The organism is Agrobacterium sp. (assembly GCF_059499945.1).
Genome location: NZ_JCABZP010000014.1, coordinates 395,271 through 452,941, shown reverse-complemented (window position 1 = coordinate 452,941; position 57,671 = coordinate 395,271). Strand labels below are relative to the sequence as shown.

Annotated in this window: 52 protein-coding genes and 2 tRNA genes (2 of these 54 cut by a window edge); 29 read left to right on the top strand and 25 right to left on the bottom strand. The window is 60.2% G+C overall.

Annotated features, from left to right (window positions below; all coding sequences use genetic code 11):
* The 7 genes from AC5I5B_RS13925 to AC5I5B_RS13895 form a co-directional block, all read left to right on the top strand.
* Window positions 1-407: the 3' portion of a MotE family protein gene (locus tag AC5I5B_RS13925; protein ID WP_003503433.1), read on the top strand. The gene continues 130 nt to the left of window position 1, outside the view; only the last 407 of its 537 coding nucleotides appear in the window; its start codon lies off the left edge, out of view; its stop codon occupies window positions 405-407.
* Entirely contained in the window at window positions 404-1,123 is a 720-nt protein-coding gene (gene flgH, locus AC5I5B_RS13920; protein ID WP_003503434.1) for a flagellar basal body L-ring protein FlgH, read from the top strand. Before AC5I5B_RS13925 ends, flgH begins: the two co-directional genes overlap by 4 nt.
* 27 nt (window positions 1,124-1,150) lie before the next feature.
* Window positions 1,151-1,651, top strand: a complete 501-nt coding sequence (locus AC5I5B_RS13915; protein WP_003503435.1) for a flagellar basal body-associated FliL family protein — start codon at window positions 1,151-1,153, stop codon at window positions 1,649-1,651.
* On the top strand, window positions 1,648-2,385 hold the full coding sequence (gene fliP, locus AC5I5B_RS13910; RefSeq protein WP_003493833.1) for a flagellar type III secretion system pore protein FliP: 738 nt from the start codon (window positions 1,648-1,650) through the stop codon (window positions 2,383-2,385). The genes AC5I5B_RS13915 and fliP overlap by 4 nt, the downstream gene beginning before the upstream one ends.
* Window positions 2,386-2,758: 373 nt before the next feature.
* The gene (locus AC5I5B_RS13905; protein WP_003503439.1) at window positions 2,759-3,679 is read left to right on the top strand and encodes a flagellin N-terminal helical domain-containing protein; all 921 of its coding nucleotides are present in this window, start codon (window positions 2,759-2,761) and stop codon (window positions 3,677-3,679) included.
* A 407-nt stretch (window positions 3,680-4,086) separates the two neighbouring features.
* Window positions 4,087-5,052: a flagellin N-terminal helical domain-containing protein gene (locus AC5I5B_RS13900; RefSeq protein WP_003503440.1), complete on the top strand. Its 966-nt coding sequence runs from the start codon at window positions 4,087-4,089 to the stop codon at window positions 5,050-5,052.
* A gap of 238 nt (window positions 5,053-5,290) precedes the next feature.
* Window positions 5,291-6,232, top strand: a complete 942-nt coding sequence (locus tag AC5I5B_RS13895; RefSeq protein WP_003503441.1) for a flagellin N-terminal helical domain-containing protein — start codon at window positions 5,291-5,293, stop codon at window positions 6,230-6,232.
* Window positions 6,233-6,419: 187 nt separating this feature from the next.
* Here AC5I5B_RS13895 and AC5I5B_RS13890 read toward each other — a convergent pair.
* Window positions 6,420-6,494, bottom strand: a tRNA-Thr gene (locus AC5I5B_RS13890).
* Window positions 6,495-6,649: 155 nt separating this feature from the next.
* Between AC5I5B_RS13890 and AC5I5B_RS13885 the strand changes: the two genes are divergently transcribed.
* From AC5I5B_RS13885 to AC5I5B_RS13840, 10 genes are all read left to right on the top strand, one after another.
* Window positions 6,650-6,916 (top strand): hypothetical protein, encoded by a 267-nt coding sequence (locus tag AC5I5B_RS13885; protein ID WP_035212593.1) that lies wholly within the window; start codon window positions 6,650-6,652, stop codon window positions 6,914-6,916.
* 102 nt (window positions 6,917-7,018) lie between these two features.
* Window positions 7,019-8,311 (top strand): UDP-N-acetylglucosamine 1-carboxyvinyltransferase, encoded by a 1,293-nt coding sequence (gene murA, locus AC5I5B_RS13880; protein ID WP_003503445.1) that lies wholly within the window; start codon window positions 7,019-7,021, stop codon window positions 8,309-8,311.
* A gap of 114 nt (window positions 8,312-8,425) precedes the next feature.
* The gene (locus AC5I5B_RS13875) at window positions 8,426-8,866 is read left to right on the top strand and encodes a DUF2948 family protein (protein ID WP_003503446.1); all 441 of its coding nucleotides are present in this window, start codon (window positions 8,426-8,428) and stop codon (window positions 8,864-8,866) included.
* 133 nt (window positions 8,867-8,999) lie between these two features.
* Window positions 9,000-10,298: a histidinol dehydrogenase gene (hisD, locus tag AC5I5B_RS13870; RefSeq protein ID WP_020811690.1), complete on the top strand. Its 1,299-nt coding sequence runs from the start codon at window positions 9,000-9,002 to the stop codon at window positions 10,296-10,298.
* Between the two features lie 3 nt (window positions 10,299-10,301).
* Complete coding sequence (locus AC5I5B_RS13865) at window positions 10,302-10,775, top strand: UPF0262 family protein (protein WP_003503448.1); 474 nt, start codon at window positions 10,302-10,304, stop codon at window positions 10,773-10,775.
* Between the two features lie 2 nt (window positions 10,776-10,777).
* A complete protein-coding gene (locus AC5I5B_RS13860; protein WP_004432476.1) occupies window positions 10,778-11,266 on the top strand; it encodes an arsenate-mycothiol transferase ArsC in 489 nt (162 codons plus the stop codon).
* 143 nt (window positions 11,267-11,409) lie between these two features.
* Complete coding sequence (infA, locus tag AC5I5B_RS13855; RefSeq protein ID WP_003503453.1) at window positions 11,410-11,628, top strand: translation initiation factor IF-1; 219 nt, start codon at window positions 11,410-11,412, stop codon at window positions 11,626-11,628.
* Between the two features lie 33 nt (window positions 11,629-11,661).
* The gene (locus AC5I5B_RS13850) at window positions 11,662-12,285 is read left to right on the top strand and encodes a Maf-like protein (RefSeq protein ID WP_060727005.1); all 624 of its coding nucleotides are present in this window, start codon (window positions 11,662-11,664) and stop codon (window positions 12,283-12,285) included.
* Between the two features lie 3 nt (window positions 12,286-12,288).
* Window positions 12,289-12,513, top strand: a complete 225-nt coding sequence (gene yacG, locus AC5I5B_RS13845; protein ID WP_003503455.1) for a DNA gyrase inhibitor YacG — start codon at window positions 12,289-12,291, stop codon at window positions 12,511-12,513.
* Window positions 12,514-12,659: 146 nt separating this feature from the next.
* A complete protein-coding gene (locus tag AC5I5B_RS13840) occupies window positions 12,660-13,496 on the top strand; it encodes a DUF6030 family protein (RefSeq protein ID WP_162695461.1) in 837 nt (278 codons plus the stop codon).
* A gap of 12 nt (window positions 13,497-13,508) precedes the next feature.
* Here the strand turns inward: AC5I5B_RS13840 and galE are convergent, their stop codons facing one another.
* From galE to mscL, 3 genes are all read right to left on the bottom strand, one after another.
* Window positions 13,509-14,540 (bottom strand): UDP-glucose 4-epimerase GalE, encoded by a 1,032-nt coding sequence (gene galE, locus AC5I5B_RS13835; RefSeq protein WP_111833714.1) that lies wholly within the window; start codon window positions 14,538-14,540, stop codon window positions 13,509-13,511.
* A gap of 328 nt (window positions 14,541-14,868) precedes the next feature.
* Window positions 14,869-16,035 carry a pyridoxal phosphate-dependent aminotransferase gene (locus AC5I5B_RS13830; RefSeq protein WP_099085662.1) on the bottom strand — a complete coding sequence of 389 codons (1,167 nt, stop codon included), beginning with the start codon at window positions 16,033-16,035 and terminating at the stop codon, window positions 14,869-14,871.
* A gap of 154 nt (window positions 16,036-16,189) precedes the next feature.
* On the bottom strand, window positions 16,190-16,618 hold the full coding sequence (mscL, locus tag AC5I5B_RS13825) for a large conductance mechanosensitive channel protein MscL (RefSeq protein WP_003503459.1): 429 nt from the start codon (window positions 16,616-16,618) through the stop codon (window positions 16,190-16,192).
* A 217-nt stretch (window positions 16,619-16,835) separates the two neighbouring features.
* Here mscL and AC5I5B_RS13820 point away from each other — a divergent pair, with 217 nt between their 5' ends.
* Window positions 16,836-20,345 carry a PAS domain-containing hybrid sensor histidine kinase/response regulator gene (locus AC5I5B_RS13820; RefSeq protein ID WP_020810848.1) on the top strand — a complete coding sequence of 1,170 codons (3,510 nt, stop codon included), beginning with the start codon at window positions 16,836-16,838 and terminating at the stop codon, window positions 20,343-20,345.
* Between the two features lie 51 nt (window positions 20,346-20,396).
* On the opposite strand, the gene AC5I5B_RS13815 is transcribed toward AC5I5B_RS13820, so the two are convergent.
* The 13 genes from AC5I5B_RS13815 to AC5I5B_RS13755 form a co-directional block, all read right to left on the bottom strand.
* Window positions 20,397-22,244, bottom strand: a complete 1,848-nt coding sequence (locus AC5I5B_RS13815; RefSeq protein ID WP_495752741.1) for a methyl-accepting chemotaxis protein — start codon at window positions 22,242-22,244, stop codon at window positions 20,397-20,399.
* Window positions 22,245-22,390: 146 nt separating this feature from the next.
* On the bottom strand, window positions 22,391-23,092 hold the full coding sequence (visR, locus tag AC5I5B_RS13810; RefSeq protein ID WP_034496317.1) for a transcriptional regulator VisR: 702 nt from the start codon (window positions 23,090-23,092) through the stop codon (window positions 22,391-22,393).
* 53 nt (window positions 23,093-23,145) lie between these two features.
* A complete protein-coding gene (gene visN, locus AC5I5B_RS13805; protein WP_003522759.1) occupies window positions 23,146-23,877 on the bottom strand; it encodes a transcriptional regulator VisN in 732 nt (243 codons plus the stop codon).
* Between the two features lie 371 nt (window positions 23,878-24,248).
* Window positions 24,249-25,931: a flagellar basal-body MS-ring/collar protein FliF gene (gene fliF / locus AC5I5B_RS13800; protein WP_003503464.1), complete on the bottom strand. Its 1,683-nt coding sequence runs from the start codon at window positions 25,929-25,931 to the stop codon at window positions 24,249-24,251.
* A 128-nt stretch (window positions 25,932-26,059) separates the two neighbouring features.
* Window positions 26,060-26,443: a chemotaxis protein CheT gene (cheT, locus tag AC5I5B_RS13795; protein ID WP_003503465.1), complete on the bottom strand. Its 384-nt coding sequence runs from the start codon at window positions 26,441-26,443 to the stop codon at window positions 26,060-26,062.
* Between the two features lie 14 nt (window positions 26,444-26,457).
* On the bottom strand, window positions 26,458-27,003 hold the full coding sequence (gene cheD, locus AC5I5B_RS13790; RefSeq protein WP_003503466.1) for a chemoreceptor glutamine deamidase CheD: 546 nt from the start codon (window positions 27,001-27,003) through the stop codon (window positions 26,458-26,460).
* On the bottom strand, window positions 27,000-27,389 hold the full coding sequence (gene cheY2 / locus AC5I5B_RS13785; RefSeq protein WP_003503467.1) for a chemotaxis response regulator CheY2: 390 nt from the start codon (window positions 27,387-27,389) through the stop codon (window positions 27,000-27,002). The genes cheD and cheY2 overlap by 4 nt, the downstream gene beginning before the upstream one ends.
* A complete protein-coding gene (cheB, locus tag AC5I5B_RS13780; RefSeq protein WP_003503472.1) occupies window positions 27,389-28,444 on the bottom strand; it encodes a protein-glutamate O-methylesterase CheB in 1,056 nt (351 codons plus the stop codon). Before cheB ends, cheY2 begins: the two co-directional genes overlap by 1 nt.
* Complete coding sequence (gene cheR, locus AC5I5B_RS13775) at window positions 28,441-29,349, bottom strand: protein-glutamate O-methyltransferase CheR (RefSeq protein ID WP_003503478.1); 909 nt, start codon at window positions 29,347-29,349, stop codon at window positions 28,441-28,443. Before cheR ends, cheB begins: the two co-directional genes overlap by 4 nt.
* 13 nt (window positions 29,350-29,362) lie before the next feature.
* Entirely contained in the window at window positions 29,363-31,624 is a 2,262-nt protein-coding gene (locus AC5I5B_RS13770) for a chemotaxis protein CheA (RefSeq protein ID WP_112958470.1), read from the bottom strand.
* Between the two features lie 16 nt (window positions 31,625-31,640).
* Window positions 31,641-32,006, bottom strand: a complete 366-nt coding sequence (gene cheY1 / locus AC5I5B_RS13765) for a chemotaxis response regulator CheY1 (RefSeq protein WP_003493773.1) — start codon at window positions 32,004-32,006, stop codon at window positions 31,641-31,643.
* Complete coding sequence (locus AC5I5B_RS13760; RefSeq protein ID WP_003503483.1) at window positions 32,003-32,302, bottom strand: STAS domain-containing protein; 300 nt, start codon at window positions 32,300-32,302, stop codon at window positions 32,003-32,005. Before AC5I5B_RS13760 ends, cheY1 begins: the two co-directional genes overlap by 4 nt.
* Window positions 32,302-33,897, bottom strand: coding sequence for a globin-coupled sensor protein (locus AC5I5B_RS13755; protein WP_336377025.1), 1,596 nt, complete (start codon window positions 33,895-33,897; stop codon window positions 32,302-32,304). The genes AC5I5B_RS13760 and AC5I5B_RS13755 overlap by 1 nt, the downstream gene beginning before the upstream one ends.
* A 518-nt stretch (window positions 33,898-34,415) precedes the next feature.
* Between AC5I5B_RS13755 and AC5I5B_RS13750 the strand changes: the two genes are divergently transcribed.
* The 7 genes from AC5I5B_RS13750 to mnhG all read left to right on the top strand — a co-directional run bounded on the left by AC5I5B_RS13750 (window position 34,416) and on the right by mnhG (window position 40,900).
* The gene (locus AC5I5B_RS13750) at window positions 34,416-34,793 is read left to right on the top strand and encodes a hypothetical protein (protein ID WP_111833717.1); all 378 of its coding nucleotides are present in this window, start codon (window positions 34,416-34,418) and stop codon (window positions 34,791-34,793) included.
* A 106-nt stretch (window positions 34,794-34,899) separates the two neighbouring features.
* Window positions 34,900-37,818, top strand: coding sequence for a monovalent cation/H+ antiporter subunit A (locus AC5I5B_RS13745; RefSeq protein ID WP_111833718.1), 2,919 nt, complete (start codon window positions 34,900-34,902; stop codon window positions 37,816-37,818).
* On the top strand, window positions 37,818-38,153 hold the full coding sequence (locus tag AC5I5B_RS13740) for a Na+/H+ antiporter subunit C (RefSeq protein WP_003503487.1): 336 nt from the start codon (window positions 37,818-37,820) through the stop codon (window positions 38,151-38,153). The genes AC5I5B_RS13745 and AC5I5B_RS13740 overlap by 1 nt, the downstream gene beginning before the upstream one ends.
* Window positions 38,150-39,796, top strand: coding sequence for a monovalent cation/H+ antiporter subunit D (locus AC5I5B_RS13735; RefSeq protein WP_003503488.1), 1,647 nt, complete (start codon window positions 38,150-38,152; stop codon window positions 39,794-39,796). Before AC5I5B_RS13740 ends, AC5I5B_RS13735 begins: the two co-directional genes overlap by 4 nt.
* The gene (locus AC5I5B_RS13730) at window positions 39,793-40,281 is read left to right on the top strand and encodes a Na+/H+ antiporter subunit E (RefSeq protein WP_003503489.1); all 489 of its coding nucleotides are present in this window, start codon (window positions 39,793-39,795) and stop codon (window positions 40,279-40,281) included. The genes AC5I5B_RS13735 and AC5I5B_RS13730 overlap by 4 nt, the downstream gene beginning before the upstream one ends.
* Window positions 40,278-40,559 carry a K+/H+ antiporter subunit F gene (locus tag AC5I5B_RS13725; RefSeq protein ID WP_003503490.1) on the top strand — a complete coding sequence of 94 codons (282 nt, stop codon included), beginning with the start codon at window positions 40,278-40,280 and terminating at the stop codon, window positions 40,557-40,559. The genes AC5I5B_RS13730 and AC5I5B_RS13725 overlap by 4 nt, the downstream gene beginning before the upstream one ends.
* Entirely contained in the window at window positions 40,556-40,900 is a 345-nt protein-coding gene (mnhG, locus tag AC5I5B_RS13720; protein WP_111833719.1) for a monovalent cation/H(+) antiporter subunit G, read from the top strand. Before AC5I5B_RS13725 ends, mnhG begins: the two co-directional genes overlap by 4 nt.
* 10 nt (window positions 40,901-40,910) lie before the next feature.
* Here the strand turns inward: mnhG and AC5I5B_RS13715 are convergent, their stop codons facing one another.
* The 6 genes from AC5I5B_RS13715 to AC5I5B_RS13690 form a co-directional block, all read right to left on the bottom strand.
* The gene (locus AC5I5B_RS13715; RefSeq protein ID WP_236775436.1) at window positions 40,911-41,378 is read right to left on the bottom strand and encodes an alpha-ketoglutarate-dependent dioxygenase AlkB; all 468 of its coding nucleotides are present in this window, start codon (window positions 41,376-41,378) and stop codon (window positions 40,911-40,913) included.
* 281 nt (window positions 41,379-41,659) lie between these two features.
* Window positions 41,660-41,735, bottom strand: a tRNA-Phe gene (locus AC5I5B_RS13710).
* Between the two features lie 282 nt (window positions 41,736-42,017).
* The gene (locus tag AC5I5B_RS13705) at window positions 42,018-42,449 is read right to left on the bottom strand and encodes a hypothetical protein (RefSeq protein WP_003503494.1); all 432 of its coding nucleotides are present in this window, start codon (window positions 42,447-42,449) and stop codon (window positions 42,018-42,020) included.
* A 149-nt stretch (window positions 42,450-42,598) separates the two neighbouring features.
* Complete coding sequence (locus tag AC5I5B_RS13700; protein WP_060722879.1) at window positions 42,599-44,815, bottom strand: 3-hydroxyacyl-CoA dehydrogenase NAD-binding domain-containing protein; 2,217 nt, start codon at window positions 44,813-44,815, stop codon at window positions 42,599-42,601.
* Window positions 44,816-45,071: 256 nt separating this feature from the next.
* Window positions 45,072-46,280 carry an acetyl-CoA C-acetyltransferase gene (locus AC5I5B_RS13695; protein ID WP_060722877.1) on the bottom strand — a complete coding sequence of 403 codons (1,209 nt, stop codon included), beginning with the start codon at window positions 46,278-46,280 and terminating at the stop codon, window positions 45,072-45,074.
* A 37-nt stretch (window positions 46,281-46,317) separates the two neighbouring features.
* Window positions 46,318-48,114 (bottom strand): acyl-CoA dehydrogenase C-terminal domain-containing protein, encoded by a 1,797-nt coding sequence (locus AC5I5B_RS13690; RefSeq protein ID WP_003503500.1) that lies wholly within the window; start codon window positions 48,112-48,114, stop codon window positions 46,318-46,320.
* A gap of 377 nt (window positions 48,115-48,491) precedes the next feature.
* Here AC5I5B_RS13690 and podJ point away from each other — a divergent pair, with 377 nt between their 5' ends.
* The 4 genes from podJ to AC5I5B_RS13670 all read left to right on the top strand — a co-directional run bounded on the left by podJ (window position 48,492) and on the right by AC5I5B_RS13670 (window position 54,854).
* Entirely contained in the window at window positions 48,492-52,241 is a 3,750-nt protein-coding gene (gene podJ, locus AC5I5B_RS13685) for a cell division protein PodJ (protein ID WP_111833720.1), read from the top strand.
* Window positions 52,242-52,506: 265 nt separating this feature from the next.
* Window positions 52,507-53,433 (top strand): TSUP family transporter, encoded by a 927-nt coding sequence (locus AC5I5B_RS13680; RefSeq protein WP_111833721.1) that lies wholly within the window; start codon window positions 52,507-52,509, stop codon window positions 53,431-53,433.
* The gene (locus tag AC5I5B_RS13675; RefSeq protein ID WP_060727028.1) at window positions 53,430-54,257 is read left to right on the top strand and encodes a TIGR02186 family protein; all 828 of its coding nucleotides are present in this window, start codon (window positions 53,430-53,432) and stop codon (window positions 54,255-54,257) included. Before AC5I5B_RS13680 ends, AC5I5B_RS13675 begins: the two co-directional genes overlap by 4 nt.
* Before the next feature lie 159 nt (window positions 54,258-54,416).
* Window positions 54,417-54,854, top strand: coding sequence for a universal stress protein (locus AC5I5B_RS13670; protein ID WP_003503507.1), 438 nt, complete (start codon window positions 54,417-54,419; stop codon window positions 54,852-54,854).
* A 74-nt stretch (window positions 54,855-54,928) separates the two neighbouring features.
* Here AC5I5B_RS13670 and pdeM read toward each other — a convergent pair whose 3' ends face one another.
* Both pdeM and AC5I5B_RS13660 read right to left on the bottom strand, forming a co-directional pair.
* A complete protein-coding gene (pdeM, locus tag AC5I5B_RS13665) occupies window positions 54,929-55,657 on the bottom strand; it encodes a ligase-associated DNA damage response endonuclease PdeM (RefSeq protein WP_003503509.1) in 729 nt (242 codons plus the stop codon).
* Window positions 55,658-55,685: 28 nt separating this feature from the next.
* On the bottom strand, window positions 55,686-57,671 hold the 3' portion of the coding sequence (locus tag AC5I5B_RS13660; protein WP_336377026.1) for a ligase-associated DNA damage response DEXH box helicase. The gene runs 606 nt beyond the window's last position; the window shows 1,986 of its 2,592 coding nt (coding positions 607-2,592); its start codon lies off the right edge, out of view; it ends in the stop codon at window positions 55,686-55,688.

The window sequence follows — 57,671 nt, the reverse complement described above, 5'->3', positions numbered from 1 at the left end:
CGCAGGATGAAATCCAGAAATTCTGCACCAACATCGCCGATGCCGCCCGCGACCAGCGTTATCTCATGCAGAAGCAGGAGCTGGAAAAGCTGCAGTCCGACGTCAATGAGCGCATTGCCGTGCTGGAAGACCGCAAGGCGGAATATGAGGACTGGCTGGCGCGCCGCGAGCATTTCCTCAATCAGGCGAAAAGCAATCTCGTCGACATCTACAAGACGATGAAGGCCGATGCCGCCGCACCGCAGCTTGAGAAGATGCATGTGGAGATTGCGGCCGCCATCATCATGCAGCTGCCGCCGCGCCAATCGGGTCTCATTCTCAGTGAGATGGATGCGCAGAAAGCCGCCACTGTCGCCGGCATCATGTCGCAGGCAACCGATAAAAACACTTCGAAGGATCCTTCATGAGCACGCGTCGTCTTCCGGCCCTCCTCCTGCCGCTCGCTCTGCTTGCCGGCTGCCAGAACAACCAGACCCTGAAGGAAATCGGCAACGCCCCTGCGATGAGCCCGATCGGCAGCGGCCTGCAATTCAGCCAGACGCCGCAGATGGGCATGTATCCCAAGCAGCCGAAGCACATGGCCAGCGGCTATTCGCTGTGGAGCGACAGCCAGGGGGCGCTGTTCAAGGATCTGCGCGCGCTCAACATCGGCGACATCCTGACCGTCAACATCCAGATCAACGACAAGGCCGATTTCGACAACGAGACCGAGCGCAACCGTACAAATGCCAGCGGCCTGAACTGGAAGGCCAAGGCCGAAATCTTCGGCTGGACCCCGGAAGCGGACTCGAGCATCAAATACGGCTCCGACACCGACACCCAGGCGAAGGGCAAGACCAAGCGTTCGGAAAAGCTGACGCTGCTGGTGGCCGCCGTGGTGACCGGCATTCTGGAAAACGGCAATCTCATCATCAGCGGCTCGCAGGAAGTGCGCGTGAACCACGAAATCCGCATCCTCAACGTCGGCGGTATCGTCCGTCCGCAGGATGTCGATGCACAGAACATCATCTCCTACGAGCGCATCGCCGAAGCACGCATCTCCTATGGCGGTCGCGGACGTCTGACGGAAGTGCAGCAGCCCCCGGTCGGGCAGCAGGTCGTCGACCTGTTCTCGCCGCTCTGACGCCGGTACACGGGAACGGACTGACCCATGGAAAACGAACAGGTAGAGGGCAAGAAAAAATCCTCCCCTCTGGTCATGACCATCGCAGGCGTTGCGATCCTCACCCTGCTCGGTGCGGGGGGCGGCTGGCTCGTGGGTGGCATGATCGCGCCGAAGATCGCCGGTGCGGAGGCGCATGCGCCGGCTGCTGCCGGCGGACACGGTGAGAAAAAGGAAGAGGGTGTCGAGAAAATCTCGGCCGAGGCGAACGGCATCGTCCAGCTCGATCCCATCACCACCAACCTCGCTTATCCCTCGACGAACTGGGTGCGACTGGAAGTGGCGCTGATGTTCAAGGGGCCGGTCGAGGTGGGTCTGGCGGAAGATATCCACCAGGACATCATGGCCTATATCCGCACCGTTTCCCTTCAGCAGCTGGAAGGGCCGCGCGGCTTTCAATATCTTAAGGATGACATTCAGGAACGAGTTGACCTGCGCTCTCAAGGGCGCGTATCCAAGGTCATGTTCCGGACCTTTGTCATCGAATGATTCGATTTCTTGTAACCATCGCCGTCCTCCTTGCTTTGCCGGGCCTTGCCAATGCCCAGCAATTTCCGTCCGATCTGTTCAACACGCAGATAGACGGCTCTGTTGCGGCATGGATCATCCGCACCTTCGGTCTTCTGACGGTTCTCTCCGTCGCACCGGGCATCCTGATCATGGTCACGAGCTTTCCGCGCTTCGTGATCGCCTTCTCGATCCTGCGGTCCGGCATGGGGCTTGCCTCGACACCTTCCAACATGATCCTGCTGTCGATGGCGATGTTCATGACCTTCTATGTCATGTCGCCCACCTTCGACAAAGCCTGGACCGACGGCGTGCAGCCGCTGCTGCAGAACCAGATCAACGAGCAGCAGGCGGTAGAGCGCATCGCCGAACCCTTCCGCACCTTCATGAACGCCAATACGCGTGACAAGGATCTGAAACTGTTCGTCGACATTGCCCGCGAGCGCGGACAGGAAGTCATGACCAACAACGTCGTCGACTATCGAGTGCTCGTTCCGGCCTTCATGCTGTCGGAAATCCGGCGCGGTTTCGAGATCGGTTTCCTCATCATCCTGCCGTTTCTGGTCATCGATCTCATCGTCGCCACCATCACCATGGCCATGGGCATGATGATGCTGCCGCCCACCTCCATTTCCCTGCCGTTCAAGATCCTGTTCTTCGTGCTGATCGACGGCTGGAACCTGCTCGTCGGCAGTCTCGTCAGATCGTTCAACTGACGGGCATTCGTGCCGGATTGACACCCGTTAACCCTGTTTTTTAACCCCGCGCGCCCAAGGCCGCGGGGTTTGCGCGTTTTAACGCTTTGATTACCAGTTTTTCTGGCGACTTGGTAACTATCTTTCTAAATAGAAAAATTACCATTTAAATAAATCGAAAACTAACCATAAGTATCTTCCAATATTTCTTAGCGCTCAAATTAATAATTGTGCAATTTTTCGCTGCGAATTTCTTTTCACACGCAGCGGGTTTGGTTTCTGAAACTAAGTATTTCTGAACCGAGTGGCATGAAGCCGAAACGTTGCGACCGGTAATACCAAACCCGGTATGTCCCCACTCCAGTATCTCGTAAAAACAAGGGACACATTTATTATGGCAAGCATTCTCACCAACACCAACGCAATGGCCGCTCTCTCGACCCTGCGTTCCATCGCTTCCGACCTTTCGAGCACGCAGGACCGCATTTCTTCCGGCCTGAAGGTTGGCTCGGCTTCGGACAACGCTGCCTACTGGTCGATCGCGACCACCATGCGTTCCGACAACAAGGCTCTCGGCGCCGTCTCCGACGCGCTGGGCATGGGCGCCGCCAAGGTTGACACCGCGTCTGCCGGTATGGACGCCGCCATCAAGGTCGTCACCGACATCAAGGCAAAGGTCGTTGCCGCCAAGGAACAGGGCGTTGACAAGGCCAAGGTTCAGGAAGAAGTCACGCAGCTGCTCGACCAGCTGAAGTCGATCGGCACGAGCGCGTCTTTCAACGGTGAAAACTGGCTCGTTTCCAGCGCCAACGCCACCAAGACGGTTGTTTCCGGCTTCGTTCGTGACGCCAGCGGCAACGTCAGCGTCAAGACGACGGACTACGCTCTCGACGCCGCCTCCATGCTTTACACGGAAGCTACGCCCGGCACGATCGACGCAAACTCCGGTATCCTGAACGCTACCGGTGCGACGACGACTGTCGGCGCCAAGACCTACACCCAGATCTCCGTTCTCGACATGAACGTCACCACCGACGATCTCGACAACGCCCTCTACTCCGTTGAAACCGCTCTGACGAAGATGACCAGCGCCGGCGCCAAGCTCGGTTCGCTGTCTGCCCGTATCGACCTGCAGACCGACTTCGCCGACAAGCTGTCCGACACCATCGAAAAGGGCGTTGGCCGTCTCGTTGACGCCGACATGAACGAAGAGTCCACCAAGCTGAAGGCTCTCCAGACGCAGCAGCAGCTGGCAATCCAGGCTCTGTCGATCGCCAACAGCGACTCGCAGAACATCCTGTCGCTCTTCCGTTAAGAGCTGAGCTTCTCATAGCCCTTCGGGGCTGGGGGACAGATTTCTTCCCACAGGCAATCGGGGGCTGACCGAGCGCAGACTGGGATAGAAGGCATAAAGGTCCGAAAGGCTGAATCGGACTGAATGCATCAATGAGGCCGCATCCGGAAACGGGTGCGGCCTTATCTTTTTTTTAAACTTTTGGCGATACGCGCGCGTGCGCGCGAGGGTTGTATTTTTTAATTTTGACGACGCCGAATTTCTTTCTCCGCTTATCAATTCATTAACCAAACCCGCGTTACCTAATGCTCATCGAAACGGCGAGCTAACGTTAAAAATCAGCCAGTTAGCAGGCATGATGCTGTGCGCCGTTCCCGGTGAAACCGGAATGTCCCTTCTTTAATCAGCCATTCAAGGGGCACACTACTATGACGAGCATTATCACGAATGTCGCAGCAATGTCTGCGCTCCAGACCCTGCGCTCTATCGGCCAGAACATGGAATCCACTCAGGCACGCGTTTCCTCCGGCCTTCGCGTTGGCGAAGCTGCTGACAACGCTGCTTACTGGTCGATCGCAACCACGATGCGCTCCGACAACATGGCTCTCTCCTCCGTTTCCGACGCTCTCGGCCTCGGCGCCGCCAAGGTAGACACCGCTTCTGCCGGCATGGAATCGGCAATCGAAGTCGTCAAGGAAATCAAGGCAAAGCTGGTCACGGCAACTGAAGAAGGCGTCGACCGCACCAAGGTTCAGGAAGAAATCGGCCAGCTCCAGAAGCAGCTCGCGTCGATCGCACAGGGCGCTTCCTTCTACGGTGAAAACTGGCTCGTCGGCGTTTCGACGCTCGGTGCGACGACCCCCGGCACAGACCCGGACAAGTCGGTCGTTGCCGGCTTCGTTCGCTCCACCGGTGGCGCCGTTAACGTCACGACCACGAAATACGCTCTCGACAACACCGCAACCGGCAACACCCTGTTCGGCTCGGTCGACTCCGCTACGGGCGTTCCCGACACGACAGGCATTCTCGGCACGACCGGCACGTTCACGACCGTCGCTGCCCAGTCCGTCTACACGCTTGATATCACCCAGTATGCAGCCGCTGACCGCGCCACGAACATGGCCGAAGCCCTGACGCTGGTTGAAAACTCCCTGAAGGCCATGACCAGCGCTGCCGCAAAGCTCGGCTCGCTCTCCATGCGTATCGGCCTGCAGGAAGATTTCGCTTCCAAGCTGTCCGACTCCGTCGAAAAGGGTATCGGCCGCCTCGTGGACGCCGACATGAACGAAGAGTCCACCCGCCTCAAGGCCCTGCAGACCCAGCAGCAGCTCGGCGTTCAGGCTCTCTCGATCGCCAACAGCAACTCCGAAAGCATCCTGTCGCTCTTCCGTTAATCGGAAGCTTCAGCCGAAAAAATCAACCGCGCCGAAAGGCGCGGTTTTTTTGTTTAGTCGCCTGCGAAACTAAGAGATTTTTTGATTAAGAGTTCGTTAACCAAATCACGGCTAAATCAGCGCATCGAAACGACTCGTTAACCAAGACGAAAAAGAGGTTAACAGGCATCACGCCGCTCAGTCGTTTCCGGCGATCCCGGAATGTCCCTTCCCATTTAGCCAGCTCAGAGGGGCAATTATGACAAGTATTCTGACGAACACCGCCGCCATGTCGGCGCTTCAGACCTTGCGCGCAATCAGCGGCCAGCTCGAAGATACCCAATCCAGAGTGTCTTCGGGCCTGCGGGTCAAGACTGCATCCGACAACGCCGCTTATTGGTCGATCGCGACGACGATGCGCTCCGACAACATGGCCCTTTCCGCGGTTCAGGATGCGCTGGGCCTCGGCGCGGCGAAGATCGATGTCGCCTATTCCGCAATGGAAAGCTCGGTCGAAGTCATCAAGGAAATCAAATCGAAAATCGTTGCCGCCACCGAAGAAGGTGTGGACAAGACCAAGATCCAGGAAGAGATCGACCAGCTGAAAAAGCAGCTTGAATCGATCGCGCAGGGCGCATCCTTCAGCGGCGAGAACTGGCTGCTGGGCACCGGCGCCAAGACTGTCGTTTCCGGCTTTGTTCGCGACGGCGGCGGCACTGTCAGCGTGACGAAAACAGACTATACGCTTGTCGATACCACTGCCGGCACGACGACCGCCAATGTGCTTTTCGGCCTGACCGGCTCGCCCGCGACGCTCGACACCACGAGGGGCATCATCGGACAACCCGGAACAGCCTCCGGCATTTCCGTATGGGACATCGATCTCAAGCTGTTCGCTTCTGCAACGCCGCCGGCCTACACCATCGGTAATCTTCTCACCGATGTCGAAACCGCATTTCAATCCTTGAGCAGCGCTTCCGCCGCTCTCGGCTCGATCAAGATGCGCATCGGCCTTCAGGAAGACTTCGTGTCGAAGCTCACCGACTCCATCGACAGCGGCATCGGCCGCCTTGTGGATGCGGACATGAACGAAGAATCGACCCGCCTCAAGGCGCTGCAGACACAGCAGCAGCTGGGCATCCAGTCGCTCTCCATCGCCAATACCAGTTCCGAAAATATCCTGTCGCTATTCCGTCAGTAAGCGGCGCCCGATGGCTACGGGCGGTTTCGTCCCGCTCTGGCAGCAACAGAATATTCGGATATGGAAACCGCGCTTCGCAAGGGGCGCGGTTTTCCATTTGCCGGCAATTGCGCGGCGCGCGCATACATCACATGCCGCATGCGAGCGGTGCAGGCTGTTACGTAAGTATTTGAAATTGTGGGGAAAATGGTGCTGCTAGAGAGATTTGAACTCTCGGCCTCTCCCTTACCAAGGGAGTGCTCTACCCCTGAGCTATAGCAGCATCCGGCGCCGAAGCGTTTGCTTCAGCATCAAGCGTGGCGGCCTATTGCCATAGGTTTTTGACGAGCGCAAGTCGCAAAACGATATTCTTCATCAAGCGGGGCAAAAAAGCGTGCCCCCTGTTGAAAAATGCATTTTTCAGATATTGCTGAATCTATGAACGAACATCATGACAAACAGGCAAAGGCAGCGGTTTCCGCCGGCGCTTCCGCGGAAGCATCCGCCCCGGTGGCCGACGGCAAGCCGCAGGCGGGGCCTGGCGAAAAGGCGCGGCAGCGCGAGGCGGAGCGCAAGGCCCGGGCGGCCAAGAAGCTTCGTGAAAATCTTTTGAAGCGCAAACAGCAGGTTCGTGCGCGCCGTGCCGGCGAAGAGGACGATACTATTGGCCTGCCTGCCGCAAAAACGGACGAATCATCCTCTTAGAGAATTCATCAGCATAAAATTGAAACGCCGCGGAAATTCGTCTAAGGACGCGCCTTTCCGCAAGGCACTATAAGAAAGGCGGGCACAGGCCCGTAGGGACGCATGGATCGCATCAGAATTACGGGTGGCAACAAGCTAAACGGCATCATTCCCATCTCCGGCGCTAAAAACGCCGCCTTGCCGTTGATGATCGCATCGCTTCTGACCAGCGACACGCTGACGCTCGAAAACGTGCCGCATCTGGCCGACGTGGAGCAGCTCATCCGCATTCTCGGCAATCACGGCGTCGATATTTCCGTGAACGGCCGCCGCGAAAGCCAGGGCGAAGCCTATTCCCGCACCGTGCATTTCACCTGCCGCACCATTGTAGACACAACAGCGCCTTACGAACTGGTGTCCAAGATGCGCGCGAGCTTCTGGGTCATCGGCCCGCTTCTGGCGCGCGAGGGCCGCGCCCGCGTTTCGCTGCCCGGCGGCTGCGCCATCGGCACGCGCCCGGTCGACCTGTTCATCGAGGGCCTTGAAGCACTCGGTGCGACGATGGAGATCGATGGCGGTTACATCAACGCCACCGCCCCCAAGGGCGGCCTGATCGGCGCCGTTTACACCTTCCCGAAAGTTTCCGTCGGCGCGACGCATGTGATGCTGATGGCGGCAAGCCTTGCCCGCGGCACCACCGTTATCCACAACGCCGCCCGCGAGCCGGAAGTGGTCGATCTGGCCCAGTGCCTGACTGCCATGGGCGCGAAGATCGAAGGCGCAGGCACCTCCACCATCACCATTGAAGGCGTCACCTCGCTTTCCGGCGCGCGCCACCGGGTTCTGCCGGATCGTATCGAAACCGGCACCTACGCCATGGCGGTCGCCATGGCCGGTGGTGACGTGGTGCTGGAAGGCACACGCGCATCGCTGCTCGACAACGCGCTCGATACGCTACGGCTCGCAGGCGCTACCATCAGCGATACGGAGACAGGCCTGCGCGTCGTGCGCAACGGCAATGGCATCCAGCCGGTCGATATCGTCACCGAGCCCTTCCCCGGCTTCCCCACCGACCTGCAGGCGCAGTTCATGGCGCTGATGACCCGGTCGCAGGGCGTTTCCCACATCACCGAGACGATCTTCGAAAACCGCTTCATGCATGTGCAGGAACTGGCCCGTCTCGGCGCTAAGATTTCGCTCTCCGGCCAGATGGCCCGCATCGAAGGCGTCTCCCGCCTGAAGGGTGCACCTGTCATGGCGACCGATCTGCGCGCTTCCGTCTCGCTGGTCATTGCCGGCCTGGTGGCGGAAGGTGAGACCATGGTTTCGCGCGTCTATCACCTCGATCGCGGCTTCGAACGCCTCGAAGAAAAGCTCACCCGCTGCGGTGCGCTGGTCGAACGCGTCAGCGATTGATCCTTTCATCGCCGCTCATCCGTTTTCTACCCGTTGCAGAGTGGGCCCGGACTGCCTATTTCCATTGTAAGTCATGGAAATAGCGGTCCGCACCGCAGAAGAAGGAAGAAAACGATGAGCGGCCTGAAATTGCTGGCGCTGGATACTGAAGATCTCTCCGTCATTTCGACGCATATGCAGGACAGCGTCTTCAAGCTGAAGGACGTTGCCTTCGAGCCGAAACACGGGCAATTCACGCTTTCCGCCAACCGTTTCGTCTGGGAAAGCACTGAGAAAAAGAGCCTGCCGCCGGAGCGCTGCCGCAGCGTGGTTTTCCTGAAGCGGGTCTCCGCTGTCCGCTCGCACGGCATCAACCGCGACGACAAGGAACAGGTGCTGTCACTTCTCGCCATCCGCTTCGTCCAGAATGGCGAAGGGCCTGATGGCGCGGTGGAACTGACGCTGTCCGGCGGCGGCGCCATCGCACTCGATGTCGAATGCATCGAGGCGCAGCTGACCGATGTGAGCGGCGCCTGGGAAACCACTACCAAACCGCATCATCCCGACAGCGAATAAACGTTGCAAGCCTTCGCAACGGTTGCCTTTCCTTGCCGTTTCGATTTATGCCACATACCAGAGCCGCAATTTTTCTGTGGCAAGTTCGTACACCTCGCGGGATTTCCCGCGGGGACAATGAAAGGGTAATGGCGTGGCAATCTGGCTGGAGCGGGCATCGGCTGATTTCGAACAGAAATTCGCTGCCTTCCTGACAACCAAGAGAGAAGTTTCCGAAGACGTCAACGCGACCGTTCGCGACATCATCAACGATGTCCGCCATCGCGGCGATGCGGCCCTTGCCCATTATTCCCAGAAATTCGACGGTATCGATTTCTCGAAAGTCCCGATGCGGGTGATGGCGGATGAGATCGATGCGGCCTTTGCCGCCGTCGACAGAAGCGTGATCGAGGCGCTTGAACTTGCTGCCCGGCGTATCGAAAAACATCATGCCCGCCAGATGCCGAAGGACGATATCTACGAGGACGATATCGGCGTGGGCCTCGGCTCGCGCTGGACCGCCATCGAAGCTGTCGGCCTTTACGTGCCCGGCGGCACGGCCAGCTACCCAAGCTCGGTGCTGATGAACGCCGTGCCGGCCAAGGTTGCCGGTGTGGAACGTATCGTCATGGTCGTGCCGGCCAATGGCGGCGCGGTCAATCCGGCGGTGCTGGCTGCAGCGCGTATCGCAGGCGTCGAGGAAATCTATCGTATCGGCGGCGCGCAGGCTGTGGCAGCGCTTGCCTATGGCACGGAAACCATCGCGCCGGTCGCCAAGATCGTCGGCCCCGGCAATGCCTATGTGGCCGCCGCAAAGCGCCAGGTTTTCGGCACTGTCGGCATCGACATGATCGCCGGGCCTTCAGAAGTGCTTGTCATTGCCGACAAGGACAATGATCCGGACTGGCTGGCCGCCGATCTTCTGGCGCAGGCGGAACATGACCGCGGCGCGCAATCGATCCTGATCACCGACAATGCCGAACTCGGCAAGGCCGTTGAAGCGGCCGTCGAGCGGCAGCTGAAGCGCCTGTCGCGTTCCGAAACGGCGGCGGCAAGCTGGGCCGATTTCGGCGCGATCATTCTGGTCGAAAAGCTCGCCGACGCCATTCCGCTCGCCAACCGCATCGCCGCCGAGCATCTGGAACTTGCCGTCGATGATCCGGATGCCCTGATGGCCCACATCCGCAATGCGGGTGCGATCTTCGTCGGACGCCACACGCCGGAGGTGATCGGCGATTATGTCGGCGGCTCTAACCATGTTCTTCCGACGGCGCGCTCGGCGCGCTTCTCCTCCGGCCTTTCAGTGCTGGATTTCGTCAAGCGCACCTCGATCCTGCGGCTTGGGCCCGAGCAGCTGCGCCAGCTTGCGCCGGCAGCGATTACCCTTGCCCGTTCCGAAGGGCTGGACGCACATGCGCGTTCGGTCTCCATTCGCCTCAATCCGGAAAGTTAAGCGATGGCTTCAGGCGATTTCCGGCTCTGCGACGTGGTACTGGACGATAGCATCGGCCGGTCCACGCCCGACGTGGAGCATGAACGCGCCGTCGCCATTTTCGATCTGATCGAGGAAAACACCTTTGAGCCGCTTGGCCATGCCGGCGGGCCATACCGGCTGCACATCTCGCTCGTCGACGCCAAGCTGGTTTTCTCGATCAGAACGGAAGACGAGAAGGATGTCGCGATCCATATCCTGTCGCTGACGCCGTTCCGCCGCATCATCAAGGATTATTTCCTGATCTGCGAAAGCTATTACGAGGCTATCCGCTCCTCCACGCCGAGCCAGATCGAGGCAATCGACATGGGCAGGCGCGGTATTCACAATGACGGCTCGCAAACGCTGATGGATCGGCTTTCCGGCAAGATCAAGGTGGATTTTGATACCGCGCGCCGCCTCTTTACCCTTGTCTGCGTGCTTTATTGGCGGGGTTAGAGATGATCGATCCTGCCGCAGCGCCAAACGAGGGACGAGCGCCCAAATCGGTCCTCTTCATGTGCGGCATGAACTCCATCCGCTCCCCCATGGCGGAGGTCATCGCCAAACGGCTGGTGGCGCCCGGCATCTATATACAGTCGGCGGGCGTGCGCGCCGGCGAGCGCGATCCTTTCGTGGATGCCGTACTGGAAGAACAGGGATTTTCGCTCGGCAAGCACAAACCGCGCACTTTGGACGAGATCGAGGATGATTTTTTCGATCTGATCATTACATTGACACCCGAAGCCCATCACGCCGCACTGGAACTGACGCGCTCGAATTCGCTCGATGTGGTCTATTGGCCGACCATGGACCCGACGGTAATAACAGGCACGCGCGAGCAGATCCTCGACGCCTATCGCGAAGTGCGGGACCATCTGGCAAAGCTGATCTCGGAACGCCTGCCGAGGCGGCAGCAGCCGGTGGCGGATACGCTTTCAAAAGACTGAAAACCGCCTCAGCCTGTTAAAATCGATCGCGATTTTCAAGCCGATGCTTTAGAGGTTCACAAATGTGCCGGGATTGTGTAGTTTCCGCGCAATTTTCCCGGACAGGACACGTCCGGCACTATCAACAGGAAGAAAACCCTTACATGACAAAAGAAGAAGTCCTTGAATTCCCGGGCATCGTAACCGAATTGCTGCCGAACGCAACATTCCGCGTGAAGCTTGAGAACGACCACGAAATCATCGCCCACACCGCGGGCCGCATGCGCAAGAACCGTATCCGCGTTCTCGCCGGCGACAAGGTGCTGGTTGAAATGACGCCTTACGACCTCACCAAGGGCCGCATCACCTATCGCTTCAAGTAATCCACGTTCCGCAACGGACGCCCGGGCAGCGCAATGACCAATTCAAAACAAAAGCTCGTTCTGGCATCCGGCTCGCCGCGGCGTCTGGAACTGCTGCATCAGATCGGTATCGAACCGGCACGTCTGATGCCGATGGATATCGACGAGACCCCGGCCAAGCTTGAGCATCCGCGCACGCTCTGCCGTCGTCTGTCATTGCAGAAGGCGGAAGCCGCGCAGGCGGCGCTGAAGAACGAACAGGTGTGGAAAGACTCCTATGTTCTGGGGTCAGATACGGTGGTCGCCGTTGGTCGCCGCATCGTCGGCAAGGCCGAATATACGGAAGAGGCCTCGGCTGCGCTGCATCTTCTTTCGGGACGCAGCCACTGGGTCTATACCGGCATCTGCCTCGTCACCCCCGGCGGCAAGATCCGACAGAAGGTGGCGGAGACAAAGGTGCGTTTCAAGCGCCTCTCCACGCGCGAAATCGAGGCTTATATCGCCTCCGGCCAGTGGCGCGGCAAGGCGGGAGCCTATGGCATCCAGGGCATTGCCGGCGCATTCGTGCAAAAGCTGACCGGTTCTTATACCAATGTCGTCGGCCTGCCGCTTTATGAGACGATGTCGCTTCTTTCCGGAGAAGGATTTGAGGTGACTTCGGGCTGGCTCGAAGGATAGGCCATGGCAAAATCTCCCGAAGGCGCCGGAAACGTCACGCCGCTGCGCAAATCCCAGCCATGCCCTGAATGCGGGCGGCCCTCGACACGGGAAGACTATCCTTTCTGTTCGGATCGCTGCCGCTCGCTTGATCTCGCCCGCTGGCTGAACGGCTCCTACGCCATTCCGGTCGCAGACGATGAAAGCAGCGCCGTTGGACAGGACACGGCCAAGAACAACGGCGAATAAGACCTGCACCGCCGGAAACTTCGGCGGTGAGTTGCATAAGATTTTCAGAGCCTTCGCTCACACCATATATTCACCGGGCTGCCGATAGTCCGAAAAGCCATATCAAAACCGGCTGACGCCTTCCGCCAGCCCCTTAAGGTCTTGCGATGGACGCAGGCTTGCAGAAAAGAGTGAGCTCCGGCGCGCTGCTGTTTGCGGTGCTGGCCGTTTGTCTTGCCATCGGGGCGACGGTGCTGCTGGCCAATGACAGGAAGCATCTCAAAAGCCTGCTGATTTATCTCAATCTGGCATCCGCGACACGCTCCGCGGCCCCCCCGCCGAAGATGAAGCCCGTCAAGCGGCAGAAACTAGTCGCCCAAAAAGTCTCTCTGCCGCCCGATCTTCTGAAATTCGAGCAAGGGGGTGACAGGGCATCTTTCGCACGCGATTTCGTTCTTTCCGGCAAGGAGCTTTGCGACCGCTTTACTGCCGCAGGTTTTTCCAACCCGCATGGCTGGCACACAAGCCCAGTCAACATCCGCAATTTCGAGTGCATGGCCGATCTTGCGGTGGCGAACGCGGCAGGCCCGGCCGAGCGGGCCTCGCTCTTCCTCGAGATCAGGGGCGAAGCGTCCGGCGAGGTTCGCTCCATCAGGATGAAGGCCGTTGCGCCGAAGACGCCGGATGGGACTGCCGTTCTGACAAAGCTTGATGAAGCACTCGCCATGATCGTGGAACAAACCCGGTGGGCTGATCTGGCGGACATGCTTGAACCGGCAGGCCGGATGCAGCCCTATCAGGCACAACATTTCGGTATTTCGGTTTCCATAAAACCGGAACCGACGACACCCCATCGCCTGAACGTGATTTTGCTCACAAGCGAACAATCGCCGGGGTTGAAGCTGACACGCAGCTTCTTTGACAGGGATCGCTGGCTTCGACCAGCCGCTCCACTGGATCGGCCGATCCTTTATCCTTCCGTCAGGAAAGACCGCTTTCGGTAAAGCAAAGTCCGCTCAGCCTATTGCCGCGAGCTTGCGCCGCACCGGCGGAATCCTGTCGCTTTGCTGGGCCTGGCGTTTGGCCTCCCACTGGAGCGCAGTGCGAACGATGGCCACCAGATCGTTGAAGCGGGGCCGCCAGCCCAGCTCCGACTGGATGCGCGCCGAATCCGCCACCATGGCCGCAATATCGCCCGGGCGACGCGGACAATGGATGATCGGGAAATCGCACCCCGATTCCTTCTGCACAGCCTGCAGGACATCAAGAACCGAATAACCAACGCCATAACCGCAATTGAGCGTGCGTGTGCCGCCGCCGGCGCGCAGATGCGCCATGGCCAGCATATGCGCATCGATCAGGTCGCCGACATGAATATAATCGCGAACGCCGGTGCCATCCGCGGTCGGGTAATCCGTTCCGTAAACTTCCACCCGGTCGCGGCGACCGGTAGCAGCTTCGCAGGCGACCTTGATGAGGTTTGCCACACCCGTGGGAGATGGCCCGGCGCGCCCCTGCGGGTCGGCTCCGGCGACGTTGAAATACCGCAACGCCACGTAATTGAAATCATGCGCCTGCACGACATCGCGCAGCATGATTTCGGAGGCGAGCTTCGACAGGCCGTAGGGGTTTTCTGGGCTGAGGATCGCGGTTTCGGGAACCGGGCCATCAAAGGGCTGGTTTCCATAGACGGCGGCTGTCGACGAGAAGATGAAATTGCGAATACCGTGGCCGACTGCCGCCGCCACGAGGGCGCGGGTCGTGCCCGTGTTGTTTTCGTAATATTCGAGCGGCTGGCTGATCGATTCAGGAACGCTGACGGAGCCCGCGAAATGGAAGATGGTCTCGATCTGGTTTTCTTCGAAAATCTGGTCGAGCAAGGCGCGATCCGCCGCGTCGCCCAGATAAAAACGCGCCGCCGGCGCGACCGCCCAGCGCGACCCCGTCGAAAGCCGATCGACAACAACGACCTCTTCCCCGGCATCGAGCAAAGCCCACACCATGTGGCTTCCTATATAGCCGGCCCCACCCGTGACCAGAACAGCCATGACAATACTTCCCTGTTTGCTTTTCTTGACCCCATCAAAGCCAATAATTCTTCATCATTGATTACTTGCACAGCGAATACGCGACCGATCCCCAGCTCCATTAAAAAGGTGGCTTACGATTGGTTAGCGCAATGAGGTGCTTTTTATTTATTAGATGAAAATGTTCTCATAAATGGAACAAGGAGCGCATAGCACAGAAAATCCCCCACGTCGATGGTTGCGCCGTGGGGTTGCAGTTTTAGGTATTCGCTGTGATTTTGTTGCCGATTTCCCTACCGTAGCGCGATCCCGGCGCGGCAGGGGAAACCATTGTACGCAGAGGCGACGCTTACCTGCCGAGGATATAGGATGCCAGCCGGTCGGCCGCATCTTCTATCTGCTTTGGGTTGCGCAGGAAGCAGGCACGGAGAAACAGCTCCCCTCCCGGACCGAAGGCCGTGCCGGGCGCAAGCCCGACCCCGGTCTTGTCGACGATATCGAGCGCCGTGGCCCGGCTGTCCGTCACGCCGTCTATCTTGAGAAAGGCATAGAGAGCGCCATCGGGCTTCAGGGTTTCCACACGGTTCGTCGCGATGAGCGCATCGCAGAGAATGTCGCGGGAGGTCAGAGCACGTTCGTAATTCTCGCGCACGAAACCATCACCGTGATCGAGGGCGGCGACTGCGCCGCGCTGCATGAACTGCGCCACGCCTGAAGTGGAATATTGAATGAGGTTTTCGATGACCTGACCGATGGCCGGCGGGGCAACAAGCCAGCCGACACGCCAGCCGGTCATGGACCAGTTCTTCGAAAAGGAATTGGCGAAGACGATCTTGTCATCCGGCTCCATGACGTCGAGGAAGGACGGCGCACGGCTGCCGGAATAATGATAAAGCGCATAAATCTCGTCGGCAACGATCCACAGATCGTGTTTGCGGGCGAGCGCCAGAACATCACGAAGATTATTGAGCGTCGCCGTCCATCCGGTCGGGTTGGAGGGCGTATTGATGAAAAGCGCCTTCGTCTTGCCGGTGATCGCGCTTTCCAGCCTGTTGATATCGAGATCCCAGCGGCCGTCGCGGAAATCGATACCGACCGGAACCGCCTTCGCGCCTGCCACACCAATGGCGGCGACGATATTCGGCCATGTCGGCGACAGATAGACCATTTCGTCACCGGGCGAGGTCAGCGCCTGCACGGCGAGCACGATCGCCTGCATGCCGGAACCGGTAGCGTAAAAATGCTCCGGCGGCAGCGACGCCGCGAAATGGCGTTCGTAATAACGGCTCAGCGCCTGGCGCAATTCGGGAATGCCACGCTGCCAGGTATAGAAGGTCTCGCCGTTGTTCAGCCCATCGATGGCGGCCTGATTGATGAAGTCCGGGCTCGGCAGATCGCCTTCGCCGACCCAGAGCGGCAGGAGATTGTCCCGCCCCCGGGCATAATTCACGACTTCGACAATGCCGCTCTCGGGAGCCGCCAGAGAGCGCGCACTCAGACTGTTCAAAATGGACATTAAAGACACTCCGTTTGGTGCCTTCTTATCGCATCGAACCAGCCATGTGCATGATATTCCGTGAGGCGATCATGGATTTTCTTTATGGGTCATCCCCGGCAGGAGACCGCCGGCCGCGCGGGCCGGCAAATCAGGCCGGGGATAATGCCGGCAATCAACGCGTCTTCAGCAGATCGCGGATTTCGGTGAGGAGCTTGACGTCTTCCGGCGGCGGAGCTGCTTCCGCCTTTTCCTCAACCTTCTTGCGCTCAACCGAATCGCGCAGCTTGTTGACGCCCTTGACCATCAGGAAAATGATCCAGGCGAGGATAAGGAAGTTGATGAGAACCGTCAGAAAGCTGCCATAAGCGAAGACGGCGCCCTGATCGCGGGCGGCGGCGAGCGAGGTGGCATTGACGCTGGAGCTCAGCGGCAGGAAGTAGTTCGAAAAATCGAACCCGCCGAAGATCGCCCCCACGATCGGCATGATGAGATCGTTGACGACGGAGTCGACGATCTTGCTGAAAGCCGCACCGATAATAACACCCACGGCCAGATCCATGACATTGCCGCGGGCAATGAAGGTTTTAAATTCGTTAAGCATTCAGATTGTCCCTCTCTCCTGCTTCGCGAGCTGAAGCTATGTGACTGTCCCTACGCGCTCAACCATATAGGGTCCGGGCATCATTTGGAATCCGCGGATTGCATTTATTAGCTTTTTTGCACGCGCGCCTTGAACTTTATGATCAGACCGCGCTCATTCTCAACGGCCCGGAATTCGCCTATGCTGATATCAGGGAACTCTTGCACGGGGAGGATGCGTGCTTCCTGGGTGGATCATATTCGGTTCGGCCTTCGCTTATGTCCTGCTGCTGTTTGCGGTTGCAAGCTATGGGGACAGGAACAGCCGCAACAGAAACGCTCCGAAAAAGGGGCGTCCGTTCGTCTATGCGCTCAGCCTGGCAATCTATTGCACGTCCTGGACCTATTTCGGCGGTGTGGGGCTCGCGGCAGACAGGGGGCTGGAATTTCTCGGCATCTATACCGGGCCGATCCTCGCCTTCACCATCGGCATGCCGATCATTCGCCGCATCGTTGAACTGGCGAAAACGGAAAAACTGACTTCCGTCGCAGATTTCATCGCCGCCCGATACGGCAAGAATTCCACCGTGGCGATGATCGTCGCGATCATCGCGCTCGTCGGCGCCATTCCCTATATCGCGCTGCAGCTGAAAGCCGTTTCCAGCTCGGTGGCGACAATGGTCGATCCCGGCGATTACGGCATTGGCAGCGGCAATCTTTATTTCCTCGATCTGCCACTGGTCGTCACCATCGTCATGGCGGGGTTTGCCGTCATGTTCGGCACCCGCCACACCGATGCCACCGAACATCAGGACGGGCTTATTCTGGCGATTTCGATGGAATCGCTGGTCAAGCTCGTCGCCATGTGCACCGTCGGTTTTTACGTGCTCTTCGTCCTCTTCGACGGTCCCGCGCATCTGTGGCAGCTTGCCACGGATAATGAGCAGGCCATGCGGGCCATATCCTATCACACGCCCGTCAGCCGCTGGATCGTGATGACGCTGCTTTCCGGTTTCGCCATCATCCTGCTGCCGCGCCAGTTCCACGTCACGGTGGTTGAAAACCGCACGCCGGAAGAGCTGCGTATGGCCGGGTTCCTGCTGCCGCTCTACCTCATCGCGATCAACATCTTCGTGCTGCCGATCGCGCTTGCCGGCATTCTGACGCTCGGCGCCAATGGCGATGCCGATCTCTACGTGCTGCAATTGCCGCTCAATCATCAGATGCCGGTCGTGTCGCTGATCACCTTCATCGGCGGTTTTTCGGCGGCGACCGCGATGGTGATCGTCGCTTCGGTGGCGCTGTCGATCATGATTTCCAACGATATCGTCATGCCGATCTTCCTGCGGCAGAAGTTGTTGAACCGCTCACCGCACCGGGACGATTTCGCCAAGACGCTGCTCAACATCCGCCGAACGGCGATCTTTGCCGTGCTGCTGCTGGGTTATGGCTATTATCGCGCCGCCGACAGTGCTACGGGCCTCGCCTCCATCGGCCTTCTGGCATTCGCCGCCATTGCGCAGATGGCCCCTGCCCTTTTCGGCGGGCTGTTCTGGCGGCGCGCCAATGCCCGCGGTGCGATCGCGGGGCTGAGTTCGGGCTTCTTCGTTTGGGCCTACCTGCTGTTTCTGCCAAGCTTCGGCGGGCCTGACAATTCCGAGGTGGCAGCCAATATTCTCGGTTTCCTGTTTTCCGGCAGCACGGTATTCAATGGGCCGGAAGCCGACCCATTCGTGAACGCGGTCATTCTCAGCCTGCTCGTCAACAGCCTCGCCTTCGTGCTCGGCTCGCTTTCGCGCAATCCTAGGCCGGTGGAGCGCATCCAGTCCGGCATCTTCGTCAAGCGTCACTCGAAATCGCAATTCGCCACGCGCGGCTGGAAAACCCGCGTCAGCGTCGGTGATCTCAAAAGCGCGGTCGCCCGTTATCTCGGCGAGGAGCGCATGCTGCGATCACTTGCGACCTATGAAAAGACGGCGGGCAGGAAGCTCAATGACGACCAGCCGGCGGACATGGCGCTGATCCATTTCTCCGAGCAGCTGCTGGGCAGCGCCATCGGCTCCTCCTCCGCCCGCCTGGTGCTTTCGATCATTCTTCAGAAGGCGGAAGACACCAGCGCGGACACGGCATGGCTGCTCGATCAGGCGAGCGAGGCCCTGCAATATAACCAGGACATGCTGCAGACCGCGCTCGCCCAGATGGATCAGGGCATTGCCGTTTTCGACAGTTCGCAGCAGCTGACCATCTGGAACCGGCGTTTCCGCACCCTTCTCGATCTACCCGAGCAGTTCGGGCAGGTGGGCGTACCGCTCACGGATATCGTTTCGATGCTGCAGGAACGCGGCGATATGCCCGCCGGTGACACGAATGAACTGATCACCAGCTTCCTGACCATGGATCTGCCCTTCTCGCTGGTGCTGGCGGGCGGCGAGCGCATCATCGAAGTGCGCTCCAACACCATGCCGGACAAAGGCATCGTCGCCACCTTCACCGATATCACCCAGCGGGTGGCGAGCGATCAGGCGCTGAAACAGGCAAACGAAACGCTGGAGCAGCGCGTGGCGGAGCGAACCGTTGAGCTTACACGCGTCAACCGCGAACTGGCGGAGGCAAGAGCCTCCGCCGACGAGGCGAATATCGGCAAGACACGCTTTTTCGCCGCCGCCGGCCATGACATTCTCCAACCCCTGAACGCCGCCCGGCTCTACTCATCCTCCCTGGTCGAACGGCTTGGTGCTTCAGGCGAAAGCGATCTCGTCCACAATATCGATTCGGCGCTGGAATCGGTGGAGACCATTCTCGGTGCGGTTCTCGATATTTCCCGTCTCGACACCGGCTCTATGAAGGCGCGCATGACATCCGTGCCGCTGAATGAGTTGCTGAAACGCATCGAGACCGATTTCGCACCGATGGCGCAGGAGAAGAACCTGGACCTCGTGGTCATGCCAACCTCGCTGACCGTCCGCTCCGACCCCAACCTCCTGCGGCGTCTGATACAGAATCTCGTTTCCAACGCCATTAAATATACGCTGAAGGGCAAGGTGGTCGTCGGTGCGCGCCGCCGGGGCGGTGAAGTCGTCATTCAGGTGACTGATTCCGGTATCGGCATCCCCTCATCTAAATTTCGCACCGTTTTCAAGGAATTCGCCCGGCTGGACGAGGGTGCAAGAACGGCATCCGGCCTCGGGCTCGGCCTTTCCATCGTCGACCGGCTGTCGCGCATGCTGCACCATCCGGTGCAGCTGATCTCCACCCCCGGAAAAGGCACGACCTTCCGCATCCATCTGCCGCGCGAGGCGGATCGCCTCGTGCCGGCCAAAGCCGTTGGCGGGATAACCAGTCCCGCAGCCAGCGACCGCCTTCAGGGCGTCCGGGTCCTGTGCATCGACAACGAGCCGAAAATCCTCGAGGGCATGACACTGCTGCTGACGGGATGGGGTTGCGAGGTTTTGCCCGCAGGTTCCGTGGCGACGCTGGAGGAACCCTTCCTCAACTTGGCCGCAGCGCCCGACGTCATCGTCGCCGATTATCATCTGGACGATGGCGACGGCATCAGCGCCATCCGCCTCATCAGGACATTTTACGGCAAGACGATCCCTGCCCTGCTTGTAACGGCGGACCGCAGCCCGGAAGTGCGCAGCGATGCGGAAAAATACGGGATTTCCGTTCAGCACAAGCCGGTCAAACCGGCAGCGCTGCGGGCCTATATCAACCAGATATCCAGCACGGCCCGCGCAGCGGCAGAATAAAAAACTCCCGGATGTTGCGATCCGGGAGGTGTTTACGTCTGAATAAGCGTGTCAGGCCGCACGGTTCAATCGATCCCTGCCGGTCGCCGAGCCATGTTCCATCTGGAAACGCTGAACGAGATCGAGCAGCGCTTCCACCTCGCCGGACAATATGCTGCTGGCCGCACTCGACTGTTCGGCAAGGGCCGCGTTCTGCTGGGTCATCTGATCCATCTGGTTGACGGAACTGTTGACGTTATGAAGTGCCGAGGACTGGTCCTGCGTTGCCGTGGCGATGGTTTCGACATGCTGGCTGACGGTGACGATCTGCCGGCTGATGGCGGAAAGCACGGTGCCCGCCTCCTGCACCAGCTTCGATCCTGAACTGACTTCCTGCGTCGACTGGTTGATGAGCTGCTTGATTTCACGCGCCGCGTCGGCAGAGCGTTGTGCAAGCTCGCGCACTTCCTGCGCCACGACGGCAAAACCCTTGCCCGCTTCGCCCGCACGCGCCGCCTCAATGCCGGCATTCAGGGCAAGAAGATTGGTCTGGAAGGCAATGTCGTCGATGACCTCGATGATCTGCTCGATCTTGCGCGAGGCATCTTCGATGCGGCCCATGGCGTCGACGGCGTTGCTGACGACCGAACCGGAGCTGTCGGCGCTCTGCTTGGTGATGCGCACGGCCTCATTGGCTTCCCGCGCACGCTCGGCCGAGGATCTGACGGTGACGGTGATTTCGTCTACGGCGGCGGCGGTCTCTTCCAGCGAGGCGGCCTGATTTTCGGTGCGCTTCGACAGATCGACCGACGACTGCTCGATTTCGAAGCCGCTATGCTGGATGATGAGCGTGCGCTCGCGGATCTGCCCCAGCGCATCGCGCAGGTTGAGAAGGGATTCGTTGAAATCCGTGCGCAGACGGTCGAGACGGCCAGTGAAAGGCGTCTCGATCGTGCGGCTCAGATCGCCGCGCGAAAGCCTGCCAAGACCGGAGGCGATCTCGCCGACCGCAAATTCGATCTGGCTGTCGAGTTCCTGTTTCTCGGCGTCGTTGCGGTAACGCTCGGACTCCGCCGCAGAGCGTTCTTCGGCGCTTTTGCCCTCGATCGCCAGTTTCTCGACCGCATTTTCGCGGAAAATCACCAGCGCGCGGGCGATGTTGCCGAATTCATTGGTGTTGGTGGCGTAGGGGATCGGCGTATCGAGATTGCCGTCCGAAAGGGACTTCACCGCATCGGTCAACTTGCCAAGGGGTTGAAGCGTGCGCTTGATGACAAAGTAGGCGAGCAGTCCGACGCCAAGCATGGCGAGCGCGCCGCAGATGAGCATCATGTCGCGCAGGCTGTATATCTGCGCATCGTAGACGTCCATGGGAACACCCACGAACAGGATGCCGACGGTTGCGCCGGTCTTGTTCGTGACAGGCATGTAACCGGTCATGTAGCTGGTGCCGAACAGCGTGGCGGTGCCAAAATAGGCCTCACCCTTGGAGACTTTCGCAAAAGCGGGATGATCGGTAGCAAGCTTGGTGCCGGCTGCTCTCTCGCCCTTTTCGTTCTTCAGATTGGTGGTCATGCGAATGAATTCGCCGCCCTTGGCTTCAAACACGGTAGAAATACCGCCGTTACCGGCTGCGGTGCGGTCGACGAGATCATTGTCGCGCATCGTTCCGATGCTGGCGCGACCCACACTTTTGAGGTCCCCATCCACCATTTCGAGGGCGACGCCGCCGACCTTCAGTTCGTAAAGGATCGCCATGCTGCGCATTGCGCTGTGCGTATCGCGCAGCGCGGTGGTGATGATGTTGTCCTTCAAGCGAATATAGGTCGAAAAACCAACTGCCGCCACGCTGAGCGTGATCAGGCCGATCGTCAACGCGACGACCTTGCCAGCAACGGACTTAAAGAGCCGGTTGTGCATGAAACAGTTCCCCAAAGCCAAACTTATAAAAGTTCTAGTAGGCAACTGTTAAAAAAACGCGAAGTACCGATAGCGCCTTTTAGGGGGCGCGCAAAAGCCGGTCCGGCGCCTGCAGGGTTTCGGGGGACGGGAAACCCCGTCCGCCATCAATGGATATAACCGAGCCTGATAGCCTTGGCGATCGCCTGGATACGGTTGACGGAATCGAGCTTGATCGTCGCCGAACCGAGATAGGCGTTGACGGTGTGCACGGAAAGCCCGAGCTTGACCGCGATTTCTTCGCTGATACGGCCATCCCCCGCCAGTTGCAGGCAGGCGATTTCCCTCTCGCTCAAGGCTTCGGAGGGTGCCGCCTTGCGCTCGTCCAGCGCCAGCATGTCCACCATGATCTCGCAGCATTTGATGTGCTGCTCGATCACGACCTCATTGTCGAGAACGAGGTTGGTGCCGCAGAAGACGATATAACCGTTGCCGATAGTGCCAAGCCGCACCGGCAGGGCGAGCCCCGCATAGGGCAATGTGTCGTTCTCGATGCGGCGCAGAAGTGCGGGCACATCGGGAAGATCGGCAAAGCCGCCGGCATTCTTGTTGCGCCATATCACCGGCAGAAGCGATGTCTCGATATGATCGAGAAGAATATCGCCGACGGCGCGGATGAACTGCGTGCTCTGTTCTGCGGCATTCATGCCCCAGTTTTCCAGCTCGCAGGTCAACTTCTTCTTGTTCGGGAAACCGGAAGCGGCAGCTTTCGTCACCACGAAATTGCGCGCGCCGACCAGCTTCTGCATGGCGACAAGCTTCGGAAACAGATCCGACCGGCTCGTCACGACAGGGCTGCGGTAAAACATGCCCATTTGACCTGTACCCTCATTGTCTTTCGTCTGTACCATCCGTCCGACCATTATACGAGGTTGTTGCGCACGGCGTAGGCAATTGCCTCCGAGCGGGTTTTTGTCGCGGTTTTCCGCATCACGCTTGTGATGTAATTATTGATCGTATTGCGCGAAATGCCAAGGATCATCGCAATTTCATCGCTTGTCTTGCCTTCCGCGATCCAGAACAGGCACTCAAGCTCACGCTCCGTGAGATCGATATCGCGCACGGTCTTTGCTTCGCTGGCAATGCCGAAACTGACGCAATAACCCGTCAGCAGGGCGATTTCGCGCAGTCTTTCCGGCGAAGGCACCGCTTCTTCGGGAAACAGCAGCAGCAGCGAAAGCCGGATGCGGCCCACACAGAAAGACAGTGCCGAATATTGCCGGTCTATGCCGTAGGGAACCGAAACATCATCGGGAAGGAAAAGCAGCCGCGGCTGCAGAAGCGAAAGGCATTTCTCCATTTCGCTCGATCTGTTCTGGCTGTTGGCCAGTTCAAGGCCAAGCCTGCGGACCAGATCAAAAGGCCAGTCGGAGGTGACGATGAATTTCAGTCCGGTTTCTTCGAGAAGATCATCCCGCGCCAGCAGATAATGCGAGGCGCCAGCATAGGTTACGAGCAGATCCAGTGCGCCTGCAACGTTACCGGCAGCAGCCGTGGCTGCGACGTTTTTAGCAAGCTGATCGCGTGGCAAGGGCTTACCCATGCCCTCCATAGGCTTGGCAGACAGCCTGCGGATATCAACATCGACTTTCAATCGCCTACGCCCTCTTGCTCCCAGTGGGAGATTATACCTCGGGATGGAATCATTCCATTCGAGAAGCTTACCAAAATGGGACGGCAAGCCCCCCGGAGACCGAATCACTTCATTTTATGGAACGGACTGGGATTTGCCATTACCTGACACCAGCCTTTCCACGTATTTCACTGTTCGTCTATTGCTAAAAAAACATACTGAAAAGCTGTTCAATCCATAAACGGCATTCTCAGCCAATTCCCAGCAAACTGTATCGTTGCTGAATTTTTTGTAAACACTGTCCTAAAACGAGATTGCCACGATGCGCCCGCCAAGGATAGCAAAAAGCCCGAAAACAGAAAAAAGGCCGGGTAAAACCGGCCTTTTTGATATTATGCTGCTTTTTCCACCGCCCATTTGCGCAGGATCTTGGCGGCTCGTTCCTCGCTGATTTCCACCATGCGGGAGAGCCTGCGTTCGGGCCCTTCGCGAACCCGGCGGTTGAATGTGCCCTCGCCATCGCCGCCTGCCAGAAGATCGTCGGTGCTGTCGAAGCCGAAATCCGCCCCGAAACCTTCCATGAGACCACCTGCGCCGGCATCCATGCCGGGAGAGAAGTCCGGCAGTTCCAGACCGGCAGTCTCCTGGCTGAGCTGACCCGCTGCTGCACCGTTGGCGGTAACCGTGCGGACCAGAGGACGCACACCGAGCCAGATGACGAGGAAGGCGACGGCGACGAAGGCGAGCGAGTTGATGATGCCGGCCGAATTGCGGCTCAGCACTTCCATAATGCCCGGCCCGCTTACGGCTTCATCAAGCAGCTGCGTTTCGAGGAAGTCCATAGCGGTGAGCGTCACCATATCGCCGCGATCGGAAGAAATACCGGCCGCCGAGGTTACGATCTTCTGCATCTCGGCGAGATAGGCGTCGATCTTGGCCTGATCGGCGGGTTCGCCGACCATCTTGGCGATGCGACCCTTGTTGACGACCACGGCAACCGAAATCTTCTCGACGGTATAGCCGTTCTTGACCGTGGCGACCGTCTTGGAATTGATCTCGTAGTTGGTCTGCTCTTCCTTCTTGGCCGATTGGTCGGAAGACTGCGGGCCACTGCCGCCGCCCTGGGGCGCTGCCTGCGGTACGTTCTGCTCCACGGTCGCGGCCGTATCCGGCTGCGTTTCCTGGGATTTCTGGTCTTCCTTCACCGTGCGGATGGAGCGCTCGACGCGTGATTCCGGGTCGTAGACGGTTTCCTGAATCTGGCGGCTGTCGGTATTGAGCTGCGCCGTCACGCTGGAGCGGAAATTGTCCATGCCGAGGAAAGGCGCCAGCGCCTTGTCGATGTTGGTCGTGATTTCCTGCTGAACATTCTGCGCCAGTGTCAGCGAGCGGTTCATGGCGGCGTTGGTGACGTCGTCGCCGGAGGCCAGAAGCTGGCCGGTCGAATCGAGGAGAGTCACATCATCGACCTCAAGGCCGGGAACGGCCGAGGCGACGAGGTGACGGATGGAAGCCGATGCCTTGCGCCCTGCGGTGGCGCTGGCGCGGATCATGACCGATGCGGTGGGCTTCTGTTCGCCACGGCGGAAATTGCCGACGTCAGGCATAACGATATGGACGCGTGCAGCGGCAATGCCGTCAATCTGCTGGATGGAGCGGCTGATCTCGCCCTCAAGGGCGCGAACGCGCGTCACTTCCTGCATGAAGGAGGTCAGGCCGAGAGAACCGACATTGTCGAAAAGCTCATAACCGGCATTGGCGCTATCAGGCAGGCCGCGCTCGGCCAGAAGCAGCCGTGCCTTGCTGGTGAGCCCAACGGGAACCTGAAGGCTGGAACCATCGGTCCCTACCTGAAAGTCCAGACCCGATTCGGCGAGCGCAATGCTGATCTTGTTGAGGTCGCTTTTTTCAAGCCCCACATAAAGGGTCTCGTAAGCGGGACGGTTCACGTAAAGCGCTGCTGCAAGGATAATGGCCATGGACAAAACGCCCACGCCGCCCAGCATCAAAAGCCGTGTCTGCCCCAGCGCAGCAACATTCTTCAAGACCTGAGGGATTTGATTTAACAGATTCATTCTGTTCCGCACCGTCATTCATAGAGTCCGAGACCTTTTGGCCCCGTAATGACAATAGGGTGCGAAGCTTGCGCGAGCGTTGCCTTTCTCCGCATTCCGCGAAGAGGCAGGCAACGGCGGAAATGCCGCTAGAAGAGGTCGAAGTCGCCGGAGGCCTTGTCGAGCGGCTGGGAATGGCCATGGCGGAAGGCGGCGCCGAGCGCCTTCTGCATTTCCGCAAGCTTGACGAGGCTGAGCGCGGTAGAGACATCCACGATCCAGTCTCCGGGAATGGAGCCGGTGACGGTATCGATGAATTCGGCAAGGCCACGGGTCTTCTGGACGGCAAGGTCGATGCCCTGCAGGAGCTTGACGCCGTCGCTCGACAATTGACCGTTGGTCACTTCAAGCAATTGCGGTTCGATGCGCTCTATAAGGTAGGCGACATCGTGCAATTCCGATACCACGCGCATCAGAACATCCGGCAGGGCTTCTTCGAACGGAGTGGTGGCGGTGTGCTCTGCAAGCTGCATTGGAAACTCCGTGACTAGAAAAATTCGATGTCGTTGGCGACGGGCTTTGGGGCCGGCACCGGACGCGTTTCCAAGGCAACCGTCTTCTGGGTTTCCGCGCCGCTGAGCGGATGCTGACGTGCACGACCGGAGACCGGCCAGAATTCGATCTTGCGGCCGTGTTCCCCGCCCGTGGAGGAGCTTATGACCGGAATACCCTCATCCTTCAGAAACTGCATGGCGAAGATGGCATTCTGCTCGCCGACATTGGAAAAGCTGGCGATCGTCTTCGCGCCGCCGAAAACCTTGGCTTCCAGCCGGTCACGCCGCGCGCCCTGCTTCAGGAGGCCGTTGATCAGGAGCTCCATGAGATGCACGCCGTAACGCGTCGCATCTCCGCCGGTCACATTGCCCGTTCCCGGCAGCAGGAAGTGGTTCATGCCTCCGAGGCCGGCAACGGGATCTCTCAGACAGGCGGCCACGCACGAACCGAGTATCGTCGTCATGACCACGTCGGGATCGCTGATGACCTTGTACTCGCCCTGAATGATATGTACGCGCTTGGCCGCAGCTTCAATCATTTCAGCGATCCGAAAACCGCCTCGATGGCAGCGCGCATCTTGTCAATCGTGAAGGGCTTGGCCAGCACGTTGTTGGCACCGAGCTGGGCTGCCTTCTGCACCAGCGCGCGGTCGCCCTGCGCGGTGAGGATGATGAAGGCGGCCTTCTTGGTGGTCGGGTTGGCCCGCACGGCGTGCAGGAAACCGAGACCATCCATCTTCGGCATGTTGAAATCGGAGATGACGAGATGATGGGGCTGCTGCTCCATGATCTTCATTCCCTGCTCGCCGTCGCCGGCGGCGGTGATCTGCTTGAAGCCGAGCTGTGTCAGCGCATCGCTGAGGAGCAGCCGGCTGGTCACCTGATCGTCGACGATCAGAACTTTGATCTTTTCTGCGAGAGACATTAGTCAGCACCTTCTTTGCGGGCAGTGGTTAGTTTCAGGATTTCTTCACCGATGGAGGCCAACGGCAATTGCTGTTCCACCGCGCCAAGCTCATAAGCCACGCGGGGCATGCCATAGACGACACATGTTTTTTCGTTCTGGCCGACGGTGCGCGCACCGGCATGACGCATTTTCAAGAGCCCGGCCGCACCATCGCGGCCCATGCCCGTCAAGATGACGCCGACGGCGTTGCGGCCGGCAAGCTCGGCGACAGAATCGAAGAGCACATCGACCGAGGGGCGATGGCCGTTGACGGGATCGCGCTCGACAAGCCGGCAGCAGGGTGCAGACCGGTTGGCGATCTGCAGATGGCGTTCGCCGCCCGGTGCAAGATAGATCTTGCCGGTCTGCAGGCGCGCGCCATCAGTCGCCTCTTCCACGACGGGGGCGCAGATGCGGTTCAGCCGTTCGGCGAAGCTCTTGGTGAAGGTCGGCGGCATGTGCTGGGTGATGACGGTCGGCGGGCAGTTGACCGGGAATTTCTGCAGCACGGCGATCAGCGCTTCGACACCACCCGTGGAGGAGCCGATGGCGACGACCTTGCGACCCGCCCGATATTCGCTGACCGGGACCGGCTGCGGCGCGGCAGCGGCTTCCGGGCGCGCAGCGCGGTAAGCGGCATGCTGCGAGCGGGCAGCAGCCTTCACCTTGTCGGCGAGATCGCCGAACGGGCGTGCATCGCCCGGCGCCGGTTTGCCGACACAGTCGAAAGCGCCGATTTCAAGCGCGGCCAGCGAAGCGTCCGCGCCGCGGTGGGTGAGCGACGAGACCATGATGACCGGCATGGGGCGCAGGCGCATGATCTTTTCGAGAAATTCCAGCCCGTTCATTTCCGGCATCTCGATGTCGAGCGTCACGACATCGGGATTGAGCTGCTTGATGGCGGCGCGCGCCTCCATGGCGTTGCCGGCCTGACCGACCACCTCGACTTCGGGATCGGCCTTGAGAACGGCCGAAATCAGGCCGCGCATCGTCGGAGAATCATCGACGACGAGTACCCGTGCGAGTGCGCTCATGCCTTCCTCCCGGATGCGTGACCAATGTAGCGGTAGGTGGTGATGCCCGTATTGTCGAACAGGTTCTTTGCGTCACCGGACACACGTTCGGAATGGCCGATATAAAGATGACCACCCTCCGGCAGCAGCCCGGCGAAACGCGACCAGATGCGCATCTGCGTCGGCTCGTCGAAGTAGATGACGACGTTGCGGCAGAAGATCACGTCGAAATTGCCCTTGAAGGGCCACTGCGTCATCAGGTTCAACTCGTTGAACGTAATGAGGCGCTTGACCTTGTCGTCAATGCGGAACTTGCGGCGACCGCCGGCATCGACTTCCGCGAACCATTGCTTGCGCATGGCGGGAGACACGGTTTCGAGCGCGTTGTCGTCATAGACCCCGGCGCGGGCCTGCGCCAAAATCTTCGGGTCGATATCCGTCGCGAGGATTTTGAAATCGTAATCCGCCGCATTCGGAAACATGGCGAGCACGGTGAGCGCAATCGAATAGGGCTCCTGCCCGTCGGAACAGGCCGCCGACCAGATGCGGACGCGCCCGCCGGATTTCGCCCGGGCGATGAGGCCCGGCAGGACGTCATCACGCAGATGTTCGAAATGATGGTTTTCGCGGAAGAAGCGGGTGAAATTCGTCGTCAGGTGCGACAGCATTTCGCGCCGCGCCGGCGCGCCCTCCGGTGAGGATACCAGGGCGCAATATTCGCGGAAGCCTGACAGGCCGAGATTGCGGATATGCTTCGAGAGGCGGGAATAGACCAGCGACGCCTTGGTGTCGTTGAGATAGATGCCCGCATCGGCATAGATCATCGCCGCGATTTCCGACAGGTCGCGTCTCGTCAGCGGATATTCACCGCTGGCAAGGACGTCGTCGGGAGACTGGCGCTGGTCGCTGAAATTAAGTGCTGCCATGGATGATCCGCTTTCAACCTGTCGCCGCAAGCGACATTTCCTGCTTCAGTGGCTGTCCGCGCGAGGCGCTGACGATGGCATCGACATCCAGAATGAGAGCGACGCGCCCGTCACCGAGGATAGTGGCGGCGGCAATGCCCTGAACATGGGTATAGTTCGCCTCCAACGATTTGATGACGACCTGGCGCTGGCCCTGGATCGCATCGACCATCAGGGCACGCTGGCCACCGCCTTCCGATTCCACCAGAAGGGCGACACCTTCGACCGGATCGGCCTGGGTCGGACGGAAGTTCAGCACGCGACCGACATCCACCAGCGGGCAGAAGGAGTTGCGGATGGAGATCAGCCGCTGGTTGGCGCCGAAGGAGTGAATGTTCTTTGCTTCCGGCTGCAGGGTTTCCACGATCGCGGTCAGCGGCACCACCAGCGTCTGGCCGGCAACAGTCACCACCATGCCGTCGAGAACGGCAAGCGTCAGCGGCAGGCTCATGGTGAAAGTCGAACCGTGGCCCGGGCGCGAGGAGATGCTGATGCGACCGCCAAGCGCCTGAATGGAGCGCTTGACCACATCCATGCCGACGCCACGGCCGGAAATGTCGGAAATCTTGTCGGCCGTGGAGAAGCCCGGCGCAAAGATCAGATTGTCGATCTCCTCGTCGGTCAGGTTCGCATCGGCGGCGATCAGATCGTTGTCGATCGCCTTCTGGCGAACACGCTCGCGGTTGATGCCGGCGCCGTCGTCCTGCAGTTCGATCAGGATGCGACCCGAACGGTGCTTGGCCGAAAGCTTGATGGTGCCTTCCGGGTTCTTGCCCGCAGCCTCGCGCTTTTCCGGCGTTTCGATGCCGTGGTCGACGGCATTGCGGATCATGTGCGTCAGAGGTTCCGCCAGCTTGTCGATGACCGTCTTGTCGACTTCTGTGTTTTCACCTTCGGTGATGAGGCGGATCTGCTTGCCGATCATGTCGGCGACTTCGCGGACGATACGCGACATGCGCTGGAACACCGGCTTTACCGGCTGCGCGCGGATCGCCATGACGCTGTCCTGGATTTCGCGCGTCAGCTGCTGCAGCTCGTCGAGGCCCATATTGACGGCCGACGTGCCACTTGCGTCGTTTTCGATGACACTCTGCGACAGCATCGCCTGATTGATGACGAGCTCGCCGACAAGGTTGATCAGGCGGTCGACGCGATCGAGATCGACACGGATGGTCTGGCCGGCGCTGGCATTGGCCGCTGCGTTGGCGTTCGCCTGCGCTGCGGCAGGCGCGGCCGCAGCCTCGCGCTTTTCGATGGCGGCATTGACGCTGTGGGCGATCTGCGTCGTCGCGACGGCCGTTTCGACGGCTGCTGCAGCATAAGACGCTTCCGCCGTGGCGATTTCAACGATGGGCTGCTCTTCCGATCCGCTATCGAGAGCCGAAAGGTCGAACGGCACCGGGATCATCGGAAGCTCTTCCTCGCCGCCTGCGACGGCCGAAACATCAGGCACGATTTCCAGATCGCAATCCCATTCGGCAAATTCGAAGACGCTGCGGATACCCTCTTCGCCCTTGTCGGTCGCGATCGAAACCGTCCAGGAGAGATAGGATGCTTCAGGATCGAGCTTGTCGAGCGAAGGCAGCTCCGACATGTCGCAATTGATGCTCATCTCGCCGATGCGCGAGAGATCGCGCAGCAGAAGTGCCGCCTCGTTGCCCTTCGAATAAAGCGACGCATGCGGCTTGAAGGTGATCTGGAAGGACGGCACTTCCATCAGCGGCGTGGTTTCGTCGGCAAAGTCCGTAAAGGAGAACGGGATCGGCTCAAAGCCGCTCTCATCCGTCGGCTTGGCCTTCACGGGTTCCGGTGCCTTTACGGCGACGGGAGCCGGCGCGGATGCCGGAACGGCTTCGCCGTTTGCCAGCGCTTCCAGTTCCTTCACGAGGCCACGGGTGCGGCTTTCATCGACGCTGCCGCCGTCTCTTGCCGCATTGGTCAGGTCCGCCAGCACGTCGGCGGAGCGCAGCATGACTTTCAGAACATCCTGGGTCGGCTCCAGCTTGTTGGAGCGGACGCAGTCGAGGGTCGTTTCAAAAACGTGGGCGAAAGCCACGAGATCATCGAGACCGAAGGCACCAGCCCCGCCCTTGATGGAATGAACGGCACGGAAAACGGCGTTGACGGTTTCCGGATCACGGTCGCCGTCATTCAATTTAAGAAGCCCCGATTCCAGTTCGGCGAGCTGCTCCTCGCATTCCTGGAAAAAGATTTCCTTGATTTCGTTCATATCCATCGTGAAATGTCCCGTATCAGGCGGTTACGCGTTCAATGGCATCGATGAGTTTTGCAGGGTCGAACGGCTTGACGATCCAGCCGGTCGCACCGGCCTGACGGGCGCGGTTCTTCTTTTCTGCATCGCTTTCGGTCGTCAGAACGAGGATCGGGATCGCCCGGTACTTTTCGTTGCGACGCACACCCTCGATGAAGCCGAAACCATCGAGACGGGGCATGTTGATATCAGTCACGATGACATCGGGGTTGCTCTGCTCGAGCACTTCGAGGCCCTCGATGCCGTCTTCGGCCTGAATGGTTTCGAAACCGGCATTGTTAAGCGTGACCAGGAGCATGTTCCTGATCGTCCGGGAATCATCCACGGTAAGAACTTTTTTCTTCACTTTTGCATCTCCTTGGGGAGCAAATGGTCAATATCGACGCCTATCAGTTTCATGGTCTTGTCGAATGCATCGGACACCCTGGCAAAACCGAAGGGCTTGCCATCCTCCTCCCAGGACTTCGCGCCGGCCATGAGGACCTGGGCGCAAAGTGCACCGATACGCTCCACCTCGGACGCGTCGACCGACAACGGCGCTCCTCTCAGCGTCATCAGCTTGCCGTGCAGGGCCGATGCTTCGTTGAGATCCAGCACCGGTGACAGTTTCAGCGTCGCCTCAGCTGCTTTTCTGGCTGCCATTACATGACTCCTTGGCGTCTGAATTGTTGGTAATCCTGGCCGTAATCCGTGCGGTTATCCGCACGGGCCATAAATGAAGTGTCCTGCCGGTCCGCACCGGACGCCGCCTTCGCCTGCCCCTGACGGGCAATGCGGAATTCGCGGATGGTGCGGCCGAGTTCCAGAATGACGGTTTGAAGCGCGTCGGCCTCGGAGGCGCTCGCACTGATATCGACGGCATTCCGGTCCGCCTGCCGTTGCTGCCCGCCAATATCGGCGGCAACCGATTGCAGTTCGCCGGCCTGCTCGGCCGTATGCCGGGAGACTTCCGCGATCATGTCGTTGATGCCTGAAACCTGCCGGACGACGCCGCCGATTGCGTCTTGCGTGCGGTTGACCATGCGCACGCCGCCCTCAACCTGCGTCTTCGTGGTGCCGACCAGGCTCTTGATCTCTCTTGCCGCATCTGCAGACCGCTGGGCGAGCGCCCGGACTTCCTGCGCAACGACGGCGAAACCACGGCCGCTATCACCCGCGCGCGCCGCCTCGATGCCGGCATTGAGGGCCAGAAGATTTGTCTGAAAAGCAATCTCGTCAATCGTGCCGATGATCCTGCCGATCTGCTCGGCAGATTGTTCGATGTCCGACATGGCGTTGATCGCCTCGCCGATCGCCCGGCCGCTTTCGACAGCCGCATCGCGGGCGCTGGAAACCGCCTTTTCCGTCGCCGCTATGCGGGCGCCGTTTTCGGCAACGTTACCGATCATCGCCTGGATCGCACGGGAGGTCTCGGCAAGGGCTTCGGCCTGCTGGCGGGAACGCTCCGCGATGGAGCGGCCCATATCCGCAAACCGCGCGCCGAGCGCCTCAGCCTCGCCGATGTTGTTTTGCGCCGCGATCAGCGATGCGCCGATCGTTTCCAGAGCCGTATTGAAAGAAGCCGCAACGTCGCGATAGGCTTCAGGTACATCGCCGCCGATGCGGGCCTGCAAATCACCTGCAGCAAAGGCCGTCAATGCGGTGCCCAGCAACGTCGCCGCTTCCGAGCGGTCACTGTCACGCTGCTCGGCCAGCTCCCGGCCATGGCGCAGGCGCAATTCGTTAAAACGCAGCGAGACGGCGATTTCGGTGTCGACCATCACCAGACGGACGACGTTCTTCACGGCTTCCGCCAGTTCACGGGTTTTCTTGCGGTTGCCGGGCAGGATGGAGCGCGGCGCATGTTCGGCCACCAGTCCGCCGACAAGATGTTCTAGAACCACCGCGTGGCTGGCGATCTGCCAGCGCGGATCAAGCCCCATGCGGCTGGAATTATCAGAGAGAACCTTCACCCGCTCGGCATAAAGCGCATCGAAACGCGCATCCGTCAAAACGCTCCAGTGCGAGGATTGCAGATCGTGCAGTCGGTCGAGCTGATTTTCGCTTTCGAAGGACGGGGAACAGTCCGGCATGGACTGGAAACGGGTCATCACGTCCCGCAGGCCGGCCTTGACGTAAGGCTCCAGCATGCTGCGATAGCTGCGCAGGAAATCGGATTGCGTCTCATCGAGGCCGGCAAAACGCAACCGTCCCGCCAGGCTTCCGCCTGCCGACCTGCGCGCTTGATCTGATGGCAAGTCCTGCCCCAACCGACGTCCCCAATAACATGACGGCCGGTAAAACCCGGCCAAATTGGCCAAGGTTCAGAACGCCAGCACCCTAAAGGGGATTTTTGAACGAACATACCCATCGCGGACGATGCGGCATCGACGCTTGCCAGACCTTCTTGAACCAAGAAACGAAAATACCGGATCGGCACCGGTACGGCAGTGCGGCGTCATGCCTGGAAGGGGAGAGAACCCCATTCCGCCGTGGAAATACCATCAATCTTTATGGTTAATTCCTTGCTTGAAAGTTAAGAAACACAGGCGTCGGCGTCAAACGGTAAAATTTGTAAAAGCTTTTAGCCAATGCCGCCCTCACTTTGCCGCAAACGGGCAAAAACGAAAAGGAATCGGACGCTGCGGGCGGTTTTTCCCGCCTGCGCGCTGGACAAGCATGTCCGGCTTCCCCTAAAACAAATCAACAGGATATTCGCTCAACGGTGATGCTTTAAAGAGACCTTTACGATCAAGGAGATGCCAACTTGCCATGGATGGAGAAAGGCCGCAGTTCAAGGCGCCATCCGCAAGTGCTGATCGGTCTCGTGGTCGCGAGCCTGCTCGTCATGATCGGCTTTCAGGCGCCCTCCGGCGTCAAGCCCCTTTCCAAAACCAGCCGCCTCGAGCGATTGCAGAGCGTCGATCCGGGCCGTTCCATCTCTCTTCGCGAAAAAGCTTGCGATAGCGGCAACGATGTCGGCTGCAGGACCGGCGATGCCGGTTCGGGCCTTCGCTACAGCGAGTTCGCTTCATTCGCCCCGAACCTCAGGGATCACGCCGAAGCCTCGCTCGCTGCTGTTGCCATCGTGCCACAAACTTCCCGAGACTTTGCCAGCGTGGTTCCACGCGCGCCTCCGCATATTATGTATTAGTCATTCCGGCTGTCATCATCATCGGGTTCATTGCGAACCTTGAGGGATCGGAGGCGTCGGAAACCCGCCGTAGGCTCCCATTCCAGAGAGAAAACCGCCGCCGCATATGACACTTGCAACCATTCTCCCATTTATTGTCGCATTGCCCTTCGTTGGCGCGCTCCTGACGGCTTTCATGCCGCGCGAGGGTGTAGCCGCAGCCCCCGCCTCCGTCGCGGGCGCAGTCGCCCTTTTCGGGCTGGTCAGCAGTATCTTTCTTTATACGAGCGTCAGTGGCGGCGCGGTTCTTAAATATGATGTGGAATGGCTGCCCCAGCTCGGCCTGAACTTTACCCTGCGGCTGGACGGGTTCGCCTGGATTTTCTCAATGCTGATTACCGGCATCGGCCTGCTGGTGGTGCTGTACGCCCGTTACTACATGTCGGCTGAAGATCCGATCCCGCGTTTTTTCGCCTTCTTCCTCGCCTTCATGGGCTCAATGCTCGGCGTGGTCCTCTCTGGCAACGTCATCCTGCTGTCGATCTTCTGGGAAATGACGAGCATCTTCTCGTTCCTGCTGATCGGCTACTGGCATCAGAACGCCGGCGCGCGCGACGGTGCGCGCATGGCGCTGACAGTGACCGGTATCGGCGGCTTCAGCCTTCTGGCCGGGCTGCTGATCCTCGGCCACATGGCGGGAAGCTATGACCTCGACAAGATCATCGAGGCCGGCGCCGCCATTCGCGCCCATTCCCTCTATTTACCGGCGCTTATTCTCATTCTCGGCGGCGCGCTGACCAAGAGCGCGCAGTTTCCGTTCCATTTCTGGCTGCCCAACGCCATGGCGGCGCCCACACCCGTTTCCGCCTACCTGCACTCCGCCACGATGGTGAAAGCAGGGGTATTTCTGCTCGCACGGTTCTGGCCGGTACTGGCAGGCACGCCGGAATGGTTCTGGCTGGTGGGTGCGGCAGGTATCATCACGCTGCTGCTCGGCGCTTATTTCGCCATGTTCCAGCAGGATCTGAAGGGGCTGCTGGCCTATTCCACCATCAGCCACCTCGGCCTTATCACCACGCTGCTCAGCCTCGGCAGCCCGCTTGCGGCGGTTGCGGCCATCTTCCACATGGTCAACCACGCCACCTTCAAGGCCTCGCTTTTCATGGCGGCGGGCATCATCGACCATGAGACCGGCACCCGCGACATGCGGCGCTTAAGCGGGCTCTATACCTATATGCCCGCGACTGCGACGCTCGCCATGGCGGCGAGTGCGGCCATGGCCGGCGTACCCCTGTTCAACGGCTTCCTTTCCAAGGAAATGTTCTTTGCCGAGGCCGTCGAAACCCATGCCGACTCGCTGCTGGACCGGGCCCTGCCCTATGTCGCGACGCTGTCGGGCGCATTCGCCGTCGCCTATTCGCTGCGTTTTATCCATACGGTCTTCTTCGGCCCCAAACCCGTTGACCTGCCCAACCCCAATCCGCACGAGCCGCCGCGCTGGATGCGTTTCCCGATCGAGTTCCTGGTTTTTGCGTGCCTGATCGTCGGCATCGTTCCGAGCCTGTCCATCGGCCCGTTCCTGCATTCGGCCGTGCTTTCCGTTCTCGGTCCGCAGACGCCAGTCTACAGCCTGTCGATCTGGCACGGTTTCAACCTGCCGCTCATCATGAGTATCGCAGCGCTGATCGGTGGCGTTACCATCTATGTCCTGCTTGGCGGTTATTTCTCGCGCTGCGACGACGGCCCGCCAGTCTTCCGGCATTTGCGGGGACAGCGCATCTTCGAGCGCATTCTCGTCACCGTGTCCTGGAAATGGGCGCGGTGGCTGGAAAGCACGCTCGGCACGCGGCGTCTGCAGCCGCAGCTGAGGCTTCTGATCCTTGTCGCGCTTCTTGCAGGTTTCTCGCCGCTCTTCCTCTCGGAATTCTCCCTATCGCTACCGCGCGTGACGACCTTCGATCCGATCTTCGCCATCCTCTGGCTGATCGGCATGATCGCCGCGATGGGGGCTGCCTGGCAGGCGAAATATCACCGCCTCGCCGCCCTCGTGATGCTTGGCGTCTCGGGACTCGTCACCTGCCTTACCTTCGTCTGGCTTTCCGCGCCGGATCTCGCCATCACCCAGCTACTGGTGGAAATCGTCACCACGGTTCTCATCCTGCTTGGCCTCAGATGGCTGCCGAAACGCTTCGAGAAGGTCGACAGCAGCAATGAATTCCCGGCGCAGCTCCGCCGCGCCCGTGACTTCCTGCTGGCGGCCGCAAGCGGTATCGGCATGTCCGTCATCGCCTATGCCGTGATGACCCTGCCAGTACCGAACGCGATTGCGACCTATTTCCTGGAGCGCGCCTATACCGAAGGCGGCGGCACCAATGTCGTCAACGTCATCCTTGTCGACTTCCGCGGCTTCGATACATTCGGCGAAATCGCTGTTCTGGCGATCGTGGCGCTTACCGTCTTTGCGCTGCTTCGCCGTTTCCGCCCGGCGCATGAAAGCATCGGGGTGCCGGAACAGCAGCAGATGCAGAACGCCTTCGATGCGGAAAGACCCGACCGCAGCAATGGGGACACGGTTCGCGACTATCTCTACGTGCCATCAATCGTGATGCAGTGGATGTTCCCTGTCATCATCACCTTCTCGATCTTCCTGTTCATGCGCGGCCACGATATGCCGGGCGGCGGCTTTGCGGCCGGCATCACCATGGCGATTGGCTTCCTGCTGCAATATCTCGCTGGCGGCGCGCGCTGGGCGGAAGACCGCATCCGCATCCTGCCGTTGCGCTGGATGGGCTTCGGCCTTCTGATGGCGGCGGCGACGGGTATCGGCTCGTGGTATTTCGGCTACCCGTTCCTGACCTCCTATTTCCAATATACGGAGATCCCCTATATCGGCAAAATGCCGACAGCTTCGGCCTTGCTGTTCGACCTCGGCGTCTTCTCGCTGGTCGTCGGCTCCACCGTTCTTATCCTGATAGCACTGGCACACCAATCGTTGCGTAACTACCGCGTTCGCACGCCTGAAGCCGCAAAAGCGGAGGACGTGTAATGGAACTCATTCTTGCAATCGGCATCGGCATCATGACCGGCTCCGGCGTCTGGCTAGTGCTGCGCCCACGAACCTACCAGGTCATCGTCGGGCTCTCGCTGCTGTCCTATGCCGTCAATCTCTTCATCTTCGGCGTCGGCGGCATCAAGACCAATGCGCCGCCGGTGCTGGTGAACGGCGTTGACAGCTCAACGCTGGCCGACCCCGTGCCGCAGGCGCTGGTGCTGACGGCAATCGTCATCGGCTTTGCCACCACCGCATTGTTCCTCGTCGTGCTGCTTGCCGCCCGCGGCCTCACCGGCACCGACCATGTGGACGGGAGGGAGTCGAAATGATGTCGTTCCCCTTCCACATCGTCATCGCCCCCATTCTGGTGCCGCTGATCACCGCAGCCCTGCTGCTGTTCTTCGACGAGCGCCAGCGCGTGGCGAAAGCCGCCATCAGCCTCACCTCCACCGTGCTGTTGCTGGTGGTCGCCATCCTGCTGTTCCGCGAGGTGAACTCGACCGTCAATACCGAGATCGCCGCGGTGGTTTCGAGCGGCGTCTACCTGCTCGGCAACTGGCCGGCCCCCTTCGGCATCGTGCTCGTCGCCGACCGTCTTTCAGGCCTGATGGTGCTGTTGACGGCGCTGCTTGCCATTCCGTCTTTGATCTATTCCATGGCCAAGTGGCACAAGTCCGGCGCGCATTTCCATTCGCTGTTCCAGATGATGCTGATGGGCGTCAATGGCGCGTTCCTGACAGGCGACCTCTTCAATCTCTTCGTCTTCTTCGAAGTGATGCTGGCGGCCTCTTATGGGTTGTTGCTGCACGGTTCCGGCCAGCAGCGCGTCAAGGCGGGGCTGCATTACATCGCCATCAACCTCGTTGCAGCGCTGTTCTTCCTGATCGGCGTCAGCCTCATCTATGGCGTTACCGGCACGCTGAACATGGGTGACCTCGCCCATCGTATCGAAGGCCTCAACCCCGACCAGCGTATGCTGCTGGAAACCGGAGCGGCGGTTCTGGGCGTCGCGTTCCTGGTCAAGGCCGGCATGTGGCCGCTGAATTTCTGGCTGCCTTCCGCCTATGGCGCGGCGTCGGCCCCGGTTGGCGGGCTGTTTGCGATCATGAGCAAGGTGGGCATTTATGTCATCGCCCGCCTGTCCTTCCTGCTTTTCGGGCAGACGGCAGGCGAATCCGCCGGTTTCGGCCATGATGCCCTGCTTGTCGGCGGCATCGCCACCATCATCTTCGGGGCCATCGGCGTTCTGGCGTCACAGGCGCTCGGGCGGCTCGCCGGCTTTTCGGTTCTGGTATCGTCCGGAACGCTTCTTGCCGCCATGGGCACCGGTAATCCGACAGTTGCGGCCGGGGCGCTCTATTACATGGTCAGTTCCACGCTCACCATCAGCGCCTTCTTCATGCTGATCGAGCTGGTGGAACGCGGGCAGGATGCGGGCGCGAACGTTCTTGCCGTGACCATGGAGGCCTATGGCGAGGGCGAAGACGAGGATGAGGAGGAAGAAGTCGGCGTGACCATGCCCGCCACCATGGCAGTGCTCGGCGCCTGTTTTGCCGCCTGCGGCATTCTTCTCGCCGGCCTGCCGCCGCTTTCTGGCTTCATCGCCAAATTCTCGATGCTGACCGCCATTCTCAACCCTTCCGGGCTTGGCGCCAATGACAGCGTTTCCACGCTTTCCTGGTGGCTTGTCTTCCTGATCGTCTTTGCCGGTTTCGCCTCGCTGATCTCGATGACGCGCGCCGGCATCCGCACCTTCTGGGCCTCCATCGAAGGAACCGTGCCGCGCGTGCTCGTCATCGAAATCGCGCCGATCATGCTGCTGCTCGGCCTGACGCTTGCCATGACCGTGCAGGCAGGACCGGTGATGCGTTACATGCAGGAGACCGCGCGTATTCTCGATCTGCCGGCAAGCTATATTCAGGGCGTCATTTCCGCCCCGAGAGCGGGAACGAACCCGGAGGCGGAACCATGATGAGCCGTATCCTGCCTTATCCGCTGCTGACGATCTCGCTGATCTTCTTCTGGATGACGATCAACAGCTTTTCGCCGGGGCACCTGCTGCTTGGCACCTGTGTCGCGCTTATCGCCTCCTGGGCGATGGCGTCGCTGAGGCCAGCCAAGCCGCGCATCCGCAACTGGCACAGGCTGGTGCAGCTGATCTTCATCGTGCTTTATGATATCGTCAGGTCCAATCTCTCGGTCGTGAGGATCATCCTGTTCGAGCGCGAAAAGAACCGCAAATCCGGCTTCCTCGCGGTGCCGCTCGATATTCGCGACCCCATGGCGCTGGCCGTTCTCGCGACGATCCTGACCTCGACGCCGGGAAGCGCATGGCTCGAATATAATTCCAGTCAGGGCACGCTTCTGATTCACGTTCTCGATGATGTGGATGAGGCTGCCTGGATAAGCCTCATCAAGAACCGTTATGAAAAACTGCTGATGGAGATATTCGAATGAGTTCGATTATCCTTTTCTGGTCCTTTTCGCTGGCACAGTTCATGCTCGCCATAGCAATGACGATATCAGTCTATCGCATCGCCATCGGCCCGCGTGCGCAGGACCGCGTGCTGGGCGTGGATACGCTTTATGTCAACGCCATGCTGCTTCTCCTGACCTTCGGCCTGCGCACCGGCAACGACATCTATTTCGAGGCATCGCTGCTGATCGCCATTCTGGGCTTCGTCTCCACCGTCGCCCTTTCCAAATTCCTGATGCGCGGCGAGGTGATCGAATGAACGAGGTACACGAATTTCCGCTCTGGGCCGCCATTGCCGTGGCCTTCTTCGTGCTGCTCGGCGCCTCGCTGACGCTGATCGGCACCATCGGCTTTGCCAGGCTCAACAGCTTCTATGAGCGCCTGCACGCGCCAACCCTCGGCACCAGCTGGGGCACCGGCGGCATCGTCATGGCATCGATCATCTATTTCTCCGTGTCCGGCGACCGCTTCGCCTTCCACGAAATCTTCATCGGCATTTTCATGACGGTGACGACCCCGGTTTCCCTGATGCTGCTCGGCCGGGCGGCACTTTATCGGGACCGGGCGGAGCAGAGTACGGACAATCGGGAGCATTTGTAATTCGCCCAGATCAAGACCGTTTCGGAGCGATGACCTTGCGAAAAGTGAGGGAAAATCTTCTGCTTCGGTCTGTCCTAACTCCATTCACGATATCCGATTTGCGAGCCGGAATTTCATAGGTCCAGCCGTAGCGACCGGAATCTCTCAGCAAGACGCCGGAGCGAGGTTGAAGCAAAACACCGCACGCGGCTGGTCCGCGCACATCGCGGAAAACCATCTCACATGCGGATAGAAGGCTTATCGACACGATTGTATCGTCAAAACAGGGAACACAGTCGATGTGTGCGCTGATGCCCTGGCCCGGAAGATACTCGTTCGCAATCACCTGGTCCGGCAAATTTCGGCAATATCCTTCCGTAACCAATCGCTCAGCGAAGATACCGAGCCACTGTGGCAATGGCCCGAGATAGGCATCTGGGGTAACAGTGCGCGCTTTATAGTCGTAGCGATAACCGAAATGCTGCACACGGCGCTTCAACTCAGTGCTCCAAGCACCGTTATCCAATATGGCTGCGAGGGTGGCTTCCTCTCGGGGGAGACGAAGGCGTCGAAATACATGACGCCTGGCGGCAAAGGGGATGCACCGACATGATTCATTTGCGTGCGCCCTCCATCGACTTGAAATAAACAAGCTCGGCAGATGGCTACATCGGAGCTATCAAAAGCATATGATAGGGAGAGCGAATGACCGGAAGACCCCGCTTTATGAATGGGAAGCCACCACATAACCAATTCACTAGATAATTGATTTGAGAGAAATGGTGCCCGGAGGCGGATTTGAACCACCGACACGCGGATTTTCAATCCGCTGCTCTACCAACTGAGCTATCCGGGCACTTCAGGTCCTTGAAGAACCTCCGCTTTTGGCGGGCGGGGCCGTTTGGTGCCCCGAAAGTGAGCGGGGTTATAACATCTTGTTCGGACATGGCAAGCGCCATAGCGAAGTTTTTTGACAGTTTTTTCACGGCGGCTGTGGATGGCTGGAATGCGTGTCCGGCAGAGGCCGGATCCTGGCTGGAAATCCACTCTCCGCCATCAGCCGGGCCTGATCGGCGTTCGACGGGCGGACGCGTTCGGAAAGGGTCGCAAGGTTACGAGAGGGCACAGCGTGGGGCGGCTATGCCCCTTCACTGCGCCGCGCGGCAAGGCCAAGCGCGAAAGGCACCACGGCCACCAGCGCCGCCATGACGGGCGAAGACGCGAAGATGCGGCTGGCAAGCGAGGTGACGGCGACGGAGCGCACCACCGTCATCAGTCGGGAATTCTCGCGGTCGCGCTCATGGTGGGGCTGTGCGGGTCTGTGACGGGAATGTTGGGCCGCCTCCAGCCGTTTGACATCGCGGCGGATCTTGTCGACCTGTTTGCGAAGCTCGTCCAGTTCGGCGCGTAGCGCCGGGTCGATGATATTGGCGGCACGCGTTCTCCTCGCTGCGGGTTTTGCCACCTTTGCTTCGGCGGCCACAGCCTCGGCCTCTTCGTCCAGTTCGGCCAGTTCGTCGTCAAGGTCGGATGGCTTGTCGAAACCGTGGGATCGCAGTGGTGCTTTCATCGCTGTCTCCTGAGGCGTGCTGAATTGCGGCGGCGGGCGTCTTTCGCCCGGTCACGCCCTTTCAACGCCTCAGCCGGGCAAAGGATGCACGGAAAGCGGCATAATAAAACAGGCCCCGAAGGGCCTGTTCAGTAATCTCTCCGGAAACCTTACGCCGCCTTGGCGGCGCTGGCGTAAGGATCGAAACGACCGTAGAAGGTTTCGCCCTTGGCGGCCATCTCCTTCAGGAGCGGCGTCGGCTTGAAGCGTGGGCCATAGGCCTCGCTGAGCTTTTCGGCCAGCGCCACGAAGGTCTTCACGCCCATACCGTCGATGTAAGACAGCGCACCGCCGGTGTAAGGCGCAAAGCCGAAACCGAGGATGGAGCCGACATCGGCCTCACGCGGATCGGTGACGATGCCTTCTTCCACCGTGCGGGCGGCTTCCAGAGCCACCGTGACGAGGAAGCGCTGTTTCAGCACTTCCATATCCACATCCTCCGGCTTCTGTTGCGGATAAAGATTTTTCAGGCCGGGCCAGAGGGACTTCTTGGCGGGCTTTGGCGGGTAGTCGTAAAAGCCCTTGGCGTTCTTGCGGCCAAAACGGCCCTCGCCTTCCACCAGTTTCTTCACCAGCTCCATATGGCGCGGATCGACGGCCTTTTCGCCGAGATCGGCGACGGTGGCTTTGAGGATCTTGTAGGAAAGATCGATCGCCACCTCGTCATTCAGCGCCAGCGGGCCGACCGGCATACCGGCGAATTTCGCGGCATTTTCAATCATGGCGGCGGGTACGCCTTCGATCAGCATGTCGTAGCTTTCGGCCATGTAGCGCAGCACGCAGCGATTGACGAAGAAGCCGCGCGTATCGTTGACGACGATCGGCGTCTTCCTGATCTTCGCCACGTAATCGAGCGCGACGGCCAGCGCCTTGTCACCGGTTTCCTTGCCGAGGATCACTTCCGTCAGCATCATCTTCTCGACCGGCGAGAAGAAGTGAATGCCGATGAAATCGGTCGGGCGCTTCGAGTTCTTCGCAAGCCCGGTGATCGGCAAAGTGGAGGTGTTGGAGGCGAAGATCGCGCCTTGGGGCAACACGGCTTCCACGGCCTCGATGACGGCCTTCTTCACGTCGCGGTCTTCGAAGACAGCCTCGATGACGAGATCGGCATCGGCGAGCGCCTTGTAATCCGCCGTCGGAGTAACGAGGTCGAGCAGGGCCTTGCCCTCATCCTGCGTCAGCCTGCCCTTGCCGATGGCCGCCTTGACGCTTTCCTCGCAATGGCCCTTGCCCTTGTCCGCCGCTTCCTGATCGCGATCGACCAGCGTGACGGGGATGCCGGCTGCGGCGGTAACATAAGCGACAGCTGCGCCCATGAAGCCCGCGCCGACGACGCCCACCTTCTTGAACTCCGTCTTCGGCTGGCCGGCCGGGCGGCGCGCGCCCTTGCCCAGTTCCTGCATGGAAATGAACAGCGAGCGGATCATGCCGAAGGCTTCCTTCGAGCGAAGGATTTCGGTGAAATAACGCTGCTCCACCTTAAGCGCCGTATCGAAGGGCAATTGCAGGCCTTCATAGACACATTTGAGGATGGCAAGCGCGGCCGGATAGTTGCCGGCGCTTTCACGACGCAGGATGGCGGGAGCGGCAGGCCACAGCTGGGCTGCGGCAGGCGTCCAGATGCCGCCGCCAGGGGCCTTGAAGCCCTTTTCATCCCAGGGTGCGACCGGCTTCAGGCCGTCCTTGATCATCTGCTTTGCGGTGGCGACCAGCTGATCCGGCTCGACCACCTGATGCACCAGCCCCATGGCCTTGGCGCGCGCGCCGGTCAGCGACTGGCCCGTCGTCATCATCTGCAGTGCCGATTGCGCATCCGTCAGGCGCGGCACGCGCTGGGTGCCGCCGGCACCGGGGAAGATGCCGACCTTGACTTCCGGCAGGGCGATCTTGAGGCTCTTGGCGCTGGAGGCCACGCGGCCGTGGCAGGCGAGCGAGAGTTCGAAAGCGCCGCCCATGCAGGTGCCGTTGATGGCTGAAACCCAGGGCTTGCCATTGGTCTCGATCTTGCGGAACAGGCCCGTCATGCGGCCGACGAGTTCGAACAGCTTTGCCGCCGCCTGATCCGGGTTCTTCGCCTTCTCGTCATTATAGAAGGAGAACATCGACTTGATCATCGAAAGATCGGCGCCGCCGGAAAAGGTGCTCTTGCCTGACGTGAAAACCACGCCCTTGACGGCGCTGTCGGCGACGGTGGCGTCAACAATGGCGTTCAGCTCGTCCATCACTTCAGAGGTGAAGACGTTCATGGATTTTTCCGGCATGTCCCAGGTAACGAGGGCAATGCCGTCTGCGTCCGTCTCGATGGTGAAATTGGTATAAGTGCTCATTTGGGATTCCTCTTCCCTCAAATTTCCCTGCGGTTACGACAGTCCGATTGCGAGGCCGACACAACCGGCCACAAGAACGAGAAACACGATCAAACCCCAACGCTCTGCCCGGAGCCGCCGGACGTGGACGGGAGAAACAGGACGGATGGACGCCCTATGATCCTGTGCCATGTCCTTTTCCAGATTCTGCCGAGCCAGCTGCTGTTCGATCTCGTTCTTGGGTCGCTCGTAAACCTCGCGCCTCATAACCAGCCTCTCAAACGCGCTCGATAACCGTCGCCGTGCCCATGCCCGCGCCGATGCAGAGCGTGACGAGCGCGGTGTTCAGATCGCGCCGCTCCAGCTCATCCAGCACAGTGCCGAGGATCATCGCACCTGTTGCACCCAGCGGATGGCCCATGGCGATTGCGCCGCCATTGACGTTCATCCGCTCGTGGTCGATATCGAAAGCCTGCATGTAACGCAGCACGACGGCAGCGAAGGCTTCGTTGAGCTCGAAAAGATCGATATCGGCAAGCTTCATGCCGGTCTTTTTCAGGAGCTTTTCGGTTACATCCACCGGGCCGGTCAGCATCAGCGCCGGATCGGAGCCGATATTGGCGAAAGCCTTGATGCGGGCGCGCGGCTTTACGCCCATCGCCTCGCCGCCAGCCCTGGAGCCAACCAGCACAGCCGCCGCGCCATCGACGATACCAGATGAATTGCCGGCGTGATGGACGTAGTTGATCCGCTCCACTTCCGGATGCGCCATGATACCGACGGCTTCGAAGCCGCCCATTTCACCCGGCATCTGGAAGGAGGGGTTGAGGGAAGCCAGCGCCTGCATGTCCGTGCCGGGGCGCATATGCTCGTCGCGGTCGAGGATCGTCAGACCGTTTGAGTCCTTCACCGGAATGACTGATTTGTTGAAATAGCCCTTTTCCCAGGCATGCGCCGCACGCCTCTGGCTCTCGACGGCATAGGCATCGACATCGTCACGAGAGAAACCATACTTTGTGGCGATGAGATCGGCCGAAACGCCCTGCGGCATGAAGAAGGCCGGGAAATTGACCGAAGGGTCCATGTACCAGGCACCGCCCGACATGCCCATGCCGACGCGCGACATGCTTTCCACGCCGCCGGCGATGACGATATCGTCCGATCCCGCCTTGACCTTGCCGGCCGCGAAGTTGATGGCATCAAGACCCGAGGCGCAGAAGCGCGAGATTTGCATGCCCGGCGCCCTGTTGGAATAACCGGCCTCGAAGGCGGCGGCTTTCGGGATCACCGCGCCGGCATCCATGACAGGATCGACGCAGCCCATGATGATGTCGTCGACAGCAGAGGTGTCGAGCCCATTGCGGTCGCGGATGGCTTCCAGTGTCTTGGCAGCAAGGCGAACGGAGGGCACCTCATGCAGGCTGCCATCCTTCTTGCCGCGTCCGCGCGGGGTGCGGACATGGTCGTAGATATAAACGTCGGTCATAAACTCTCTCCCTGCGGCGTGTTTACCGCCAACCTTCTCAGAATGCTTCCGCAGCCAGTTCCATCATGGTGTCCGCGCCGGTTTCGATGCGGGCCTTGCGCAGCGCCGTTTCCGGCATGATGCGCTCCATATAAAACTTCGCCGTGACAAGCTTGGTCTTGAGGTAATCCTCGTCCGAAGCGCTGCCGGCCGCAAGCGCTTCGCTCGCGGCTTTCGCCATGCGCGCCTGCATGTAACCCAGCACCACGATGCCGAAGAGGTGCATGTAGTCGGTCGAACCGGCACCGGCATTGTCGGGCTTGGCCATGGCGTTCTGCATGAACCACATGGTTGCGGCCTGCAGGTCGTTCAAACCCTTCTTCAGACCCTTGGTGTAAAGGGCAAGCTTTTCGTCGGCGCGGTTTTCCTCGCAGAAATCGCCGATTTCCTTGAAGAGCGCCATCACGGCACGGCCGCCATTCATGCCGAGCTTGCGGCCCACCAGATCGAGCGCCTGAATGCCGTTGGCGCCCTCATAGATCATGGTGATACGGGCATCGCGGACATATTGACTCATGCCATGTTCCTCGATGTAGCCGTGACCACCGAAGACCTGCTGCGCCATGACAGCATGGTCAAAGCCCTTGTCGGTCAGCACACCCTTGAGGATCGGCGTAACGAGGCCAAGCAGATCGTCTGCCGCCTGCCGCTGCTTTTCGTCAGCGGCGCGGTGGGCGATATCGGATTGCAGCGCGGTCCACAGAAGGAAAGCGCGGCCGGCCTCGTTGTAAGCCTTGATGGTCATCAGCGTGCGGCGGATATCGGGATGCACGATGATCGGATCGGCCTTCTTGTCCGGGAACTTGGCGCCGGAAAGCGAGCGGCCCTGAATACGTTCACGGGCATATTCGACCGCGTTCTGATAGGCGATTTCACCAACGGAGAGACCCTGCAAGCCGACGCCGAGGCGGGCCTCGTTCATCATCACGAACATGGCCGAAAGGCCCTTGTTCTCCGCGCCCAGCAGATAACCCGTCGCGTCATCATAGTTCATGACGCAGGTGGCGTTGCCGTGGATGCCCATCTTGTGTTCGATTGCGCCGCAAGTGACGCCGTTACGCTCGCCAAGCGTGCCGTCTTCCTTCACGAGGAATTTCGGCACGATGAAGAGCGAAATGCCCTTGGTGCCTTCCGGCGCACCTTCGATGCGGGCAATCACCAGATGGACGATATTGTCAGTCATGGAATGTTCGCCGGCGGAGATGAAGATCTTCTGGCCGGAAATCTTATAGCTGCCGTCGCCCTGCGGAACCGCCTTGGTGCGCAGCAGGCCGAGATCGGTGCCGCAATGGGGTTCTGTGAGGTTCATGGTGCCGGACCAGGAGCCTTCGACCATCTTCGGCAGATAGGTTTCCTTCTGCTCCTGCGTGCCATGCACGAGAACGGCGGCAATCGCACCCTGCGTGAGGCCCGGATACATCATCAGCGACAGGTTGGCCGACGACATATATTCGCCGATAGCTGCATGCAGCGTATAGGGCAGGCCCTGCCCGCCGAACTCCGGCGGAACGGCAAGGCCGATCCAGCCGCCTTCACAATAGGCGTCATAAGCGTCCTTGAAACCATCGGGCACGGAGACCGAACCGTCATCGGCGCGCTTGCAGCCTTGGCTGTCGCCGGAAAGGTTGAGCGGGAAAAGCCGCTCCTCGGCAAGCTTTGCGGCCTCGCCGGTGATCGCCTCGATCATGTCGGGGGTTGCATCCTCAAAGCCGGGCAGGTTGTTATACCGCTCCAGGCCGAGAACGTCGTTCAGGATAAAAAGCGTGTCTTTAACTGGGGCCTTGTAAACAGGCATTACCGATGTTCCTCCGCATCGTGGGCGCCGGCGATAATCCGGCCGATATGGGATGACAATATTTGACGTGCGCGTAAACGTCAAACAAATTTCGGCGGAATATCGCCTCCCCTTTTCCGCGGAATGGATGGCCGGCGCTGCTCATGGCTCTCACGCGCCACAAAAGTTAAAAAATTCCAACCATAGTTAACCACTTCTTTACCACGTTTCGTGAATTCTCCCGAAAGAGGTAACTGCTTCGTACTCCGGCGCATTTTCCTCAACGGGGGCAAATACCGGCTCTGGAATTGCTGCATGTTGCGGCGACGGCGTGTTCAGGCAGGCAACGTCGCGACAGATAACCGGGCACGGCGGGCGGAAGCGAAGCGAGCGAAAAGATGAACGGATTGCGATCGAAAAACCAACAGCCAAGCGACAGATCGTCTCTTGATGCTCTCAATCGCACCATTGAAGGCCTTGAAGCCCGTATCGAAGGGTTGATGAGCCAGAAGTTCCCGCGCGACCCTCGGGGTGCGAACGCTCAGGTCGAGCCCAAAACCGAAGCTTATGCCGCGCCCCGCGAGCCACGCGCCAGCGTTACCCCGCCGCAGCTCGACCCCGTGAACGAAATCCGCCAGCGCCAGCGCCTCCTCGAAGCAAGCTTCCAGCGCCCGCAGGAACCCGCCGCCCGCCCGGAACGGACGATTACCAGACCGCTTGCGCCGGAATACCGTCCGAGGGACACGCAGCAGACCGCCGCCGCTCCCGCCCCGCGTGCACGTTCCATCCCGTCCTATCAGGAACCGCAGCGCAACGACGCGGCACTGCAGGAGATTGCGCAGGCGCTCGTCAATCTGCGGCATGAGCTGAAGCACGATATTGCCGAAGGCGTTGCGCGCGAAGCGCAGGGCCTGCGCGCCGAAATCCGCAATATTCGCGCAGTCGCGGAAGACCAGCAGTTCATTGGCGACCTGCGCGACGACATCGCACGGCTGGCCGGCAGCATAGACCAGCTCGGCAATCTGGCATCGCCTGACGCCTACGGGCTGCGCAACGAATTCGAAGACCTGCGCCTGACGATCGACCAGCTTGCGCGCGAAGACAGCGTGCACCGGATCGAAAGCCGCTGGAACAATGTGGAAGACACGCTGCGCGGTTTCGACGCCGGCGCGCTGCAGGATGAGATCGTTTCGCTCGCCTATCGTCTTGATGACATCAAGACTCAGCTTGGCGGCATGAGCAACAATCCGGCCGTGCGCGTGCTCGAAGACAAGCTGATCGCGATTGCCAGCGCCGTGGAGCAGCTCGGCAAGCATATGAAGCCGAACGAGGCCGCCTTTAGCGAGCAGTTTTCCGGTCTCGACCAGCGGCTGGATGAAATCAGCCGCGCCATTGCCGCCACCGGCGCGCGCGCCAATGCGCAGGCAACGGACAATGCGCTGGCGCAGCGGCTGGAAACCCGGCTGAACGGTCTTTCCGAACAGCTCGGCGACATCAACCGCCTTGCCGCCGCAAAGCCGGAACCGACGCTCGATCTCACCGCGCGTCTTGAAGCGCTGGCCGGCAAGATCGATGAGCTCAGCACCGCCCGCGACGCCGCCCAGCTGCACGAGCGGCTGGACCAGCTCTCCCTGCTGCTGGAGCGTTCGCAACGTCCCTCGCAGCAGGCGGAGCTGACATCTTTCCTCAGCGACATTTCCCGTAAGATCGATGCGCTGGATCACGGCGTCGTCAATGACGGTCTGGCCGAACGGCTCGACACGCTGTCGCGCCGGATCGAGGACCTCGATTATCGTTACAGCCAGCCGCAGGCCGCATCCGGGCTCAGCGAAAGCGCCTTTTCGCGTCTGGAAGAGCGGCTCGGCAATATTGCCGCCCGCCTGGACGAGACCGCCCACGCCGCGCCCGCCGACAGCCATGCGCTGGCCAGCCTCGAAAACCAGATCGCCCATCTCTCCACGCTGATCAGCCAGCCGGTGCAGATGCAGGCGACAGGCATGTCGCCGGAACTCGACGCCCGTATGGCGGCGATCGAAGACTACATGGCGTCGAACGATGAATATATCATCGAAGCGGCGCGGCAGGCTGCCGAAGCCGTTCTGGATGCCTATACCCGCAACAATCTCTCGGCCGGCGCAAACATCGCCGACATGACGATGCTGACCGATCTTGCGACCGACCTGCGCAGTCTCGAAGCGCTGAGCCGCAATACCGAAGAGCGCACGCACCGTACCTTCGAAGCGCTGCACGAAACGCTGGTGCAGATTGCCGGCCGGCTCGACAGCCTCGACAACGCCCCCGCTTATCGTAACGAAGCTCCCCGCAACGTCGCGCAGCAGATGGTCGCCCCCGCCCGCGAAGAAGCGCCCATGCCGGCCGCCATCTTCCCGGAGGAAGGCTATATTGCCGAAGAACAGGCCATTCTCGACGACGCCCGCGAAAACGACGCGGCAACGATCGTACCACCTGCTGCCGCAAAGCCCGCAAAAGCGGAAAAGAAAAGCCTGCTTGCAGGCCTGACGAAGCGTTTCAAGACTGGCACGGCGAAGACCGCCAAAACAGCTGAAGAGCCCATATCCGCCTCCTCCACCCGCACCCAGGTCGAGCCCGCTCCCTCGCTCGATCCGATCGATGTGCTGCCCGCAGGTCAGGAGAACGAACTTCTGGAGCCGGGTTCGGGTGCGCCCGATATCAAGAAAATCCTGGAACGCGTGCGCGCCAGCCAGGTGGCCGCCAGCGGCAAGGCTGCGGATGCGGAAGGACGGACGGATTTCATCGCCGCCGCCCGCCGCGCAGCGCAGGCCGCCGCCATGGAAACATCGCCGGAAAAGCTTGAAACCGGCAAGAAGAGCCGCAAGGCCGACACCTCGGCACTTTCCCGCTATCGCCGCCCGCTGCTGCTTGGCATCGGCGCCATTCTTCTTGCCATGATGGCCATGCCGCTCGTCAAAACGCTGATCGGCGGCGCGGAAGCCCCGGCGCCGGTCATCGAGCAGAAGATGGACAATGGCCCGGTTTCAGCACTTCCCGACACCGGCGAAAAGGCCGTCACCATTCCGTCCGATCTCGCCATCGATCCGGAACAGTCGGCATCGGCCGACAGCATCGAAAATACCGCCCCGGCGCAAAACACCATCGATAACCGCACCATAGGCGGTGCGCCGCTGCCGGACGAGCCGCCGGTTGCCGATGTTCCCGTTGTGGATCCCGCAAATTCCGGCGCCGTCGCGCAGAACGAAGCTCCGAAACCGGCCGAAACCGCTGCCCCGGTTGCTCCTGCCCAGGACGCCATCGCGGTTCCCGCTGGCATCGAGCCCGCATCGCTTGCCGAAGCCGCCGCCAAGGGCGATACGCAGGCGCTGTTCGAGATCGCAGCGCGCTACACCGACGGCCGCGGCGTTGCCGCCGACCGTGCGGAAGCGGCAAAGTGGTACAAGCTGGCTGCTGATCGCGGTCTTGCGCCCGCGCAATATCGTCTTGCCAATCTTTACGAGAAGGCGAACGGCGTCGAACGTAACCTTGCCGAAGCCAAGCGCTACTACACGCTGGCGGCCGAACAGGGCAATGCCGGCGCGATGCACAATCTCGCGGTCCTGCAGGCCTCCGACGCGGCCGGTCAGCCGGATTTCGCCGCCGCCGCACAATGGTTCATCAAGGCCTCTGACCTCGGTGTGCGCGACAGCCAGTTCAACCTCGCCATTCTCTACGCCCGCGGCAGCGGCGTGAAGCAGGATATCGAAGAATCCTACAAGTGGTTCGCCATCGCCGCCAGAGACGGTGACGCGGACGCCGCCCAGAAGCGCGACGAAGTGGCAGGGGCCCTGAACCCGCAGCAGCTTCAGAGTGCGAAGGCCAAGGTGGACGCCTGGAAGGTCAAGCCGCTTTCGGAAGACGCCAACAGCGTCAACCCGCCCGAGGAATGGGCCGGCAAGGAGGGTGTGAAGACCGCCTCCGTGGACATGGAAAAGGCGATCCGCAACATTCAGGCGATCCTGAACAAGAACGGTTTTGACGCCGGCCAGCCCGACGGCAAGCTTGGCAAGAACACCGTAACCGCCATCAGGGACTTCCAGAAGTCCGTGGGTCAGACACCCGACGGGCGCATCACCAACGAACTGGTGACCGCGCTTCTCGCCCGCAACAAGTAAGCGTTCTGGAACTGGCGAAGCGGCCCCCCTTGGCCGCTTCCGGGCGACCCCGCGCAGGAATGTGGCGGCCTGCCCACGTACAACCGCTATCTTTCCAAATTATCAACGTATTTACCGTTGAATGTTGACAGGTCAGGCCCTCGCGGGCATGACGGATGAAGGTCGGGCATGCCCGGTCTTTTCAGACAGAAAGTGTAAATCGCGGCGCGGCCCCCTCACCCGGACAAGCCCTGCCGCCCGGAACCATTTGCCCGAGGTCCGAGCCGTGACTGTCTATCTGCCGATCGCAGAACTGTCGGTGAATATTTTCATCATTCTCGGCATGGGCGCGGCCGTCGGTTTTCTTTCCGGCATGTTCGGCGTGGGCGGCGGATTTCTGATCACGCCGCTTCTGATTTTCTACAATATTCCCCCCGTGGTGGCTGTGGCGACCGGCGCAAACCAGGTGGTCGCTTCCTCCGTGTCAGGCTCGATCACGCATTTCCGGCGCGGAACGCTGGACGTGAAGCTCGGCGGCGTGCTGCTTGTGGGCGGTCTTGTGGGTGCGACGGTCGGCGTGTGGATATTCTCCTTCCTGCGCAGTATCGGCCAGCTCGATCTCATCGTTTCGCTGCTCTACGTCATCCTGCTCGGTACCGTTGGCGTGCTGATGCTGAAGGAAAGCATTTCGGCGCTTCGCCGCGCCGCCCGCAATGAAGCCGTGACGCTGCGCCGGCCGGGCCACCACAACTGGGTTCACCGCCTGCCGCTGAAAATGCGGTTCAAGAAATCGAAGATCTATCTCAGCGTCATTCCCATCGTCACGCTGGGTTTCGGCATTGGCATCCTCACCTCGATCATGGGTGTCGGCGGCGGCTTCATCATGGTGCCGGCGATGATCTATCTGTTGCGCATTCCGACCAGCGTGGTCGTCGGCACCTCACTGTTCCAGATCATTTTCGTCACCGCCTATACGACCGTGGTTCAGGCCGCGACCAACTATTCCGTCGACGTGGTGCTGGCCTTCATCCTGATGGTGGCGGGGGTCATCGGTGCGCAATATGGTGTGCGCGTCGGGCAGAAACTGCGTGGCGAACAGTTGCGCGCGCTTCTGGCGCTGCTGGTGCTTGCGGTCGCCCTTCGCCTTGCCGTAGCGCTGGTGGTGCGGCCGGAAGACCTGTTTTCGGTGGCCGTCGGGGGGTTAGGTTATTGACCCGCCATTTGCTGCTTGCCGCCCTTGCCCTGCTCTCATGTCTTGCCCTCGGGCAAACTGCTTCGGCGCAGACGCCGCCACTTGCCCTGCCGCCCGGTCCGCAGCAGCGGTCTCTGCTGGAAAATATCGAAATCGGCGCATCGACGACGGAAATTCCCATCGCGTCGGATTTTCGCGGGGCGGATTTCACGCTTTTCGGCGCGCTCAACAATACCGATCAGCTGCTGCTCGCCATCGGGCAATATGATATCGTCGTGACGCTGGAAGGGCCGAGCGACTATATGACCGTGCGCAAGAAGGAGCGTGTGGCGGGCATCTGGATCAATACCAGCGCCATCACCTTCACGCCGCTGCCGGAATCCTATTCCATGGCCAGCACGCGCAATATCAGCGACATCGCTTCGCCCGGCACGCTCAGGGCCATGGGGCTGGGTGTCGACCATCTGTCGCTGAAAAGCGCGGTGTTTTCCGGCGTGCCCGACAATGTCTTCGATTTTCAGGAGGCCTACCGTCGGCTCAAGCTTTCAAGCGGCATCTATCGTAACGACACGACCGGTGTGAGGCTGGAACGCACCGGCCTGTTCTGGGCGACACTTCGCCTGCCCGCCAACGTGCCGAACGGCGTGCACACCGCCCGCGCCTATCTCTTCAAGAGCGGCAAATTCATCGCCCAGCGCGAATTGAAACTGCGCGTCGTCAAGACCGGCATGGAGCAGGCGATCACCGATGCGGCGCATCAGACGCCGCTTGCCTATGGCGCGCTCTGCGTTCTGCTCGCCGTCGTGACCGGCTGGGGCGCCAGCATCATCTTCCGCAAGGACTGACCCGCTCTTCCTCCTGCAAATCGGGCGCAGGCGACCCTCTGCGTCAAAGATAGCATTCGCTTCCGTCATCGGTTTGCGGTAAAATTCAAGGCGTTACAACCACGCACACAGCTCTTGGCGGCCAGTGTGGCTGTGACCGGGATGAAAAGGAGAAATGTCATGTTCAAGCACATTCTCATTCCCACCGATGGCTCGCCGCTGGCGCAGATCGCAATCGACCAAGGGTTCGCTCTCGCCAAGGAGGCAGGCGCAAAGGTGACCGTGGTGACGGTATCGGAACCCTTTCATGTGATTGCCAGCGATGTCGAGGACATTGCCGCCATTGCCGAAGAGGAATTTCACCGTTGTGAGGAGGCGGAGCATCTGCTGCGCGATACGCAGGCACAGGCCACGTCCATGGGATTGGATTGTGAAGCGCTGCTGGCGCGGGCGGGAAGGCCCGACGAGGCGATCATCGAAGCCGCCAACAGGAGCGGCTGCGATCTCATCGCCATGGCCTCGCACCGGCGCAGGAGCTTCTTGGAAATGCTGCTCGGCAGCGTCACGGCCAAGGTGCTGAAGAATTCGAAGATACCGGTACTGGTCTACCGGCAATAGAGCATTTCCAGTAAAAGTGCGTAGCGGTTTTACTGGAAATGCGTAAAAACAAAGAGATAACGGCGACGATGCGCTCAGCCGATGAGATTTGAAAATCGCACCGAATAGATGCGATCCCTCCCCATCAGATGCGCGACAAGAGCGGCATGATCGAACAGGCCGCGCATCGCCTTGTGCCGCAAATCCAGCCCGCCGCTCATCACCCCGAATGCCGGCATCAAAAGCCGTGAACCATCGGTGGCGAAACAGGGGCGTCGCACCGTTTTCTCGCGACGGCGCACGGTTGCAGAAGGATGCAGGTGCCCCGCAATTTCGCCCGCGGCATCTCCCAGCTTCGGCTCGTGGCGGAAGACGAGATTGCCATAAAACATCTCGTCCACCGAAGAGCCCGGCAGATCGACCGTACCGTCGGGGTCGTGGTTGCCGTTGATCCATATCCACTCGCGGCCGCGGGCCATCTCGCGGATGAGTTCGCGCAGCGGCAGCGGCAGATGCTCGGAACCGACGCGATCGTGGAAATTATCGCCGAGACTGACGACGATCTTCGGATCATAGCGGCTGACGAGGGAGGACAGGATTTTAAGCGTGGCGATGGTGTCATAGGGTGGCAGCATGCGGCCACGCCGGGCGAAGGCCGCGCCCTTTTCCAGATGCAGATCAGAGACGACGAGCAATGACAGGTCCGGCAGGTAGAGGCCGCCCAACGGGTCGCACCAGGCGGCGACGCCGTTGATGGCGGTTTCGCTGCCAAGGCATTCGAAGCCATTGGAAAACCTGTCGCTCAATGTCAGCCGGCTCAGCACTTTTATCGTTGTTCCTTCATTGCGTATGTCAGGACATGGCCTCGGCGATAAGCTCGTCGGCGGCCTCGGCCAGCACATCGTCCATCGCCTCGCCCGCCACCGTCTCACGGCCGATTTCCAACATGACCGGAACGGCGAGCGGCGAGACATGTTCCAGCGCGCGGTGGGTGGTGTGACCCTTGATTCGCTTCAGCATATCGCCAAGACGGCCAATGTCCAAAAGTCCAGCCGCGGCATCGCGCCGCGTCGCTTCCAGCAGGATATGATCCGGCTCATGGCTGCGAAGAACGTCATAAATAAGATCGGCAGACACCGTGACCTGACGGCCGGTCTTTTCCTTGCCGGGATGACGGCGTTCGATCAGCCCGGAAATGACGGCGCAGTTGCGGAAGGTGCGCTTCAGCATGAAGGATTCGTCCAGCCATGCTTCCAGATCGTCGCCGAGCATGTCCTCGTCCAGCAGGTCGGCCAGTGACAGGCGGCGGGATTTCAGCCGCATGCCGATATCCTCCATCGCCCAGATGGCCAGCGAATAATCGGTGGCGACGAAGCCCATGGGTTTTGCGCCCGCACGCTCCAGCCGGCGCGTCAAAAGCATGCCGAGCGTCTGGTGCGCCAAGCGTCCCTCGAAGGGATACATGACCATGAAGAAGCGCTTGCGGAAGGGGAAGGTCTCCACCAGCAGCTCGTCGCGCCTGGGAATAATCGACTTCTCCTTCTGGATCGCCAGCCAGTCACGCACCTGATCCGGCAGCGCCTGCCAGCGGGCGGGATCGGAGAGCATGGAGCGCACCTGATCCGCGAGGTAGGTGGAAAGCGGAAACTTGCCGCCGGCATAGGAGGGTATCTTCGGGTCCATGGAAAAGGCCTGCGAGACCAGACATTCATTCTCGCGGATACCTTCAAAACGCAGCACCTTGCCGGCAAAAAGGAACGTATCGCCCTGCACCAGCTGCTCGAGGAAATATTCCTCGACCTTGCCGAGCGACATGCCGCCGCGCCCGACCGTGCCCTTGGGATTGCGCTTGACCATGCGGACATTCAGTTCCGCCGCCTCGACGATGGTGCCGAGGTTCAGCCTATATTGCTGTGCGACGGCGGGATTGGAGACCCGCCAGCGACCGTCCTTCATCTGGCGGATGCGGGCGTAACGCTCATAGGTGCGCAGCGCGTAGCCGCCGGTGGCGGTGAAATCCACCACCCGGTCGAAGGTGGCGCGCGGCAGATCGGCATAGGGCGAGGCGCTGGTCACTTCGCGGTAAAGATCGTCCGCATCGAAGGGTTCGGCGCAGGCCATGCCGAGAACATGCTGGGCGAGAACATCGAGCGCGCCTTCGGCAATCGGCGGCGTATCCTGCGCGCCGATATAATTGGCATCCAGTGCAGCGCGACACTCCATCACCTCGAAACGGTTGGCCGGAACGAGAATTGCCTTTGATGGCTCGTCCATGCGGTGATTGGCGCGGCCGATGCGCTGGGCCAGGCGGCTTGCGCCCTTCGGCGCACCGACATGCACGACAAGGTCGACGTCGCCCCAGTCTATGCCGAGATCGAGCGTGGAGGTGGCGACGACGGCGCGCAGCCGGTTTTCGGCCATGGCGGCCTCCACCCTGCGACGCTGAGCAGCATCCAGCGAACCGTGATGCAGGGCAATCGGCAGATTGTCGTCATTGATGGTCCAGAGTTCCTGGAAGATCAGCTCCGCCTGCGAGCGGGTATTGACGAAGATCAGCGTCGTCTGGTGGTCCTTCAGCGCAGAGTACAAATCCTTCATGGCGTAACGCGCCGAATGGCCGGACCATGGGATGCGCTCTTCCGTGTTCAGGATGGAAATATCCGGTTTTGCGCCGCCCTCGACGGTGATGAGGCCAGCGGGTGGCTCGCCCTGCCCCTGCGGTGCAAGATAACCACGCAAATCCATCGGCTCCGCCACCGTGGCGGAAAGGCCGATAAAGCGCACATCGGGTGCGTGCCGGCGCACACGGGCAAGCGCCAGCGACAGCAGGTGGCCACG

Coding starts and splice junctions, on each gene's coding strand:
- fliP (WP_003493833.1), top strand. CDS start 1,648: ATGATTCGATTTCTTGTAACCATCGCCGTCCTCCTTGCTTTGCCGGGC.
- AC5I5B_RS13905 (WP_003503439.1), top strand. CDS start 2,759: ATGGCAAGCATTCTCACCAACACCAACGCAATGGCCGCTCTCTCGACC.
- AC5I5B_RS13915 (WP_003503435.1), top strand. CDS start 1,151: ATGGAAAACGAACAGGTAGAGGGCAAGAAAAAATCCTCCCCTCTGGTC.
- mscL (WP_003503459.1), bottom strand. CDS start 16,618: ATGCTTAACGAATTTAAAACCTTCATTGCCCGCGGCAATGTCATGGAT.
- AC5I5B_RS13900 (WP_003503440.1), top strand. CDS start 4,087: ATGACGAGCATTATCACGAATGTCGCAGCAATGTCTGCGCTCCAGACC.
- yacG (WP_003503455.1), top strand. CDS start 12,289: ATGGCAAAATCTCCCGAAGGCGCCGGAAACGTCACGCCGCTGCGCAAA.
- AC5I5B_RS13730 (WP_003503489.1), top strand. CDS start 39,793: ATGATGAGCCGTATCCTGCCTTATCCGCTGCTGACGATCTCGCTGATC.
- AC5I5B_RS13885 (WP_035212593.1), top strand. CDS start 6,650: ATGAACGAACATCATGACAAACAGGCAAAGGCAGCGGTTTCCGCCGGC.
- AC5I5B_RS13850 (WP_060727005.1), top strand. CDS start 11,662: ATGACCAATTCAAAACAAAAGCTCGTTCTGGCATCCGGCTCGCCGCGG.
- AC5I5B_RS13735 (WP_003503488.1), top strand. CDS start 38,150: ATGATGTCGTTCCCCTTCCACATCGTCATCGCCCCCATTCTGGTGCCG.
- AC5I5B_RS13770 (WP_112958470.1), bottom strand. CDS start 31,624: ATGGATATGAACGAAATCAAGGAAATCTTTTTCCAGGAATGCGAGGAG.
- AC5I5B_RS13815 (WP_495752741.1), bottom strand. CDS start 22,244: ATGCACAACCGGCTCTTTAAGTCCGTTGCTGGCAAGGTCGTCGCGTTG.
- AC5I5B_RS13725 (WP_003503490.1), top strand. CDS start 40,278: ATGAGTTCGATTATCCTTTTCTGGTCCTTTTCGCTGGCACAGTTCATG.
- AC5I5B_RS13740 (WP_003503487.1), top strand. CDS start 37,818: ATGGAACTCATTCTTGCAATCGGCATCGGCATCATGACCGGCTCCGGC.
- cheR (WP_003503478.1), bottom strand. CDS start 29,349: ATGGCAGCACTTAATTTCAGCGACCAGCGCCAGTCTCCCGACGACGTC.
- infA (WP_003503453.1), top strand. CDS start 11,410: ATGACAAAAGAAGAAGTCCTTGAATTCCCGGGCATCGTAACCGAATTG.
- AC5I5B_RS13705 (WP_003503494.1), bottom strand. CDS start 42,449: ATGAAAGCACCACTGCGATCCCACGGTTTCGACAAGCCATCCGACCTT.
- AC5I5B_RS13830 (WP_099085662.1), bottom strand. CDS start 16,035: ATGTCCATTTTGAACAGTCTGAGTGCGCGCTCTCTGGCGGCTCCCGAG.
- cheT (WP_003503465.1), bottom strand. CDS start 26,443: ATGCAGCTTGCAGAGCACACCGCCACCACTCCGTTCGAAGAAGCCCTG.
- flgH (WP_003503434.1), top strand. CDS start 404: ATGAGCACGCGTCGTCTTCCGGCCCTCCTCCTGCCGCTCGCTCTGCTT.
- podJ (WP_111833720.1), top strand. CDS start 48,492: ATGAACGGATTGCGATCGAAAAACCAACAGCCAAGCGACAGATCGTCT.
- galE (WP_111833714.1), bottom strand. CDS start 14,540: ATGGCTGTTCTGGTCACGGGTGGGGCCGGCTATATAGGAAGCCACATG.
- cheB (WP_003503472.1), bottom strand. CDS start 28,444: ATGAGCGCACTCGCACGGGTACTCGTCGTCGATGATTCTCCGACGATG.
- AC5I5B_RS13895 (WP_003503441.1), top strand. CDS start 5,291: ATGACAAGTATTCTGACGAACACCGCCGCCATGTCGGCGCTTCAGACC.
- AC5I5B_RS13760 (WP_003503483.1), bottom strand. CDS start 32,302: ATGGCAGCCAGAAAAGCAGCTGAGGCGACGCTGAAACTGTCACCGGTG.
- AC5I5B_RS13860 (WP_004432476.1), top strand. CDS start 10,778: ATGATCGATCCTGCCGCAGCGCCAAACGAGGGACGAGCGCCCAAATCG.
- AC5I5B_RS13695 (WP_060722877.1), bottom strand. CDS start 46,280: ATGACCGACGTTTATATCTACGACCATGTCCGCACCCCGCGCGGACGC.
- mnhG (WP_111833719.1), top strand. CDS start 40,556: ATGAACGAGGTACACGAATTTCCGCTCTGGGCCGCCATTGCCGTGGCC.
- visR (WP_034496317.1), bottom strand. CDS start 23,092: ATGTTTTACCGCAGCCCTGTCGTGACGAGCCGGTCGGATCTGTTTCCG.
- AC5I5B_RS13875 (WP_003503446.1), top strand. CDS start 8,426: ATGAGCGGCCTGAAATTGCTGGCGCTGGATACTGAAGATCTCTCCGTC.
- cheD (WP_003503466.1), bottom strand. CDS start 27,003: ATGATTGAAGCTGCGGCCAAGCGCGTACATATCATTCAGGGCGAGTAC.
- murA (WP_003503445.1), top strand. CDS start 7,019: ATGGATCGCATCAGAATTACGGGTGGCAACAAGCTAAACGGCATCATT.
- AC5I5B_RS13750 (WP_111833717.1), top strand. CDS start 34,416: ATGGAGAAAGGCCGCAGTTCAAGGCGCCATCCGCAAGTGCTGATCGGT.
- AC5I5B_RS13690 (WP_003503500.1), bottom strand. CDS start 48,114: ATGCCTGTTTACAAGGCCCCAGTTAAAGACACGCTTTTTATCCTGAAC.
- AC5I5B_RS13745 (WP_111833718.1), top strand. CDS start 34,900: ATGACACTTGCAACCATTCTCCCATTTATTGTCGCATTGCCCTTCGTT.
- AC5I5B_RS13840 (WP_162695461.1), top strand. CDS start 12,660: ATGGACGCAGGCTTGCAGAAAAGAGTGAGCTCCGGCGCGCTGCTGTTT.
- fliF (WP_003503464.1), bottom strand. CDS start 25,931: ATGAATCTGTTAAATCAAATCCCTCAGGTCTTGAAGAATGTTGCTGCG.
- AC5I5B_RS13865 (WP_003503448.1), top strand. CDS start 10,302: ATGGCTTCAGGCGATTTCCGGCTCTGCGACGTGGTACTGGACGATAGC.
- AC5I5B_RS13700 (WP_060722879.1), bottom strand. CDS start 44,815: ATGAGCACTTATACCAATTTCACCATCGAGACGGACGCAGACGGCATT.
- cheY2 (WP_003503467.1), bottom strand. CDS start 27,389: ATGTCTCTCGCAGAAAAGATCAAAGTTCTGATCGTCGACGATCAGGTG.
- AC5I5B_RS13670 (WP_003503507.1), top strand. CDS start 54,417: ATGTTCAAGCACATTCTCATTCCCACCGATGGCTCGCCGCTGGCGCAG.